Source organism: Streptomyces sp. B6B3, assembly GCF_039871525.1.
Classification (GTDB): Bacteria; Actinomycetota; Actinomycetes; order Streptomycetales; family Streptomycetaceae; genus Streptomyces.
The window spans coordinates 56765-113846 of sequence record NZ_JBDPLU010000011.1 but is presented as its reverse complement, the minus strand read 5'-3'; the positions used below and the strand labels follow the sequence as shown (position 1 = coordinate 113846).

51 protein-coding genes and 1 pseudogene (2 of these 52 cut by a window edge) are annotated in these 57082 nt (G+C 73.8%); 29 read left to right on the top strand and 23 right to left on the bottom strand.

Annotated features, from left to right (window positions below):
* Positions 1–735 carry the end of an RNA degradosome polyphosphate kinase gene (locus ABGB06_RS22695; RefSeq protein ID WP_347592529.1) on the top strand. The gene continues 1695 nt to the left of window position 1, outside the view, so only the last 735 of its 2430 coding nucleotides appear in the window; its start codon lies beyond the left edge, outside the window; its stop codon occupies positions 733–735.
* Positions 719–1135 carry an NUDIX hydrolase gene (locus tag ABGB06_RS22690; protein ID WP_347592251.1) on the top strand — a complete coding sequence of 139 codons (417 nt, stop codon included), beginning with the start codon at positions 719–721 and terminating at the stop codon, positions 1133–1135. The genes ABGB06_RS22695 and ABGB06_RS22690 overlap by 17 nt, the downstream gene beginning before the upstream one ends.
* On the opposite strand, the gene ABGB06_RS22685 is transcribed toward ABGB06_RS22690, so the two are convergent.
* Complete coding sequence (locus ABGB06_RS22685; protein ID WP_347592527.1) at positions 1122–1913, bottom strand: class I SAM-dependent methyltransferase; 792 nt, start codon at positions 1911–1913, stop codon at positions 1122–1124. The genes ABGB06_RS22690 and ABGB06_RS22685 overlap by 14 nt on opposite strands.
* A gap of 201 nt (positions 1914–2114) precedes the next feature.
* On the opposite strand from ABGB06_RS22685, the gene mshA reads away from it, so the two are divergent.
* Both mshA and ABGB06_RS22675 read left to right on the top strand, forming a co-directional pair.
* Positions 2115–3413 carry a D-inositol-3-phosphate glycosyltransferase gene (mshA, locus tag ABGB06_RS22680; protein WP_347592249.1) on the top strand — a complete coding sequence of 433 codons (1299 nt, stop codon included), beginning with the start codon at positions 2115–2117 and terminating at the stop codon, positions 3411–3413.
* Between the two features lie 53 nt (positions 3414–3466).
* Positions 3467–3991, top strand: a complete 525-nt coding sequence (locus tag ABGB06_RS22675; protein WP_347592247.1) for a YbjN domain-containing protein — start codon at positions 3467–3469, stop codon at positions 3989–3991.
* A 141-nt stretch (positions 3992–4132) separates the two neighbouring features.
* On the opposite strand, the gene ABGB06_RS22670 is transcribed toward ABGB06_RS22675, so the two are convergent.
* Together ABGB06_RS22670 and ABGB06_RS22665 are read right to left on the bottom strand one after the other, a co-directional pair.
* Positions 4133–4804, bottom strand: coding sequence for a response regulator transcription factor (locus ABGB06_RS22670; protein ID WP_347592245.1), 672 nt, complete (start codon positions 4802–4804; stop codon positions 4133–4135).
* Positions 4801–6405 (bottom strand): histidine kinase, encoded by a 1605-nt coding sequence (locus ABGB06_RS22665; protein ID WP_347592242.1) that lies wholly within the window; start codon positions 6403–6405, stop codon positions 4801–4803. Before ABGB06_RS22665 ends, ABGB06_RS22670 begins: the two co-directional genes overlap by 4 nt.
* Before the next feature lie 121 nt (positions 6406–6526).
* Between ABGB06_RS22665 and ABGB06_RS22660 the strand changes: the two genes are divergently transcribed.
* The 3 genes from ABGB06_RS22660 (at position 6527) to ABGB06_RS22650 (ending at position 10123) form a co-directional block, all read left to right on the top strand.
* Positions 6527–7465 (top strand): ATP-binding cassette domain-containing protein, encoded by a 939-nt coding sequence (locus tag ABGB06_RS22660; RefSeq protein WP_347592240.1) that lies wholly within the window; start codon positions 6527–6529, stop codon positions 7463–7465.
* On the top strand, positions 7462–8223 hold the full coding sequence (locus ABGB06_RS22655) for an ABC transporter (RefSeq protein ID WP_347592238.1): 762 nt from the start codon (positions 7462–7464) through the stop codon (positions 8221–8223). Before ABGB06_RS22660 ends, ABGB06_RS22655 begins: the two co-directional genes overlap by 4 nt.
* 184 nt (positions 8224–8407) lie before the next feature.
* The gene (locus tag ABGB06_RS22650; protein ID WP_347592236.1) at positions 8408–10123 is read left to right on the top strand and encodes a threonine/serine exporter family protein; all 1716 of its coding nucleotides are present in this window, start codon (positions 8408–8410) and stop codon (positions 10121–10123) included.
* Here the strand turns inward: ABGB06_RS22650 and ABGB06_RS22645 are convergent.
* Positions 10120–10680, bottom strand: a complete 561-nt coding sequence (locus tag ABGB06_RS22645) for a hypothetical protein (RefSeq protein ID WP_347592234.1) — start codon at positions 10678–10680, stop codon at positions 10120–10122. The genes ABGB06_RS22650 and ABGB06_RS22645 overlap by 4 nt on opposite strands.
* Before the next feature lie 30 nt (positions 10681–10710).
* On the opposite strand from ABGB06_RS22645, the gene ABGB06_RS22640 reads away from it, so the two are divergent.
* Complete coding sequence (locus tag ABGB06_RS22640; protein WP_347592232.1) at positions 10711–11265, top strand: LysR substrate-binding domain-containing protein; 555 nt, start codon at positions 10711–10713, stop codon at positions 11263–11265.
* On the opposite strand, the gene ABGB06_RS22635 is transcribed toward ABGB06_RS22640, so the two are convergent.
* Complete coding sequence (locus tag ABGB06_RS22635; RefSeq protein ID WP_347592230.1) at positions 11262–13559, bottom strand: excinuclease ABC subunit UvrA; 2298 nt, start codon at positions 13557–13559, stop codon at positions 11262–11264. The two genes, ABGB06_RS22640 and ABGB06_RS22635, sit on opposite strands and share 4 nt — an antisense overlap.
* 118 nt (positions 13560–13677) lie before the next feature.
* Positions 13678–14172: an inorganic diphosphatase gene (locus tag ABGB06_RS22630; protein WP_347592228.1), complete on the bottom strand. Its 495-nt coding sequence runs from the start codon at positions 14170–14172 to the stop codon at positions 13678–13680.
* A gap of 98 nt (positions 14173–14270) precedes the next feature.
* On the opposite strand from ABGB06_RS22630, the gene dacB reads away from it, so the two are divergent.
* From dacB to folE, 6 genes are all read left to right on the top strand, one after another.
* Positions 14271–15803, top strand: coding sequence for a D-alanyl-D-alanine carboxypeptidase/D-alanyl-D-alanine-endopeptidase (gene dacB / locus ABGB06_RS22625; RefSeq protein WP_347592226.1), 1533 nt, complete (start codon positions 14271–14273; stop codon positions 15801–15803).
* Positions 15804–15922: 119 nt separating this feature from the next.
* Positions 15923–17080: a zinc-dependent metalloprotease gene (locus tag ABGB06_RS22620; protein WP_347592224.1), complete on the top strand. Its 1158-nt coding sequence runs from the start codon at positions 15923–15925 to the stop codon at positions 17078–17080.
* Positions 17081–17280: 200 nt separating this feature from the next.
* Positions 17281–18480, top strand: a complete 1200-nt coding sequence (gene tilS / locus ABGB06_RS22615; RefSeq protein ID WP_347592222.1) for a tRNA lysidine(34) synthetase TilS — start codon at positions 17281–17283, stop codon at positions 18478–18480.
* 13 nt (positions 18481–18493) lie between these two features.
* Positions 18494–19048, top strand: a complete 555-nt coding sequence (gene hpt / locus ABGB06_RS22610; protein WP_347592220.1) for a hypoxanthine phosphoribosyltransferase — start codon at positions 18494–18496, stop codon at positions 19046–19048.
* Positions 19049–19306: 258 nt separating this feature from the next.
* Positions 19307–21331: an ATP-dependent zinc metalloprotease FtsH gene (ftsH, locus tag ABGB06_RS22605; RefSeq protein WP_347592218.1), complete on the top strand. Its 2025-nt coding sequence runs from the start codon at positions 19307–19309 to the stop codon at positions 21329–21331.
* An 84-nt stretch (positions 21332–21415) separates the two neighbouring features.
* On the top strand, positions 21416–22021 hold the full coding sequence (gene folE, locus ABGB06_RS22600) for a GTP cyclohydrolase I FolE (RefSeq protein WP_347592216.1): 606 nt from the start codon (positions 21416–21418) through the stop codon (positions 22019–22021).
* 42 nt (positions 22022–22063) lie between these two features.
* Here the strand turns inward: folE and ABGB06_RS22595 are convergent, their stop codons facing one another.
* From ABGB06_RS22595 to folB, 11 genes are all read right to left on the bottom strand, one after another.
* Positions 22064–22963 carry a hypothetical protein gene (locus tag ABGB06_RS22595; RefSeq protein WP_347592214.1) on the bottom strand — a complete coding sequence of 300 codons (900 nt, stop codon included), beginning with the start codon at positions 22961–22963 and terminating at the stop codon, positions 22064–22066.
* Between the two features lie 109 nt (positions 22964–23072).
* Positions 23073–24227: a hypothetical protein gene (locus tag ABGB06_RS22590; protein WP_347592212.1), complete on the bottom strand. Its 1155-nt coding sequence runs from the start codon at positions 24225–24227 to the stop codon at positions 23073–23075.
* Positions 24228–24317: 90 nt separating this feature from the next.
* A complete protein-coding gene (locus ABGB06_RS22585) occupies positions 24318–24944 on the bottom strand; it encodes a class I SAM-dependent methyltransferase (RefSeq protein ID WP_347592210.1) in 627 nt (208 codons plus the stop codon).
* Positions 24945–25026: 82 nt separating this feature from the next.
* The gene (gene egtD / locus ABGB06_RS22580) at positions 25027–26139 is read right to left on the bottom strand and encodes an L-histidine N(alpha)-methyltransferase (RefSeq protein WP_347592208.1); all 1113 of its coding nucleotides are present in this window, start codon (positions 26137–26139) and stop codon (positions 25027–25029) included.
* Complete coding sequence (gene egtC / locus ABGB06_RS22575; RefSeq protein ID WP_347592206.1) at positions 26136–26924, bottom strand: ergothioneine biosynthesis protein EgtC; 789 nt, start codon at positions 26922–26924, stop codon at positions 26136–26138. Before egtC ends, egtD begins: the two co-directional genes overlap by 4 nt.
* Complete coding sequence (gene egtB / locus ABGB06_RS22570) at positions 26924–28246, bottom strand: ergothioneine biosynthesis protein EgtB (protein WP_347592204.1); 1323 nt, start codon at positions 28244–28246, stop codon at positions 26924–26926. The genes egtC and egtB overlap by 1 nt, the downstream gene beginning before the upstream one ends.
* A 221-nt stretch (positions 28247–28467) precedes the next feature.
* Positions 28468–29769 (bottom strand): ergothioneine biosynthesis glutamate--cysteine ligase EgtA, encoded by a 1302-nt coding sequence (gene egtA, locus ABGB06_RS22565; RefSeq protein ID WP_347592202.1) that lies wholly within the window; start codon positions 29767–29769, stop codon positions 28468–28470.
* A complete protein-coding gene (locus ABGB06_RS22560; RefSeq protein ID WP_347592200.1) occupies positions 29766–31190 on the bottom strand; it encodes an NAD(P)/FAD-dependent oxidoreductase in 1425 nt (474 codons plus the stop codon). Before ABGB06_RS22560 ends, egtA begins: the two co-directional genes overlap by 4 nt.
* Before the next feature lie 195 nt (positions 31191–31385).
* The gene (locus tag ABGB06_RS22555) at positions 31386–31889 is read right to left on the bottom strand and encodes a DUF3180 domain-containing protein (RefSeq protein WP_347592198.1); all 504 of its coding nucleotides are present in this window, start codon (positions 31887–31889) and stop codon (positions 31386–31388) included.
* 37 nt (positions 31890–31926) lie between these two features.
* Entirely contained in the window at positions 31927–32544 is a 618-nt protein-coding gene (gene folK, locus ABGB06_RS22550; protein WP_347592196.1) for a 2-amino-4-hydroxy-6-hydroxymethyldihydropteridine diphosphokinase, read from the bottom strand.
* A complete protein-coding gene (gene folB / locus ABGB06_RS22545; RefSeq protein ID WP_347592194.1) occupies positions 32541–32924 on the bottom strand; it encodes a dihydroneopterin aldolase in 384 nt (127 codons plus the stop codon). The genes folK and folB overlap by 4 nt, the downstream gene beginning before the upstream one ends.
* Positions 32925–33316: 392 nt before the next feature.
* On the opposite strand from folB, the gene folP reads away from it, so the two are divergent.
* Both folP and ABGB06_RS22535 read left to right on the top strand, forming a co-directional pair.
* Positions 33317–34189 carry a dihydropteroate synthase gene (gene folP / locus ABGB06_RS22540; RefSeq protein ID WP_347592192.1) on the top strand — a complete coding sequence of 291 codons (873 nt, stop codon included), beginning with the start codon at positions 33317–33319 and terminating at the stop codon, positions 34187–34189.
* Positions 34186–34674, top strand: coding sequence for a nuclear transport factor 2 family protein (locus tag ABGB06_RS22535; protein WP_347592190.1), 489 nt, complete (start codon positions 34186–34188; stop codon positions 34672–34674). Before folP ends, ABGB06_RS22535 begins: the two co-directional genes overlap by 4 nt.
* A 17-nt stretch (positions 34675–34691) precedes the next feature.
* Here ABGB06_RS22535 and ABGB06_RS22530 read toward each other — a convergent pair whose 3' ends face one another.
* The 3 genes from ABGB06_RS22530 to ABGB06_RS22520 all read right to left on the bottom strand — a co-directional run bounded on the left by ABGB06_RS22530 (position 34692) and on the right by ABGB06_RS22520 (position 37274).
* Positions 34692–34961 (bottom strand): hypothetical protein, encoded by a 270-nt coding sequence (locus ABGB06_RS22530; RefSeq protein WP_347592188.1) that lies wholly within the window; start codon positions 34959–34961, stop codon positions 34692–34694.
* 218 nt (positions 34962–35179) lie between these two features.
* A complete protein-coding gene (locus tag ABGB06_RS22525) occupies positions 35180–36817 on the bottom strand; it encodes a PH domain-containing protein (RefSeq protein ID WP_347592186.1) in 1638 nt (545 codons plus the stop codon).
* A gap of 34 nt (positions 36818–36851) precedes the next feature.
* The gene (locus ABGB06_RS22520; protein ID WP_347592525.1) at positions 36852–37274 is read right to left on the bottom strand and encodes a PH domain-containing protein; all 423 of its coding nucleotides are present in this window, start codon (positions 37272–37274) and stop codon (positions 36852–36854) included.
* Between the two features lie 195 nt (positions 37275–37469).
* On the opposite strand from ABGB06_RS22520, the gene ABGB06_RS22515 reads away from it, so the two are divergent.
* A complete protein-coding gene (locus ABGB06_RS22515; RefSeq protein WP_347592184.1) occupies positions 37470–38615 on the top strand; it encodes an NADH-quinone oxidoreductase subunit D in 1146 nt (381 codons plus the stop codon).
* A gap of 94 nt (positions 38616–38709) precedes the next feature.
* Here ABGB06_RS22515 and ABGB06_RS22510 read toward each other — a convergent pair.
* Positions 38710–39693 (bottom strand): annotated as a pseudogene (locus ABGB06_RS22510) (SAM-dependent methyltransferase); the annotation flags it as partial.
* 139 nt (positions 39694–39832) lie between these two features.
* Here ABGB06_RS22510 and ABGB06_RS22505 point away from each other — a divergent pair.
* The 12 genes from ABGB06_RS22505 (at position 39833) to ABGB06_RS22450 (ending at position 52784) form a co-directional block, all read left to right on the top strand.
* On the top strand, positions 39833–41044 hold the full coding sequence (locus ABGB06_RS22505; protein ID WP_347592182.1) for a sensor histidine kinase: 1212 nt from the start codon (positions 39833–39835) through the stop codon (positions 41042–41044).
* Positions 41045–41095: 51 nt separating this feature from the next.
* Positions 41096–41773 carry a response regulator transcription factor gene (locus tag ABGB06_RS22500; protein ID WP_347592180.1) on the top strand — a complete coding sequence of 226 codons (678 nt, stop codon included), beginning with the start codon at positions 41096–41098 and terminating at the stop codon, positions 41771–41773.
* Positions 41774–41921: 148 nt separating this feature from the next.
* Complete coding sequence (locus ABGB06_RS22495; RefSeq protein WP_347592178.1) at positions 41922–42845, top strand: DUF2520 domain-containing protein; 924 nt, start codon at positions 41922–41924, stop codon at positions 42843–42845.
* A 73-nt stretch (positions 42846–42918) separates the two neighbouring features.
* Positions 42919–43953 (top strand): pantoate--beta-alanine ligase, encoded by a 1035-nt coding sequence (panC, locus tag ABGB06_RS22490; protein ID WP_347592176.1) that lies wholly within the window; start codon positions 42919–42921, stop codon positions 43951–43953.
* A complete protein-coding gene (locus ABGB06_RS22485) occupies positions 43950–46259 on the top strand; it encodes an L-aspartate oxidase (protein WP_347592174.1) in 2310 nt (769 codons plus the stop codon). Before panC ends, ABGB06_RS22485 begins: the two co-directional genes overlap by 4 nt.
* Positions 46256–47332, top strand: coding sequence for a carboxylating nicotinate-nucleotide diphosphorylase (gene nadC / locus ABGB06_RS22480; RefSeq protein WP_347592172.1), 1077 nt, complete (start codon positions 46256–46258; stop codon positions 47330–47332). The genes ABGB06_RS22485 and nadC overlap by 4 nt, the downstream gene beginning before the upstream one ends.
* Positions 47333–47334: 2 nt before the next feature.
* Complete coding sequence (locus ABGB06_RS22475; protein WP_347592170.1) at positions 47335–48132, top strand: type III pantothenate kinase; 798 nt, start codon at positions 47335–47337, stop codon at positions 48130–48132.
* 102 nt (positions 48133–48234) lie between these two features.
* Positions 48235–48486 carry a hypothetical protein gene (locus ABGB06_RS22470; protein ID WP_347592168.1) on the top strand — a complete coding sequence of 84 codons (252 nt, stop codon included), beginning with the start codon at positions 48235–48237 and terminating at the stop codon, positions 48484–48486.
* A gap of 47 nt (positions 48487–48533) precedes the next feature.
* Positions 48534–48725 carry a hypothetical protein gene (locus tag ABGB06_RS22465; protein WP_347592166.1) on the top strand — a complete coding sequence of 64 codons (192 nt, stop codon included), beginning with the start codon at positions 48534–48536 and terminating at the stop codon, positions 48723–48725.
* A gap of 37 nt (positions 48726–48762) precedes the next feature.
* The gene (locus ABGB06_RS22460; RefSeq protein WP_347592164.1) at positions 48763–49167 is read left to right on the top strand and encodes a BlaI/MecI/CopY family transcriptional regulator; all 405 of its coding nucleotides are present in this window, start codon (positions 48763–48765) and stop codon (positions 49165–49167) included.
* A 239-nt stretch (positions 49168–49406) separates the two neighbouring features.
* Positions 49407–49751, top strand: coding sequence for an Lsr2 family protein (locus ABGB06_RS22455; protein WP_347592163.1), 345 nt, complete (start codon positions 49407–49409; stop codon positions 49749–49751).
* Between the two features lie 507 nt (positions 49752–50258).
* Entirely contained in the window at positions 50259–52784 is a 2526-nt protein-coding gene (locus tag ABGB06_RS22450; protein WP_347592161.1) for an ATP-dependent Clp protease ATP-binding subunit, read from the top strand.
* Positions 52785–53331: 547 nt separating this feature from the next.
* Here ABGB06_RS22450 and ABGB06_RS22445 read toward each other — a convergent pair.
* Positions 53332–55923 carry an NACHT domain-containing protein gene (locus ABGB06_RS22445; RefSeq protein WP_347592159.1) on the bottom strand — a complete coding sequence of 864 codons (2592 nt, stop codon included), beginning with the start codon at positions 55921–55923 and terminating at the stop codon, positions 53332–53334.
* A 25-nt stretch (positions 55924–55948) separates the two neighbouring features.
* Positions 55949–57082, bottom strand: partial view of an NACHT domain-containing protein gene (locus ABGB06_RS22440; RefSeq protein ID WP_347592157.1) — the final stretch only. 1992 nt of this gene lie beyond the right edge of the window; the window shows 1134 of its 3126 coding nt (coding positions 1993–3126); the start codon falls outside the window, past its right edge — the gene reads right to left on this strand; the stop codon is at positions 55949–55951.

The following is a 57082-nucleotide window of genomic DNA, read 5'->3' as shown; positions in this document are numbered from 1 at the left end:
CGCCGCTACGCGCACGTCGGCACGGGGAACTACCACCCCAAGACGGCCCGGCTGTACGAGGACATCGGCCTGCTGACCGCGGACAACGAGGTGGGCGCCGACCTGTCCGACCTGTTCAACCGGCTCTCCGGGTACTCCCGACGGGACAGCTTCCAGCGCCTGCTGGTGGCGCCGCGGACCCTGCGGGACGGGCTGATCCACCGGATCCGCCGGGAGATCGAGCACCACCGGGCCGGCCGCCCCGCCTGGGTGCGGATCAAGGTGAACTCCATCGTGGACGAGGCCGTCACGGACGCCCTCTACCGCGCCTCCCAGGCCGGCGTTCCGGTGGACATCTGGGTGCGCGGCATCTGCGCGCTGCGCCCCGGCGTGCCGGGGCTCTCGGAGAACATCAGGGTGCGCAGCATCCTCGGCCGCTTCCTCGAGCACTCCCGGGTCTACGCGTTCGGTGGCGGCGGGAACGGCGAGAGCGAGGTCTGGCTGGGCAGCCCCGACCTCATGCACCGCAATCTCGACCGCCGCATCGAGGTGCTCGTCCGGGTCGCCGACCCGGCGCACCGCTCCTCGCTCAACCGCCTGCTGGCCGCGGGCACCTCGGACACCACCGCGTCCTGGCATCTGGGTCCGGACGGTGACTGGACCCGGCACGCCGAGGACGCCGAGGGGCGCCCGCTGCGGAACCTGCAGGAGACGTTGATAGAGGAGCGGAGGCGGCGCCGTGTCAACGGAGCCTGACGAGGTGCGGGCCGCCGGCTGCGTGCTGTGGCGCCGCACCCCCGACGGGGGAGTGGAGATCGCGCTCGTCCACCGGCCGAAGTACGACGACTGGTCCCATCCCAAGGGCAAGCTGGAGGGCGACGAGTCCTGGGACGAGGCCGCGGTCCGCGAGGTGCGCGAGGAGACCGGCATGATCTGCGTGCTGGGCGCAGGGCTGTCCACCGCCCGGTACCGCGCCAAGGGCCGGCCCAAGGTGGTCCACTACTGGGCCGCCGAGGCGCTGGACGGCGTGTTCCTCCCCAGCTCCGAGGTCGACCAGCTGCTGTGGCTGGCGCCCGCCGAGGCCCACGAACGCATCACCCATCCCGCCAACCGCGCGCTGCTCACCGAGGCCCTGACCACCGTCACCGTGTCGTAGACGGCGGGAGCGGCGGGGCGGGCGAGGCCGGCGGGGCGGGCGGCGCGGCGCGCGGGGCCAGGGCCTCCCAGCGGACGGTGAGCTCGCCCTGGCGCCAGCGGGGCGGGCCGTCGGTGACGGGCCAGTCGCGGGTCAGGGCGCGGGCCGCGTGGGCCCAGCGCTGCCGGGCGCCGAACGGGGCGTAGGGCGCCGCGGCGGCCCAGGCCCGGTCGAAGTCCCGCAGGAAGCGGTGCACCGGTTCGCCGGGGACGTTGCGGTGGATGAGGGCCTTGGGGAGCCGCTCGGCCAGCTGCGAGGGCGCGGCGAGGCCGGCGAGGCGGGCGGCGAAGGTGACGGTGCGCGGCCCCTCCGGGCCGAGCGCCACCCACACGTGGCGGCGCCCGAGCTCGTCGCAGGTGCCCTCCACCAGCAGGCCGCCGGGCGCGAGCCGGGCGCGGAGCCGCTCCCACGCGGCGGCTACCTCGGCCTCGGGGTACTGGCGCAGCACGTTCGCGGCGCGGATCAGCAGCGGGCGCTCGCCGTTCGGCAGCGGCAGCTCGAAGCCGCCGCGCAGGAAGCCGAGCCCCGGGCGCTCGTGCGGGCGGGCCGCCGCCACCCGGGCCTGGTCGATCTCCACGCCCACCACCCGGGCGTCCGGGCGCACCCGGCGCAGCCGGTCGAGCAGCTCGACGGCGGTCCACGGCGCGGCGCCGAAGCCCAGGTCGACGGCGAGCGGCGGGCGGTCGGCGGGGGCGCGGCGCAGCGCCGGGGCGTGGCTGGCGAGGATCCAGCGATCCATCCGCCGCAGCCGGTTGGGGCCGGTGGTCCCCCTGGTCACGAACCCGTTGGGCACGACAACGAGGGTAACGGTTCGGCAAAGCGGGAAGACGGGGTGGCCTGGGTTCGTTGGAACGGGCGCGTTTCGCGGAGGGTTTCGTGGAAAGTTCCCTATAGGAATACTAGGAAACGATGCCAGCCGGTGCCGACGTCAGGAGATTTCGTGCGACACATCCGTCGGGTCGCGTTGATCAGCCTGCACACCTCTCCCCTGCACCAGCCCGGCACGGGGGACGCGGGCGGGATGAACGTCTACGTCGTGGAGCTGTCCCGCCAGCTCGCCCGCCTGGGCATCGAGGTGGAGATCTTCACCCGGGCCACCGCCGGGGCCCTCGACCCCACGGTCGAGCTCCTGCCGGGCGTCCTGGTGCGGCACATCGACGCCGGCCCGTACGAGGGCCTGAGCAAGGAGGAGCTGCCCGCCCAGCTGTGTGAGTTCAGTCACGGTGTGATGCAGGTCTGGGCCGGCCAGCGCCCCGGCTACTTCGACCTGGTGCACTCGCACTACTGGCTCTCCGGACAGGTCGGCTGGCTGGCCGCCGAGCGCTGGGGCGTGCCCCTGGTGCACGCGATGCACACCATGGCCAAGGTCAAGAACGCCTCGCTGGCCAGCGGCGACACCCCGGAGCCGGCGGTCCGCATCCTCGGCGAGACGCATCTGGTGCGGTCCGCGGACCGGCTGATCGCCAACACCGCCGAGGAGGCGGCCGAGCTGGTGCGCCACTACGACAGCGACCCCTCGCGGACCGCCGTCGTGCACCCGGGCGTCAACCTGGACCGTTTCCACCCCGCGGACGGCCGGGGCGCGGCGCGCGCCCGCCTGGGTCTGCCGCCGAACGCGCTGATCCCGCTGTTCACCGGCCGGATCCAGCCGCTGAAGGGCCCGGACGTGCTGCTGCACGCGGTCCGCGAGCTGCTGGACCGCGACCCGGCGCTGCGCGACCGGCTGCTGGTCCCGGTCGTCGGCGGGCCCAGCGGCAGCGGGCTGGCCCGCCCCGAGCGGATGCAGAAGCTCGCCGCCCGGCTCGGCATCGCCGACCTGGTCCGCTTCCGGCCGCCGGTCAGCCAGGCCCAGCTCGCCGACTGGTACCGGGCGGCCGACGTGCTGATGGTGCCCTCGCACAGCGAGTCGTTCGGGCTGGTGGCGGCGGAGGCGCAGGCCTGCGGCACGCCGGTGATCGCGGCGGCGGTCGGCGGCCTGCCGGTGGCGGTGCGCGACCGGGTCACCGGATACCTCATCGACGGACACGACCCGGTGGACTACGCGCGGGCGCTGGCGCGTTTCGCCGCCGACCCGACGCTGACCCCCCGCCTCGGCGCGGCCGCCGCCCGGCACGCCCACCACTTCGGCTGGGCGGCCACGGCCGCCGACACCCTGGCGGTCTACCGCAGCGCGGTCGAGGACCACCGCGCCCACACCCTCCGCGCCCGCGCCCTCGCCGCGGTGCGCAGCCAGACCTGACGGCCCGGCGGCCGAGCCCGTCCGGGCACCGACGGGAACCGTACGATCGGGGCATGGCGGAGCCTCAGCAGGAGTCCCGGCGGATCATCGAGGAGAGCCTGCGCGCCTCGGGCGCCGAGTGGGAGAGCCCGGGCGACGGGCGCTACGTGGTGACGCTGCCGGGGACCCGCAAGCTGTCCACCACCTGTTCGCTCGTGGTCGGCCGGCACTCGTTGTCCGTCAACGCCTTTGTGGTGCGCCACCCCGACGAGAACCACGAGGCGATCCACCGCTGGCTGCTGGAGCGGAACACCCGGCTGTACGGGGTGGCCTTCGCCCTCGACCGGCTGGGCGACGTCTACCTCGTGGGCCGGCTGCCGCTGGCCGCGGTCACCGCCGACGAGCTCGACCGGGTGCTCGGCGCGGTCCTGGAGGCGGCGGACGGCTCGTTCAACACGCTGCTGGAGATGGGCTTCGCCACCGCGATCCGCAGGGAACACGCCTGGCGCACCGCCCGCGGCGAGTCCACCCGCAACCTCGACGCCTTCGCCCACCTGCTGCGCCCCTCGGCGGACCCGCCGGACCGGCAGACCTCCTGATCTCCTGACCGGGACTGATCTCCTGACCGGGACCTCGCACTCCTCCCGGCCGTGGCGGCCGCCACCCTCGGCCGACGCGACGCCTCCGCCTGACCCCCCTGGTGGCCGGGGCGGGCACCCGGGCCGCCCGGGGCGCCGTCCTCAGCCGGGCGCGTCGCGGCCGGTGACCAGGTCGGCCTCGTAGGCGATGATCGCGGCCTGCACGCGGTTCCTGACGCCCAGACGGGTGAGGATGGCGCTGACGTAGCTCTTGACCGTGCCCTCCACCAGGTGCAGGCGCCGGCCGATCTCCGCGTTGGACAGACCGGAGCCGATCAGCGCCAGCACCTCCCGCTCGCGCTCGGTGAGCAGGGCCACCAGCTCACGGGAGCGCGCCGTCGTGGCGGAGCCGGGGCGGAGGCCGGTGATGACTCGGCGGGCGACCCGGGGGGACAGGCAGGCCCCGCCCTCCGCGACCGCGCGGACCCCCGCTATCAGCTCCCGCGGATCCGACGCCTTGAGCAGGAAGCCGGAGGCGCCCAGCTCCAGCGCTCGGGCGATGTACCCGTCCTCGCCGAAGGTGGTGAGCATGACGACCGCGGTGTCGGGCGCGGCGGTGCGCAGCTCACCCAGCGCCGTCAGTCCGTCGACCCCCGGCATCCGGATGTCGAGCAGGGCCACGTCGGGCCGGTGCCGGCGGGTCGCCTCCACGGCCGACCGGCCGTCGGACGCCTCGGCGACCACCCGGATACCGGCGTCGGTGGTCAGGATCGAGCGGATGCCCGCCCGGACCATCGCCTCGTCGTCGGCCACCAGCACCCGAAGCTCGGTCACGATCCCTCCACCGCCCGCAGAACGTCCTTGGCCACCAGCACGCCGTCCGCGAAGCAGAGCCGGTACATGGTGCCCGACAGGTCGAGGAGGTGGGTGCCGGCGCGGTAGTACGCGCACTCCGCGCCGTCCGGCGCCGGCGGCTCGGCCAGCACCGGCGGGGGCTCGTCCACCGCGTGCGAGGGCAGCACCTCCGCGACCTCGTCCCGGGGCGCGCCGATCCGCAGCCCGTCGAAGGCCCCGTGCTCCAGCGCGGTGGTGTGCACCGTGTAGACGTAGGAGCCGATCAGGAAGGCCAGCAGCGACCCGGCCACCAGCAGCGGCAGCGCCGAGAGCCGCAACAGCGCGCGCTGCTCCCGCTCCTTCGGCGGCCTCCCGACCGGCGCCGCCTCGGCCGGGACTCGGGGGAGCCGCGCCGTCACCTCGAAGCCGCCGTCGGCCTCGCGCGCCTCGGCCCGCAGCGAACCACCCGCCAGCCGGACCCGCTCGTCGAGGCTGATCAGCCCGGTGCCGCTGCCGGTGCCGCTGCCGCCGCCCAACGCCCGGCCGCCGGGGCTCGGGCCGTTCGCCACGCTGACGAGGGTCTCCTGAGCCTCCCTGACCACCCGGACCGCCACCTCGGCGCCCGGCGCGTGCTTCACGGCGTTCGTCAGCGACTCCTGCACGACGCGCCGCGCCGCGTGCTCGCCCGCGCCCTCCGGGACCGGGGCGCCCGACTGCTCCAGCGTCACCCGCATTCCGGAGCGGCGGGCCCGCTCCACCAGCCCGGGTATGTCGGCGTCCGACGTCGCCTCCTCGCTCCTCTCCCCGCCCGGCTCCGACGGGGTGCCGAGCAGCCCGATGATCTCGTGCAGCCGCTCGGTCGCCGAGACCGCCCCGGCGCGCAGCCGGGCGGCGGTGGCCTGGTGCTCCGCGGCGAGCCCGGGGGCCAGCTCCAGACCCCCCGCCACCAGGGCCATCAGGCTCAGCTCGTGTCCCAGCGAGTCGTGCATGTCCCGCGCGATACGGGCCCGTTCGCGCAGCCGGGCCTGCTCGATGCGCTCCGCCTCGGCCCGGCTCAGCTCCCCGCGCTGGCGCCACCAGCTGCCCACCCACCAGGGCAGCAGGGCGGTGGCGAACTGGAACATCACCAGGCTCACCCAGAGGTTCAGCTCGCCGAGCAGGGCGGTCACCGCCAGGCCGGCGAGCGTCACCGCCGCGAAGGCGTACTGCGCCTGCCGGATCCGCGCCATCCGGCGCCCGGCCAGGAAGCTCAGCGCCACCGCCCCGCTCAGCGGCCCGGCCGCCCCGAGGCCCTCGACATACACACCGGCGCCGAGCGAGGACGCGAGGGCCAGCGAAACCGCCGGTGTCGTCCGGCTCGCCGCCAGGCCCACCGCGACGACCACCAGCAGCCCCACCGAGACGGGCACGCTGGTGGCGTCGTCGAGCAGCACCACGACGACCAGGCCCAGCAGCAGCGCCCCGTCACTCCGCCGCAGCTCCCACCGCAGCCGGGACCGCAGCCGGGACCACAGCCGTGACCACAGCGGTGCCCGCAGGCTCGACCGCAGGCTTCGCCACATCCGGGACCACACCCCCACTCGGCTCACAACGGCGCTCATATCGGGCACGCTAGCAACCGCCGCCGGCGTCCCGACACTGACGAAAGTTGGGAATCCGAGGGCCGGACTCCTTCCTTTCGGCAGGTGTCCGGAACGGGCACCGCGCCTACTGTGGTCTGCCATGATCACTCTGCGTGACCTCACGAAGAGGTACGGACGACGCGGTGAGAAGACGGCGGTCGCCGGCCTCACCCTGGACATCGAGCCCGGCCGGGTCACGGGCTTCCTCGGGCCCAACGGCGCGGGCAAGTCGACGACGATGCGCCTGATCACCGGGCTGGACGCGCCCACCGCGGGCAGCGCCCTGGTCGGTGGCCGGCAGTATGCGGCGCTGCGCCACCCGCTGCGCGAGGTTGGCGCGCTGCTCGACACCCGGGACGCGCATCCGGGCCGGTCGGCCCGCGCCCATCTGCTCGGCCTGGCCAGGAGCAACGGCATTCCGGTCCGGCGAGTCGCGGAGCTGCTCGACCGGGTGGGTCTGGAAGCCGTCGCGGGCCGCCGGGTCGGCACGTTCTCGCTCGGCATGCGGCAGCGGCTCGGCATCGCGGGCGCGCTGCTCGGCGATCCCCCGGTGCTGCTGTTCGACGAGCCGGTGAACGGCCTGGACCCGGACGGCGTCCGCTGGGTCCGCGGCCTGGTCCGCTCGCTGGCCGCCGAGGGCCGCACGGTCTTCCTCTCCAGCCATCTGATGAGCGAGATGGAGGACACCGCCGACCATCTGGTGGTGATCGGCCGGGGCCGGCTGATCGCCGACGCCCCAATCGGCGAGGTGATCGCCGGCAGCGCGCACAACGCGGTGGTGGTCCGCTCCCCGGGATGGGCCGAGCTCGCGGGGCTGCTGGAGCGGGCCGGCATGACCGTCGAGCGGGAGTCGGGAGCGGCACCGGGCGGTCCCGAGGGCCTGGTGGTGGTCGGCGGCACGCCGGCCGAGATCGGCGAGCTGGCGTTCCGGCACGGCATCGCGGTGCACGGGCTGAGCCTGCGCCAGGCGTCGCTGGAGCAGGCGTACATGGAGCTGACCACGGAGAGCATCGAGTACGGGGAGCGTGACCGGATATGAGGGGCATCGTGGAGCTGAGGGGTGCCGTCGCCTTCGAGTGGGTGAAGCTGCGCAGCGTCCGGGCCACCTGGTGGAGTCTGGTGGCCGCGACCGTGCTGACGGTGGCCGCCTCGGTGGTCATCGGCATGTCGGTCAAGGCGAGCGAGGAGAACGGGTACGAGGCCGCCCAGCCCGCGCCGCACAGCGCCGCCGGCGCGATATCGATCGCCCAGCTGGGCCTCGTGGTGCTCGCCACCCTGGCCGTCACCAGCGAGTACGCCCACGGCACCATCGCCACGACGCTGCGGGGCGTGCCGCAGCGGGGCCGGATGCTCGCCAGCAAGACGCTGGTGACCACGGCCGCGATCGCCCTGACCGGCCTGTTGTTGGCCGTCCTCGGCACCGTCTCGGCCGCGCCGTTCATGGGGGAGTACGGCAGGTACTCCGGAGGAGACCTGCTGGCCACGGCGCTCGGCGTCGCCGGATATCTCGCCGCGCTGTCGGTGCTGACGATCGGCATCGGGGCGATGCTGCGCAGCGCCGCCGGGGCGATCACCAGCCTGCTGATGTTGCTGCTCGCGGTGCCCCAGCTGTTGCGGGGCGCCGGGCCCCAGTGGCTGCGGACCGCCGTGGAGTATCTCCCGGGGGACGCCGGGACGGTGCTGATGGAGCAGGGCTCCGAGCCGTACGGCGCGGGTCGGGCCGCGGTGGTCCTGCTGCTCTGGGCGTTGGCCGGCGCCCTGGGTGGGTATGCGGTCCTGCGGGCCCGGGACGCCTAGCCGCTGGCTCGGCGGCGACGGTCCCGGGCCGTGCGGCGAGCTCAAGGCTCGCGGCCTATCCTGCACAGCAGGGACGACTACCTCCCGGTAGGCATCCGGTCGGGATGCGGCCGAGACGCGGTCGGGACGAACGAGCGGAGTCGACAGCGCCGACGAGACGAGCAGGGAGCGGGGCGGTACGGAGGTGGCCGGGGAGAGGAAGGGACCCCGTGGCGAGGAGCCGGAGGACCGGGAGCGGGACGTCGAGACGACGGGATCCAGTTCGGGCTTCACGCTCCCCCAGGGGGTGACGCTCCCGACGGCGCCCGCCGACGAGCACCCGACCTCGGAGTTCGCCGTCCCGGAGGGGGTGGAGCTGCTCCCGCCAGCCGAGCCGCACTCCGACTTCACCGGCGACTTCACCGGCGACTTCCCCGGCGCGTCGACCGGCCCGGCGGCCGGGGAGCTCACCGGCGACTTCACCCCGGCCCATGGCGTGCCGCGGTTCTCCCGGGGCACGCCCTGGCAGGACCGCATGCGGGCGATGGTGCGGTTGCCGCTGGCCGAGCGGCCGGCGCCCGAGCGCCGGTCGTCCGGCGGCGCGGGGGAGGAGGAGACGGCCCCGCCGGTGCCGCGCGTCCTCGACCTGACGCTGCGCATCGGCGAGCTGCTGCTGGCCGGCGGCGAGGGCGCCGAGGACGTCGAGGCGGCCATGTTCGGCGTGACCCACGCCTACGGCCTGGACCGCTGCGAGGGCACGGTCACCTTCACGCTGATCTCGGTCACCTACCAGCCGTCCCTGGTCGACCCGCCGGTCTCGCTCAGCCGCACGGTGCGCCGCCGGGGCACCGACTACACCCGGCTCGCCGCCGTCTTCCGGCTGGTCGACGACATCACCTCGGGCGAGGTGACCCTGGAGGAGGCGTACGGTCGGCTGGCCACCATCCGGCGCAACCGTCACCCGTACTCGAAGTGGCAGCTCACCTTCGCCAGCGGGCTGCTGTCCGGATCGGCCAGCGTGCTGGTCGGCGGCGACTGGTGGGTGTTCCTGCTGGCCGCGCTCGGCGCCATGCTCGGCGACCGGTTGGCGTGGCTGGCGGCCAGCCGGGCGCTGCCGGAGTTCTACCAGTTCGTCGCCTTCGCGATGGCGCCGGCCCTGGTCGGGGTCGCCTGGGCGGCGGTGCATCGTTCGGGCGAGGGCGAGGTGCAGGCCGCGGCCATGATCACCGGCGGGCTCTTCGCGCTGATCCCCGGGCGGGCGCTGGTGGCCGGCGTGCACGACGGTCTCACCGGGTACTACCTCACCGCCTCGGCCCGCCTGCTGGAGGTGATCTACCTCAGCGTCGGCATCACCTGCGGCGTGCTGGCCGTGCTCTATGTCGGCGAGACCTCGGACGTCACGCTCGAACCCGAGGTGCTGATCAGCGTCACCCGCCCGGCCACCCAGCTGGGCGCCGCGCTGCTGCTGTCCCTCGCCTTCTGTGTGCTGCTCCAGCAGGAGAAGCGGACGGTGATCCCGGCCACGCTGAACGGCGGCGTCGCCTGGGTGGTGTACGGCGCGATGCACGACACGGCCGGGCTCTCGCCGTTCGCCGCGACCGCCGTGGGGGCCGGCATGGTCGGTCTCTTCGGGCAGCTCCAGTCGCGGTACCAGTTCACCTCGTCGCTGCCCTACGTCACCGCGGCCATCGGGCCGCTGCTGCCCGGTAGCGCGGTGTACCTCGGCCTCCTCGGCTTCGCCCAGGGCAGCGTGGACGTCGGGCTCGACTACATGCTCAGGGCGGTCACCCTGGCCCTCGCGATCGCGATCGGGGTGAACCTCGGCGGCGAGGTGGCCCGGCTCTTCATCAAGACCCCGGACGAGACCACCCCGTTCACCGCGATCGGCCGCCGCGGCGCGAAGCGCACCCGCGGGTTCTAGAGGGCCCACGGCACGATGACCAGCGCGCCCCAGGCGAGCACCGGGCCGATGCCGACGATCCCGACGGTGTAGCTCACGACCTGGCGGTAGAACCGCTCCCGACTCACGCCCCGGGCGTTGCTGAGCACCAGCGCGCCGTTGGTGGAGAACGGCGACACGTCCACGATCGTCGTGGAGATCGCCAGCGCCGCGCCCGCGGCCAGCGCGAGGAAGCCGATCTCCAGCTCGAAGACCAGCGCCCCGACGACGAGGACCACCAGCGCGCACAGGGTCAGCCCCTGCCGCCACGTCACGCCGCGCTCATCGCGGTCCGCGTCGGACGCGCCGTCCGCGTCGGCCGCGGCGGGCTCCTGGTTCGACGAGCCCTCAGGCCGGGCGGCGAGCACGCGGCTGCCGGCGCGCCGGTGCAGGAGCGCGAAGGTGATCAGGGACAGCAGCAGGCTGAAGCCGAAGCTGGCGAAGAACAGCGCGGGGGCCGACACCGAGATCCGGGTGTCCTCGACCATGTCGAGCACGAGCGCCCCGGAGACCGCGACCGGCGAGAACGCGGCGCCCATCCGGGAACCCAGGCCGAGGTCACCTCGGCCATGCTCGCGCGGCTGCTCGACATGCTGCACACCGGCGAGGTCGAGCTGGCGCTGCTCTGGGACTACCGGTGGAACCGGGTCACGGACGACTCGCTCGCCGTGACCCACCTGCTCAACGACCCCACCGTGCTCGTCGTCCCGGCCACCTCCACGTTCCTGGACCAGCCCGAGACCAGGCTGAGCTCGCTCGCCGAGCAGCACTGGATCATCCGCGCCGACAACCATCCGGTCGCCGACGTGCTGCGGCGCAGCTGCCGGCTGGCCGGGTTCGAGCCGCGGATCGCCTACGAGTCGCACGACTACCAGGAGGCGCAGGCCATGGTCGCCGCGGGCCTCGGCATCGCCATCGCGCCCAGGCTGGCGCTCACCAACCGGCGCAACGACGTGCGGCTGATGCGCTTCGGCTCGGACGTGCCCGCCCCGGTCCGGCGCATCCTGCTGGCCCGCCCGAAGAACCGGACACCGACCCCGGCCGCGCTGGCCATGGCCGAGATCCCGCGCACCGTGGCCGCCGGGTTCATGGAGGGCGACCTGGACCGGGTCCAGCTCGGCTAGCCGACGTGCTCCCGGCCGACGTACTCCCGCAGATGCTGGCCGGTGAGGGTGTCGCCGTGCGCCACCAGGTCGGCCGGGGTGCCGGTGAACACCACCCGCCCGCCGTCGTGGCCGCCGCCGGGACCCAGGTCGACGAGCCAGTCGGCGTGCGCCATCACCGCCTGGTGGTGCTCGATGACGATCACCGAGTTCCCCGCGTCGACCAGCCGGTCCAGCAGCGCCAGCAGCCGGTCGATGTCGGCCATGTGCAGGCCGGTGGTCGGCTCGTCCAGGACGTACGTCGCGGACTTCTCCGACATGTGGATCGCGAGCTTCAGGCGCTGCCGCTCGCCGCCGGAGAGCGTGTTCAGCGGCTGGCCGAGCCGCAGGTAGCCCAGGCCCACGTCGGCGAGCCGGCCCAGGATGGCCCGCGCCTGGCCGTCGACGAAGAACTCGTGCGCCTCGGCCACCGACATGCCGAGCACCTCGCTGATGTTCCGCCCGCGCAGGGTGTACGTCAGCACCTCGGGCGTGAACCGCTTGCCCTCGCACTCCTCGCAGACCGAGGCGACGCCGGCCATCATCGCCAGGTCCGTGTACACCAGGCCGATGCCGTTGCACTTCGGGCAGGCGCCCTCGGAGTTCGCGCTGAACAGCGCCGCCTTGACGCCGTTGGCCTTGGCGAAGGCGGTGCGGATCGGGTTCAGCAGGCCGGTGTAGGTCGCCGGGTTGGAGCGGCGCGAGCCGCGGATCGGTGACTGGTCGGCGACCACCACACCGGGCCGCCCCGCGAGGTAGCCGTGCACCAGGGAGCTCTTGCCGGACCCCGCCACGCCGGTGATCGCGGTCAGCACGCCGAGCGGGATGTCCACGTCGACGTCCCGCAGGTTGTGCAGGTCGGCGCCCCTGACGGCCAGCTGCCCGGTGGGCGTCCGCACCGTCTCCCGCAGCCGCGCCCGGTGCGCCAGGTACCGCCCGGTCAGGGTGCCGGACTCGCGCAGCCCCGCCACGTCGCCCGCGTAGCACACCGTGCCGCCCTCGGAGCCGGCTCCTGGGCCGAGGTCCACGACGTGGTCGGCCATCGCTATCACCTCGGGCTTGTGCTCCACGACGAGCACCGTGTTGCCCTTGTCGCGGAGCCGGAGCAGCAGGTCGTTCATCCGGCGGATGTCGTGCGGGTGCAGCCCGATGGTGGGCTCGTCGAAGACGTACGTCACGTCGGAGAGGCTGGAACCCAGGTGGCGCACCATCTTCACGCGCTGCGCCTCGCCGCCGGACAGCGACACGGAGGTGCGGTCCAGGCTGAGGTACCCCAGGCCGATCTCCACCAGTGAGTCGAGCAGCTGGCGCAGGCTGGCCAGCAGCGGCGCCACCGAGGCGTCGTCGATGCCGGCGAGGAACGCGGCCAGGTCGCTGATCTGCATCGACGAGCACTGGGCGATGGTGACGCCGTCGATGGTGACGGAGAGCGCGGCCCGGCTCAGCCGGCTGCCGCCGCAGTCGGGGCATTCGGCGAACACCACGGCGCGGTCCACGAAGGCCCGGATGTGCTTCTGCATGGCCTCCGGGTCCTTGGCCAGGTACAGCCGCTGGACCTTGACCACCAGCCCCTCGTAACTGATGTTGTGCGAGCCCATCTTGATCTTGGTGAGCGGCTTGTGCAGGAAGTCCTGCCACTCCTGCGGCGAGTAGTCCGCGAGCTTCCGGTCCCGGTCGAAGAGCCCGGACTCCGCCATGACCTGCCAGTACCACGATCCGACGGTGAAGTTGGGCACCGTGATGGCGCCCTCGTTCAGCGAGCGATCCCGGTCCACCAACTGGTCGATGTCGATCTCCGACACCTGGCCCAGCCCCTCGCAGCGCGGGCACATGCCCTCGGCGCTGTTGAAGCTGAAGTGCGTCGACGTCCCGATGTGCGGGGTGCCCAGCCGGCTGTAGACGATCCGCAGCATCGTGTACGCGTCGGTCGCGGTGCCGACCGTGGAGCGGGAGTTCGCCCCCATCCGCTCCTGGTCGACGACGATGGCGGCGCTCAGGTTGCGCAGCCCGTCGGCGTCCGGGCGCCCCAGGCTCGGCATGAACGACTGGATGAACGCGGTGTACGTCTCGTTGATCAGCCGCTGGGACTCGGCGGCTATGGTGCCGAAGACCAGCGACGACTTGCCGGAGCCCGAGACGCCGGTGAAGACCGACAGGCGGCGCTTGGGGATGTCGAGCGAGACGTCCCGCAGATTGTTCTCGCGGGCGCCGCGGACCTCGATCACGTCGTGACGGTCCGCGGCGGTCGTACGCGGTTCCTGCTGGTCGGCCGGCATACCGTCCCCTCCCGAAGGCTCACCTGTCCGGAGCCATCGAAGCAGACGGGACCGACAGTCACTCTCCTGGCGGCGTCACCGGGACGCCGCCACGCGGCAGGGGTCTGTCGGCAGGGGGCTAGTGGCTTTCGCCGGCCTCCACGGCCCGCTTGAACGACGCCTCGATCTCGGCCTCGGCGTCCAGCCGTCCGGCCCAGTTGGCGCCCTCCACGGACTTGCCGGGCTCCAGGTCCTTGTACACCTCGAAGAAGTGCTGGATCTCCAGCCGGTCGAACTCGCTGACGTGGTGGATGTCGCGCAGGTGCTCCATCCGGGGGTCGGACGCCGGCACGCACAGCAGCTTGTCGTCGCCGCCCGCCTCGTCCGTCATCCGGAACATCCCGATGGCCCGGCACCGGATCAGACAGCCCGGGAACGTCGGCTCGTCCAACAGCACCAGCGCGTCCAGCGGGTCACCGTCCTCGCCCAGGGTGCCGTCCACGAAGCCGTAGTCGGCCGGATAGACGGTCGAGGTGAACAGGTGGCGGTCCAGCCGGATGCGGCCGGACTCGTGGTCCACCTCGTACTTGTTCCGCGAGCCCTTCGGGATCTCGATGGTGACGTCGAACTCCACGGGGGGTACTCCTTAGCCTTTTAACTGCTCTGTGCACGCGACAGGTGGTTAAGTGTCCCTCACGGCGGTGTGTGCTCGCGAAAGGGGCTGGTCGTAGCGTGCGCAGGGCGGTGAGGGCGGTCGAGGTGCTGACCCGGGAGTCCCGGCGGCTGACCGGATGGCTGCGGCGGCACGGCGCGACGCCCACGGGTCGTCTGGTGGCCGGTTCGGCGACGGTGGGACTGGCGCTCGCCGCCCTGCTCGTCGCCCTCGTCGGACCGTGGGACGCCGGCCAACGGGCGGCCGAGCGGGACTCCGCGGTGGCCGGCGACCTGGCCCGCGTGGAGGCCGACCCGGACGGCGCCGACGGCGCCGACGACGCCGACGAGGGGGAGGCGGAGGAGGTCGCGGAGGCCGGGACGCTGCCGACGGCCGGCCTGGTGCTCTCCCCGCTCGACCCGGGCGACACCGGGCGGCAGCCGATGCCCAGCGAGGCCGCGCTGGCCGACGCCCTCGAACCCGTGCTCGACGACGCCGCGCTGGGCCCCGGGGCCACCGGCTCCGTGGTCGACGTCGCCACCGGCACCCCGCTCTTCGCCGACGGCGCCGCCAGCGCGATGACCCCCGCCTCCACCATCAAGCTGGTCACCGCGGCGGTCGCCCTGGACAGCCTGGGCCCCGACCACCGCCTGCAGACCCCCGTCGTCTGGGACCAGGAGCGCGGCCTGCTCACCCTGGTCGGCGGCGGCGACACCACACTCCGCTCCGACGACCTGCGGGCGCTGGCCGAGCGCACCGCCGAGGCGCTGCGGGCGGCGGGCACCGACCGGGTGCGGCTCGGCTACGACATCTCGCTCTACCCGGAGGAGCGGCATCCGATCGGGGTGAACGAGAACATCGCGCTGATCACCCCGCTCATGGTCGACACCGGCCGCCTCGACGACAGCGAGTCCGGCCCCGCGCCGCGCGCCACGGACCCGGCACCCGACGCCGCCGACGCGTTCGCCGGCTATCTGCGGGACGCCGGGGTGCGGGTCACGGACGGGCCGACCGCGGGCCGGGCCGCGGAGGACGCCGAGCAGCTCGCGGTGCACCGGTCCGCCCCGCTGTCCACGCTGGTCGAGGAGATGCTGACGCACAGCGACAACGACCTGGCCGAGGCGCTCGGCCGGCACGCCGCCATCGCGGCCGGGGAGCGGGGCGACTTCCGGGGCCTCGCCCGGGCGGTCGACGACGGCCTCAGGGCCCTGGGCCTCCCCCGCGACGGCCTGCGGGTCACCGACGGCAGCGGCCTGGACCGGGAGGGCCGGCTCACCGCCGAGCTGCTCACCGAGACCCTGGCCCTGGCCGCCGAGCCCGACCGGCCCGAGCTCCGCTCCGCGCTGACCGGGCTCCCGGTGGCCGGCTTCACCGGCACCCTGGCCGACCGCTACGACCCGGACAGCGGAACGCCGGCCGGGGCGGGCGCCGGGCTGGTCAGGGCGAAGACGGGCACCCTGACCGGGGTGAACACGTTGGCCGGCACCGCCATCACGCCGGACGGCCGGGTGCTGGCCTTCGCCTTCCTCGCCAACGACACCGTCAACGCCTTCGACGCGCAGGCCGCGCTGGACGCGGCCGCCGCGACCCTGGCCAGCTGTTCCTGCCGCTGACTCCCCGCTGCCCCCCACCACTGACCGAGGCGAAGGCACGGCCCTTCGCGGCGGCCCCACCGACCCGCGGCGTTCGGTGTCACTAACGCTCCGCGCTCCGGAGCCGTACCGTTGACGGCATGACGAGTCTCGGCGCGACCGACCTGGTGGACTGGAATCTCGCGGTGTCCACGGCGACCCGTATCGCCCGCCCGGGGCCCGAGGTGAGCCGCGACGAGGCCCGCGCGGTCGTCGCGGAGCTGCGCCGCCACGCGGCCACCTCCGAGCGGCACGTTCGCGATTTCACCGGGCTCGACACCGGCGGCGCCGACACCCCGGTGCTGGTGGTGGACCGTCCCGGCTGGGTCAGGGCCAACGTCGCCGGCTTCCGCGAGGTGCTGCAGCCGCTGCTCGGCCGGATGCGCGAGCGGCGCGCCAGCATGCCGGGCGGCACCGCGCTCAGCATGGTCGGCAGCAAGGTCACCGGCGTCGAGGTCGGCATGCTGCTGTCGTTCCTGTCCTCCCGCGTCCTCGGCCAGTACGAGACGTTCGCCCCGCCCAGCCCGGGACTGCCGGCCGCCCCGGCGCCGGACGGCGGCCGCACCGGCGGCCGGCTGCTGCTGGTCGCGCCGAACATCGTGCACGTGGAGCGCGAGCTGGACGTCGAGCCGCACGACTTCCGGCTCTGGGTGTGCCTGCACGAGGAGACCCACCGCACCCAGTTCACCGCCGTGCCCTGGCTCAGGGACCATCTGGAGGGCGAGATCCACGCGTTCCTGCGGGAGGCGGACGTCGACCCGGCGACCTTCGTGGAGCGGCTGCGCCAGGCGGCGCAGACGATGACCGGGCGCGGCCACGACGAGGGCGGCGCGGAGGACGCGGACGGCGGTGGAGCGGGCGGCCGGGGCATCGTCGACCTGGTGCAGACGCCCCGGCAGCGGGAGATCCTGGATCGGCTCACGGCGGTGATGTCGCTGCTGGAGGGGCACGCGGACTTCGTGATGGACGGCGTGGGCCCGGACGTGGTGCCCACGGTGGCGGAGATCCGGGAGAAGTTCACCCGGCGGCGGCAGACCGGCGCCGGCCGGCTGGACCGGGCGCTGCGCCGCCTGTTGGGTCTGGACGCGAAGCTCCGCCAGTACCGGGAGGGCGAGCGCTTCGTGCGCACGGTGGTCGAGGGATCGGGGATGGACGGCTTCAACAGGGTGTGGACCTCCCCGAACACGCTGCCCACCAAGGAGGAGATCACCAAACCCGAGGCGTGGGTCGCACGGGTGCGACCGGGGACGCTCTCGTAGCTCGGCGGCCGCGCATCCTCGCCCGCGGGGCGGGTGGTTAGGACGCAAACACCCGCAATATCACCCGTACGAGGGAGCGTGGTCGCATATCTGGCGTGCGATGCTCGGGTTACGGCGCGCCTCTGTCACCATTTACGCACCCTGCGTGACAGGTCTCCGGCCGAAGCCTTCGAACGACCCGAGAGAGAAGTGATTCGGATATGGGTCCCCACCCCGCGGTCGCGGCAATACGCCTGGCGGTCCGCCGCACTCTGCACGACGTCCTCGCCGACCTCCGCCGGCTCGATGCCCGCATCTCCTCGTTCTCCGGCGCCCCCGGCGCGCCCCCCGCTCCCGTCGCGGCCCCGCGGCTCGCCCCCGTCCCCGCCACCGCCCCCCTGGTGCTCGTGGCCTGTTCGGGGGGCGCGGACTCGATGGCCCTGGCCTCCGCTCTCGCCTTCGAGGCGCCGCGCCACGGCGTGCGCGCCGGAGCGATCACCGTCGACCACGGCCTGCAGCCGGGCTCCGCGGCCCGCGCCGCCGAGGTCGCCGAGCGGCTGACGAGCCTGGGCCTGGACCCGGTGGAGGCGGTCGCGGTCACCGTCGGCCGCGGCGGCGGCCCGGAGGCCGCCGCCCGCAGCGCGCGGTACGCGGCGCTCGACGCCGCCGCCGAGCGGCACGGCGCCGTGTCGGTGCTGCTCGGCCACACCAGGGACGACCAGGCGGAGACGGTGCTGCTGGGCCTCGCCCGCGGCTCGGGCACCCGCTCACTGGCCGGCATGCCCGAGGCCTTCGGCGGTATCGGGCATGCCGGCCAGCACGACACCGGCCCCGCCGGCCCCACCGACCCCGCCGAGCAGCGGGGCGGCTCCCGCGGCGTCCCGGCCGTCCGGCCGGACGACGACCGCGCCGTGCCCAGGTACCGCCGGCCGTTCCTCGCCATCGACCGGCAGACCACCCGCAAGGGCTGCCTCGTGCAGTCCCTGCCGGTCTGGGACGACCCGCATAACGCCGACCCCTCCTACACCCGCTCCCGGGTGCGACACGAGGCGCTGCCCGTTCTGGAGAAGGCGCTGGGGCGCGGCGTCGTCGAGGCGCTGGCCCGCACCGCCCGGCTGTCCAGGGACGACGCGGACGCGCTCGACGACTGGGCCAGGCACGCGCTGGGCGCCGCCTCCGGCGCCGACGGCACGCTGGACATCGCCGCGCTGCACGACCTACCTCCCGCCGTGCGCCGGCGCGTGCTGCGGCTCGCGGCCATCGCCGCGGGCGCCCCCGCCGGCTCGCTCTTCGCCCGGCACATCGAGGAAACCGACCGCCTGATCACGGCCTGGCGCGGCCAGCGCCCGCTGAATCTGCCGGGCCGCGTCGAGGCGCGGAGGCAGGGTGGCAGACTGGTGCTGCAGCGAGCCAGCCAGTAGAGAGTCAGCGCGGGTGCGAGAGAAGGATCTGGGGGCCGACCTGGAGTCGGTACTCATCACCAGAGAAGAGATCGACGCCAGGGTCGCGGAGTTGGCCGCCAAGATCGACGAGGCGTACGCGGACAAGGAACTGCTGCTCGTGGGCGTGCTCAAGGGCGCGGTCATGATCATGGCCGACCTGGCCAGGGCGCTGTCCGCCCCACTCACCATGGACTGGATGGCGGTGTCGTCCTACGGCGCCGGCACCCAGTCCTCCGGCGTGGTGCGGATCCTCAAGGATCTGGACACGGACATCCAGGGTCGGCACGTGCTGATCGTGGAGGACATCATCGACTCGGGACTCACCCTGTCCTGGTTGCTGTCCAACCTCGGGTCCCGGGAGCCGGCCTCGCTCCGGGTCTGCACCCTGCTCCGCAAGCCGGACGCGGCCAAGGTGGCCATCGACGTCGAGTGGGTCGGTTTCGACATCCCCAACGAGTTCGTCGTCGGATACGGCCTCGACTACGCCGAGCGCTACCGGAACCTGCCCTTCATCGGCACCCTCGCGCCTCACGTCTACCGGGGGTAGCCGCCCGCGCGGGAACACCACGGGGTGCTTTACCGTTGGACAAGGGGAACGCCGGCGGTTCCCGACGCCCAGCAGCGCCGCACGGCGATGCTGGGGTACCGTCGCGGAAGAGCCGTCATGACTGTCAGCGTGGCGGTCATGAGGTCAGCAGGCCGGGCGCAGATCGGCCGACATAGGACACCTCGCGCACAGCGGATCCCAGCCGGGGGCTGTGCCTGAAACGTGGCAGGAGGGACGGGGTCGCGCCGCCCCGTATGGATGGACGTGAAGCGCTACTTCCGTGGGCCAGTGATGTGGATCGTGCTGGCCGTCCTCGCCGTGATTCTGCTGATGCAGGTGTTCAGCTCGTCCGAGGGCTACAAGAAGGTCGACACCGGCGAGGTCGTTCAGGCGATCAGCCGCAACCAGGTCAGGTCCGCCGAGCTCACCACCGGCGACGAGCAGACGATCAAGGTCGAGCTCCGTAACGGCCAGGAGGTCGAGGGCAGCAACAAGGTCCAGGCCAACTACATCGACGGCCAGGGCGAGGATCTCGCCCAGGTGCTCCAGCAGAAGTTCCAGGACGACCAGCTGCCGGACGGGTACACCGTCTCGCCGAAGTCGCAGAACCCGTTCGTCGGGATGCTGCTGACGATTCTGCCGTTCCTGCTGATCATCATCGTCTTCCTGTTCCTGATGAACCAGATGCAGGGCGGCGGCTCCCGCGTGATGAACTTCGGCAAGTCCAAGGCCAAGCTCATCACCAAGGACACCCCCAAGACGACCTTCGACGACGTGGCCGGCTCCGACGAGGCCGTCGAGGAGCTCCAGGAGATCAAGGAGTTCCTCCAGGAGCCCGCGAAGTTCCAGGCCGTGGGCGCGAAGATCCCCAAGGGCGTGCTGCTCTACGGCCCGCCCGGGACCGGCAAGACCCTGCTGGCCCGCGCGGTCGCGGGCGAGGCCGGCGTGCCGTTCTACTCGATCTCCGGCTCCGACTTCGTCGAGATGTTCGTCGGCGTCGGCGCCTCCCGGGTCCGCGACCTGTTCGAGCAGGCCAAGGCCAACGCGCCGGCCATCGTCTTCGTGGACGAGATCGACGCCGTCGGTCGGCACCGCGGCGCCGGTATGGGCGGCGGCCACGACGAGCGCGAGCAGACGCTGAACCAGCTGCTCGTCGAGATGGACGGCTTCGACGTCAAGGGCGGCGTCATCCTGATCGCCGCCACCAACCGGCCGGACATCCTGGACCCGGCGCTGCTGCGGCCAGGACGCTTCGACCGGCAGGTCGCGGTGGACCGGCCCGACATGCAGGGCCGGCTGGAGATCCTCAAGGTGCACCAGAAGGGCAAGCCCGTCGCCCCCGACGTGGACCTGTCCGCGGTGGCTCGCCGCACCCCGGGCTTCACCGGCGCCGACCTCAGCAACGTGCTGAACGAGGCGGCGCTGCTCGCGGCCCGCGGCAACGCGAAGCTGATCGACAACAAGTTCCTCGACGAGGCCATCGACCGGGTCGTCGCGGGTCCGCAGAAGCGCACGCGGATCATGAGCGACAAGGAGAAGATGATCACCGCGTACCACGAGGGCGGGCACGCCCTGGTCGCGGCCGCCTCGCCGAACAGCGATCCGGTGCACAAGGTCACGATCCTCTCCCGCGGCCGTGCCCTGGGCTACACCATGGTGCTGCCCGAGGAGGACAAGTACTCCACCACGCGGAACGAGATGCTCGACCGGCTGGTGTACATGATGGGCGGCCGGGCGGCCGAGGAGCTCGTCTTCCACGACCCGACGACCGGCGCGGGTGACGACATCGACAAGGCCACGTCCACGGCCCGCTCGATGGTCACCCAGTACGGCATGACGGAGCGTCTCGGCGCGATCAAGTTCGGCTCCGACAACTCCGAGCCCTTCCTGGGCAAGGAGATGGGCCACCAGCGCGACTACTCCGAGGAGGTCGCGGGGCTGGTCGACGAGGAGGTCAAGAAGCTCATCGAGACCGCGCACAACGAGGCGTGGGAGATCCTGGTGGAGAACCGGGACGTGCTCGACAACCTCGTGCTGGCGCTCCTGGAGAAGGAGACGCTGAACAAGGAGGAGCTGGCCGAGGTCTTCGCCCCGGTGGTCAAGCGCCCGCCGCGCCCGGCCTGGACCGGCTCGGCGCGCCGTACCCCCTCCACCCGTCCGCCGGTGTCGTTCCCGACCAAGGAGCTGAGCCTGGCGAACGGCAGCACCCCGGAGGTCGCGCCCACGCCGCCGCTGGAGCCGATGGAGGAGCACCGACCGGGCGGCGGCCCCGCCGAGGGCTGACCACAGGCCGGACGGAATGCCCCCCGCGCCCCTCACGTTCTATCGTGAGGGGCGCGCACATGTGTACGAAGGGACGAGGTTCGCATGACGCAGGGGACGCCGGGCGGCGTGCACGGACCGGTGGGCGAGTTCGACGAGAAGCGCGCGGAGAACGCGATCAGGGAGTTGCTGATCGCGGTCGGCGAGGATCCGGACCGCGAGGGCCTGCGGGACACGCCGGCCCGGGTGGCGCGGGCCTACCGGGAGATCTTCGCGGGGCTGTGGCAACGCCCGGAGGACGTGCTGACCACCACCTTCGACCTCGGGCACGACGAGATGGTGCTGGTGAAGGACATCGAGGTGCTCAGCAGCTGCGAGCACCATCTGGTGCCCTTCGTCGGACACGCCCATGTCGGGTACATCCCGGCGGCCTCCGGCAAGATCACCGGGCTGTCGAAGCTGGCCAGACTCGTGGACGTGTTCGCCCGCCGGCCGCAGGTGCAGGAGCGGCTGACCACCCAGATCGCCGACTCGCTGATGCGCATCCTGGAACCGCGCGGCGTGATCGTGGTGGTGGAGTGCGAGCACATGTGCATGACGATGCGCGGGGTGCGCAAGCCCGGCGCGAAGACCACCACCTCCGCCGTGCGCGGCCAACTCCGCGACGCGGCCACCCGCGCCGAGGCCATGAGCCTGATCCTGGCCCGTTAGGAGAGTCACCCCCCGCCCCCGGGCACGGCCCGGGACGCGGGGTCAGCCGCGTTCCGGTTCCTTGGCCTGGGGGCGCGGTGCCGGTGCCGGAGGGGTGGCCTGCGGGCGGGGTGCGGGCGGCTGCGGGCGCGCGCCCTGCGGCCGGGGGGCCTGCTGGAGCGCGCGGTGCGGGGACTTCGTGCCGAAGAAGTCGAAGCCGCCGCCGGTCCGCTGCACGGGCGGCGGGCCCGACCGTGGCCGCGCGGACTGCGCCTCCCCGATCTGGTCCCTGCCGGCGCCCTCGTCCGCGGTGTCGCCCCGTACGGCGTCACCCGCCGCCGCGGTCGCCTCCGCGTCCGCGGCCTCGGCCGCCTCGCGCTGGCGCGCCAGGCTGCGCGACAGCTTGTTGAGCGCCTCGTGCGCCTGCGTGTACGTCAGCCGGGTGGGTGCCCCGCCCGAGGTGCGGTGGTCGGTGGCCCGCGCGGGCAGCGCCTTGGTGGGCGCCGCGGCCTCCAGGGCCAGCTGCCGCCGGCCCTCCAGGGCCTTGGCCCGCTCGCTCTCCGCCGTGGCGTACCGGCGCAGCAGCGCGGCGTGCTCGGTGCGCAGCCCTTCCAGGTCGGCGCGCTTGCCGGCGATCTTGTCCTCGAGGCCGGACAGCCGCTCCTGGGCGTTCTCCAGCTCCGCCTGGCGCTGCTCGACCCGCCAGTTCAGGCTGGCCTTGGCGGCCCGCTCCCGGGCGACCCGCAGGCCCGCTGCGATGTCCCAGCGGCGCAGCAGCACCGCGCCGACGACCGCGGCCAGCGCCGGGCCAGCTGCCAGGCCGCGCAGTACGAGGGTCTCCCCGTCCCCCGGCAGGTCACCGACCAGCCAGGTCGCCCCCGCACACGCCAGCGCCGCGCCGCCCAGGCAGGCCGGAAGCAGCACCCGGTGCAGCGCGGAGTTCCGGTGACGTCCACGTGCCATGGCTGAAACCTACCGTGACGGAACGGCCCGCGGGAGAGCGCCGGAAGACTGTTCCCTCCTGGTTATCCGGCGTCGACGGATACCGGCCAGCCGACCCGTCGGACGGGAACTAGCGGGGCCGGCGACGGCGCCGGCCGCCGATCAGGGTGGTGGTCACGAAGATTCCCGTGAGGACCAGGGTGATCCCGGCGACGGTCAGCCGCAGCGCGGGGCCGAGCGCGTTGTCGCTCTCGTGCGCGAAGTCGTACCAGACCAGCACGGCCTGGAAGAGCGCGGCCAGCGTGACGACGGTGAGCATGTCGTTCCGCCGCTCGTCGCGCTGCCCCTGGATGATCGTGCGGTGCACGTCCAGGCTGTCCCGGAGGGTCTGCAGCTGGGTCTCCACCGCGGCTCGTTCCCGGTCCATCTTCCAGCACTCCTCGGCGGCGGCCCGCACCACGCCGCTGGCGTTGACCAGATAGCGGCTCTCCTCCAGGCGGACCATGTCGCGCAGCGCCAGGTCCTTGCCCAGCTTCAGCGACGCCTGGAACTCGTTGTCCACGTCCTCGACCTCGTGCCAGCGGGTGGCGTCGAGCCGGCGCAGCCGGGCGGAGATCAGCCGGTTCGCCTCGTCCACCGCGATCCAGTCGTCGGTGGCCGTGATGACGCCTATCAGCACGTCGCCGAGCCGGTGCGGCGGCAGGTTGATCAGCGAGGTGAAGCCGTCGCCGAAGCGCAGCCAGGCGTTGTCGTGGATCTTCTTCTGCACCCCGTAGGTGCGGGTGGCGGCCGGCTCCTCGTCCTGCGGCGGGTTGATCAGCACCCGGTGCCACCACAGCAGCATGCCCTGCTCCATGGTGTCGGGCCCGGCCGCGTCCACCAGTCCGCTGCTGAGCATCGTGGCCGATATCGCGTCGACCCACCGCCGCACGTGCGGGTTGAGCAGGGTGACGAGCTCGCGCTCGCGTTGGTGCAGGCCGTCCCGGTTGTCGACGTCGACGGTGCGCATCATGCTGCACATGCCGCTGGGGTCGAAGCGGATCCACCATTCGCCGGCGTTCCCGATCGTCACGGTGCCGACGGTCTTCTCGCCGCTGAGCCGGGAGCCGCCGGTGGACACGTGGTAGTCGAAGAGCATCGGCGAGTCGGGCTCGGTGTCCTGCACGTCGAAGTCCGGCAACGCCTCCCGGACCGCCGCGCGCAGGCGGGTGCCGACCTCGCCGCCGAAGGTGCGTGCGCCCAGCCGGAAGCGCATGAGAAACGGCGCGACGAGCACTGCCTGCACGAGGTCCTCCACGTGATCGAGGCGGCCGGGGGCACCGGCCGTCGTGGTGGGACCGCGGAGACGCTCAGCCGGCAGCCGCCGAACAGGCCGTCAGGGCGCGGTGAACAGGCTCCACTCGCCGTGTCCGACCGCCTCGCCCTTGGCCGACCACTCCCCGCTCCGCGCCTCGCCCAGCATCCGGTGGATGCGGTCCGGGTGGACGTACAGCGGGGTGCCCTCGCGGAACGACGTGCACCACAGCACCTGGCCGCCGGGCCTGAGCACCCGCGCGATCTCGCTGGGGTTGAACACCCCGTTCAGGGAGACGATCAACGGCACCGTGCCGGTTCCCAGGGGGAGTTGGCGGACGTCGGCGGCGAACCACAGCACCCCGGGGACCGGGGCGTGGCGGGTCAGCATCGGCAGGTTCAGGTCGCAGGACAGCACCCGCGGCACGGCCGCGACGAGGTGCGGGGTGGCCTCCCCGGTGCCGCAGCAGATCTCGACCGCCCACTCGGCCGGCTCCGCGTGCCGGAGCCCGGCGCGCACGGATCCGGCGTAGCCGGTCTGAGCGTCCGTGAACTCGCGCCATTCGGCGGCCATGTCGGCGTAGCTGATGTGCAACCCCTGCCAGGCGTCGGCGTCGGTGGGGTCGTCGAGCAGCCGCTCCTGGAAGTACCGGCTCGGATGCGTGTCGGCATGGAGGTCCGGCGGCTGGTTCGGATCGACGTCCGTCATGCTCCTTGAGCCTAATGACCGCCGCGGTGTCAGGTAAGAGCGTAAAACGGCGGCTTCGCAGCAGATTTCGGGCGTGACGGTCTCACAATGTGGGGACCACGAGCAGCAGCGCGAAACGCGGCGCCTGGTGAGCGCTGCCACGGTCCGGCAGGGAGCGGTGCGCGGGGCGGTCGGTCCACCAGCGCCGCACCGTGAGCCCGGCGCGGGCCAGTTCGGCGGTGAGCCGCTCCTGGCGGAACTTCACCGAGATCTCGGTGCGCAGCTCCTCGCCGGCGGCGAAGTCCACGCTCAGGTCGAGCGAGGGGAACTTGACGGTCTGCGCGGTGCGGGAGCGCAGCCGCATCTCGATCCGCTCCTCGTGGTCGTCCCAGACCGCCCGGTGCTCGTACGCGTCCGGCGCGAAGTCCGCGCCGAGTTCACGGTTCATCACCCGCAGGACGTTCCTGTTGAACTCGGCGGTGACGCCCTCGGCGTCGTCGTAGGCGCGCAGCAGCACGGCCGGCTCCTTGACCAGGTCGACGCCGATCAGCAGGGTGTCGCCCGCGGTGAGGGAGCGGCGCAGCGCGGCGTAGAACGCGTCGCGCTGCGGGGCGGTCAGGTTGCCCAGGGTGCTGCCGAGGAACGCCACCAGGCGCGGCCCGTCGCCGTCCGGCAGCGCGAGGTCCGACTCCAGGTCGGTCACCGTCGCCTGGACCCGCAGCCGCGGGTACTCCCGGCACAGCGCGCGTCCGGCCTCGGTCAGCGCGCTGGGGCTCACGTCGAGCGGCGCGTAACGCTCCAGGGTGCCGGCGTGCAGCAGCGCGTCGAGCAGCACCCGGGTCTTCTCCGAGGATCCGGAGCCGAGTTCGACGAGGGTGCGGGCCCGGGACAGCCGGGCGGTCTCGGCGGCGTGCGCGGCCAGCAGCCGCCGTTCCACCCGGGTCGGGTAGTACTCGGGCAGCCGGGTGATCCGATCGAACAGGCGGCTGCCCTGCGCGTCGTAGAACCACTTCGGGGGCAGCGTCTTGGGCCGGGTGGTCAGCCCGGCCCGGACGTCCGCGCGCAGCGACGCGGCCAGCGCGCCCTCGGGCAGCCGCCGGTCCAGGGTGAAGCGCGGCCGGTCGCGGCCCGGCCGGCGGCCGGTCACGGCGCCGGGCGGGTGGGTGGGCAGGTGGCGGTCGCGGGGGGCGAACCGATGGGAGCAGTGACCACTCATGACGTGCCTTCCTCTCGTCCCGCCCCGGCGGGGTCCCCGAGCGGCAGGATCCGAGCCGCGCCCGGCGCGGCCAGCAGCAGCGAGCCGTCGGGCACCTCGCGCCAGCCGTCGTCGCCGTCGGTGGGCTCGGAGGCGACCAGCACCTCGCCGGGCGCGGCCCGGTGCCAGAGGCTGTCGCCGTGGCGGACGGCGGCGATGGTCCGCCCGTCGGTGAGCAGCAGGGTGAGCCGGGCGTCGGGGCGCACCGCGGCGGTGGCGCGGACCACGGCGGCCAGCGCGTCGGCCGGCGGCTCGCCGGCCGACAGCCGGCGGCTGATCAGCAGCCAGAGCAGCGCGGAGTCGCAGTGCGCCTCCACGCCGAGCAGTTCGTCCGGTTCCAGCGGCATGCCGGCGTCGGCGGGCAGTTGCCGCCAGTCGCCGACGGCGCCGTTGTGGCTGAACAGCCAGCGGCCGAGCGCGTAGGGCGCGGCGGCGGCCTCCTCGTGGCCGCATCCCGGGGTGGCCGACCTGACCGCCGCCAGCACGGCGCGGCTGTGGATCGCGCGGGCCAGTTCGGGCACGTTGGCGTCCGTCCAGATCGGCACGGCGCGCCGGTAGCGCGCCGGCCGGGTGGGGCAGGGCGCCGGCTCGGGGAGGTACCAGCCGATGCCGAACCCGTCGGCGTTGACCGTCCCGTGGCGTTGCAGTCGCGGCCGCCAGGACTGCGCCAGCAGCCCGTGCGGCGGCTGCGTCAGCAGCTCGGCGAGGCTGCGCGGCGGGCCCAGGTAGGCCAGATGACGGCACATCAACGCCCCCGGTGCGGCGCGGCGTCGGGCTCGGCGGAGCGGGCGGTGCGGAAACCGGCGAAGATCTGCCGCCGGACGGGGAGGTCCCAGTTGCGGAACGTGCCGCGGCAGGCGACGGCCGCGGTGCCGAACGAGCCGCCGCGCAGCACCTTGTAGCCGCGGTCCAGGAAGACCTCGCTGTACTCCCGGTAAGGGAACGCCGCGAAGCCCGGGTAGGGGCCGAAGTCCGAGGCGGTCCACTCCCACACGTCCCCCAGCAGCTGCCGCGCCCCGCACGGCGCCGCGCCCGCCGGATAGCCGCCGACCGGTGCGGGGCGCAGGTGGCGCTGGTCGAGGTTGGCGTGCTCGGGGCCCGGCGCGGCGTCGCCCCACGGGTGGCGCAGCGAGCGGCCGGTGGCCGGGTCGTGGCGGGCGGCCTTCTCCCACTCCGCCTCGGTGGGCAGCCGCCGGCCGGCCCAGCGGGCGTACGCGTCGGCCTCGTACCAGCACACGTGCAGCACCGGCTCCTCCGGCGGCACCGGCTCGACGCGCCCGAAGCGGCGGCGCAGCCAGCGGTCGCCGTCCGCCCACCAGAACAGCGGGGCGAACAGGCCCTGGCGCTGCCGGTGCGCCCAGCCCTCGGGCGTCCACCAGCGAGGCTCCCGGTAGCCGCCGTCCGCGACGAACTCCTGGAACGCCGCGTTGCTGACCGGATGGGTGTCCAGCCAGAACGCGGGGACCTCGACGCGGTGCGCGGGGCGTTCGTTGTCCAGCGCCCACGGGTCGGTGCGGGCGTCGACGCCCATGGTGAACGGGCCGCCCGGCACCAGCACCTCGGGCGGCGGCGGGGCGCCGCCCGGTGCCGGCGGCGGGTCGGGGGCGTCCAGCACGGCGGGGCCGCGGCGCAGCTGGTGGGTGGCGAGCATCGTCTCGTCGTGCTGCTGTTCGTGCTGGGCGACCATGCCGAAGACGAACCCGCCGGCGAGCAGCGGCCGGTCGTCGGACGCCGCGTCGAGCACCTGGTGGGAGCGTTCCCTGACGGTGGCGAGGTAGCGGCGCGCCTCCGCCGGGGGCAGCAGCGGCAGCGCGGGGCGGTCGGCGCGCGGGTTACGGAAGGCGTCGTAGAGCTCGTCGAGCTCCGGGCGCAGCGCGGGGCGGCGGCCGGCGGTGCGCACCAGCCATATCTCCTCCTGGTTGCCTATGTGCGTCAGGTCCCAGACCAGGGGCGACATCAACGGCGAGTGCTGCGCGACGAGTTCCTCGTCCGGCAGACAGTCGGTCAGCCCCAGCGTGCGCCGCCGCGCCAACTCCAACGCGGATGCCGCTGCGCGGCGGGCTGCCACGCTCGGGGGTGGCCCGCCGGCGTCCACAGTCCGCGACGCACGCCGGCTCACGCTCCGGTACGGCTCCGCGGGCGCCCGCCCAGCCCCCGCGCCGTCGGACGCCGAGCGCCCACTGGTGCCCGCAGGCCCAACCGGGTGGTCGAGTGGGGCGAAAGTTCCCTCGGCGGCGGCAGTCGTTCGCGGTCGGTGGCGGGGCGGCCGGGGCTCGGCCGTGGGGTCGGTCATGACGGGGCTCCTTCGGGGAGCGGGAGCGGGAGCGGCCGGGGGTGGGTGGCCGCCGGGCGCGGGGCGGCGTCCAGCACGTCGTCGGCCGGGCAACGGCCCCGGTGCGCGTAGCGCTCCGCGAAATCGGCCACCGCGTGCCGCACGTACGCCGGCACGCCCGGCTCGTTGAGCGCCGTCTGCGCCGCCGCGAAACAGGCCCGCACCGCCCGGCCCACCTGCCGGTCGGCGGGACCGCTGCGCGCGGCGGTGGCCCAGACCGCCGCCGGCGGCACGCCGCCCCCCGCGCACAGCGGCGCGGTGGCCTCCCAGGCCGCCTCGGCCGCCGCCGGATCGTCGAGCAGCACGGCCGGCACGGCCGTGGCGGGGAGCCAGCCGTCGTCCCGCTGGCCGTCGATCATCCGCAGCTCCAGCCAGCCGCGCGGGCGCACCGGCGGGAACAGGGTGCTCAGGTGGTAGTCGAGGTCGGCCAGGGTGGGCGCGCGCCCGGCGGACGCGCCCCCCAGCCAGGAGCGGAAGGTGAGTCCGGGCGGCGGGGACCAGTCGGCCCGGGGGCCGCGGCGAACGCACAGCACCCGGGCGTCGAGCGCGTAACGCGCCCAGGCGCCGCGGGGATCCCGGCCGTCGCAGCCGTCCCGGCCCGCCGCCGGGCGGGCGCGTCCCGGGTCGATGCGGGCCCACGCGGCCTGCCGGGTGGACCGCCATCCGGTCGGCTGGCCCTGCCACAGCGGGGAGTTGGCGAACGCCGCCACCAGTACGGGGCCGATCCGGTGGGCCAGCGCCCAGCGCCGGCGGTAGCCGGTGACGCCGTCGGAGTCGTCGCCGCTGTCCAGGCTGACCTGGACCGCCGCGGTGGCGCGCATCATCAGCCCGCCCCAGGGCCCGTCGGCGGCGAAGAACGCCTCCATGGCCCGGTACCTGGCGCTGTCGACCACCCGCGGCGGGTCCCGCCACGGATCGAGGCCGTGGCCGCCCAGCACCAGTCCCGCGCCGGTCAGGGCCCGGCGCAGCACCGCGAGGTCGCCGGCCGCCGCGTTCAGGCAGCCGGTCAGTGACGCGGCCGGGGCGGTGCTCAACTCCAGCTGCCCGCCGGGCTCGTAGCTGATCGCGCCGCCGCAGGGCAGCGCCGGCAGCGGGGCGAGCGCCTGCCGCACCCGTTCGGCGGGCACCGGGCGCCCCGGGTCGCCGGCGTCGTGCACCAGCCACTCCAGCTCCACGCCGGTCCGGCCGGGCGGTCCGGTGGCGAAACAGCCGCGCCGCACGTGGTCCTCCGCCGCGCGCGGCGTGAGCGCGGCGCTCATCGCCCGTCCGGGGCGCCGTCGGGGGTACCGCCCAGGCCCCCAGGGCCTGGGGGAGGGCCGAGCTCCCGCAGCGCGTCCTCGACGCCTCGGTGGAAGGTGGGGAAGGCGAAGATGGCGTGCCGCAGCCGGGCGACGGGCACCTCGGCCTGGACGGCGACCACCAGCCCGTAGAGCGTCTCGCCGCCGGTGGGCCCGGCGGAGGTGGCGCCGACAAGCACGCCGCGGTCGGCGTCCGCGACCAGCTTGAGGAATCCCTCGTTGCCGGCCTTGTGGATCCAGCCCCGGCTGGTGGCGGGCAGCTTGGCCAGGCCGGTGCGGACGTCGCGGATCCGCTCGCGGGCCTGCGCCTCGGTGAGGCCGACGGCGCCGACCTCGGGGTCGGTGAAGGTCACCCGCGGCACGGCGCGGTAGTCGGCGGGCGGTCCTGGTTCGCCGAGGAGGTCCCGGACGGCGATCTCCGCCTGGTACATCGCCACATGGGTGAACGCGCCGTGCCCGGTGACGTCGCCGATGGCCCACAGCCCGTCGCCGGCCCGCAGTTGCCCGTCGGTGGGCACGCTGCGCGCGGCCGGGTCGAGCCCGACGGTCTCCAGGCCGAGCCGGTCCAGCCCGGGATCGCGTCCCGTGGCCACCAGCAGGCGCTCCCCGGCGACCTCCGCGCCTCCCGTCAGCGACATGGTGAACCCGTCATCCGAGTGGGTGACGCGTTCGGCGCGGGCCCCGGTGTGCACGGTGACGCCGTCGGCCCGCAGCGCGTCGCCGACCAGGGCGCCGGCCTCCGGCTCCTCCATGTGCAGCAGGTGGTCGCCGGACTCCACGACGGTGACCCGGGTGCCGAACCGGGCGAACACCTGGGCCAGTTCGACGCCGACGGGCCCGCCGCCGAGCACCACCAACGACTCGGGCGCCTCGGTGGCGGCGACGGCCTCCCGGTTGGTCCAGAACGGGGCGTCGGCCAGGCCGGGGATCGGCGGGATCCTCGGGCTGGTGCCGGTGGCCAGCACCACGCCGCGCCGGGCCCGGAACTCCTGCCCGTCCGGACCCGCCACCCGGACGGTGCGAGGGCCGGTCAGCGTGCCGTGGCCCCGCACGAAGCGGCCGCCCTGTTTGGTGAAGCGGTCCACTGCGGCCTGGTCGGTCCAGTCGTCGGTGGCCTCGTTCCTGATGCGGTCGGCGACCGGCGCCCAGTCGGGCGTCACCCGGGCGGTGCCGGCCATGCCGGGGATCCGGCGGGCCTCGGCGAGGAGGTTCCCCGCCCGCACCATCATCTTGGTCGGCACACAGGCCCAGTACGGGCACTCGCCGCCCAACAGCCGGGGCTCGACGCCGACCACGTCGAGGCCCGCCTCCGCGGCCCGGCCCGCGACGTGCTCGCCCCCCGGGCCCATCCCGACGACCACCACATCGACGTCCTCCGCCATCACGCACGGACCTCCTCCACGACCGGGGACCGTCTGCCCCAGCGTGCGTCCGTGCCCCGCCCGCTGCCCGCCGGCCGCCCCCGTCCGGGTGAGTGGGCCGGCGCTCCGGCGGGAGGGTGGGCGGGACCGGCGCGAGGCCCGTGGCGGTGGTGGCTGGTCCGGGGAAGGCGGGAGGCGGGGAGGCGGGCGCGCGGTCTAGACGGGCTCGCCCATGGGCCCGTTGCCGCCCGCATCGTCGCCGTCGCCGTCGGGCAGCCGGCAGACGCGTTCCAGGAAGAGCGCCGTGGCCACCACGGCGATGCCGGCGAGCACCGCGATGCCCGCGTAGAGGGCCTGGTCGCGGCGGTTCGGCACCTCAAGGCGGTGCATCACGAGGAAGACCCCGAAACCGCCGTACAGCCCCGACACCACGGCCGAGACCAGCGCGCTGGCCTGCCCGAAGACCACCGCGCGGGCGGCCATCATCCGGTCCACCGGCCGGGCGTCCGGCCGCCGCTCCCGCTGCGCGCGCAGTCGGGAGCGCAGCGACAGCGCCATGGCCAGCAGCGCGGCCGCGATCAGGCCCAGGACGACCGGGGCCAGCAGGGGCACCGCGGGCAGGGTGTTGCCCAGCGAGTCCCACAGCCCGGCCCCGGCCCAGGCCAGCACCGCGGCGGAGGCGAACAGCCCGACGAGTGTGCCGATGCGCAGTTGGTTCACCGCTGCCCTATGCCCCTTGTCGCCCGGTGCCGGATGGTCAGTCCGGAAGCACGAGTTGCAGATCTGCCCGGAGCGTGACGCCCTGCCCGCCCAACGACGGGAGGAGGTCGGCCACCGGGCCACGTCCGGGCACCTCGGCGCCCGGCTCGACATCGTGCCACGGTACGAGAACGAAGGCGCGTTCGTGCGCCCGGGGGTGTGGCAGGACGAGCGCCGGATCGTCGGACACCACGCCCTGGTAGGACACGATGTCCACGTCCAGGGTGCGCGGGGCCCACTGCTCGCCCCGCACCCGTTCGAAGGCCTCCTCGATCGCCTGAGCCCGTTCCAGCAGCGAGGACGGCGGCAGGGTCGTCTTCACGATCACCACGGCGTTCAGGTACGCCGGCTGGCTGTCGGCCGCCACGCCCCACGGCTCCGTCTCGTACACCGGCGAGACCGCCTTCACCCGGGTCCCCGGGGTCTCCTCCAGCGCGTCGATCGCGCCCTGCAGCGTCTCCAGCCGGTTGCCGAGGTTGCTGCCCAGCGAGATCACCGCTCGTCTGGGGTTCTGCAGCGTCGTGTCGGCGGCGTCGACCTGCCGCACCACCGACACCGGCACCGGCTGCACCGTCGGGTCCGGGAACGAGGGGGAAGCGGCGTTGTCTGCGGTCATGCAGGGCTCCGATCGCTGCTGCTCGTGGTCGTGCGCTCGATGGTGATCGCGACGTCGTCGAACGGAACGGCGATCGGCGCCTGCGGCTTGTGCACCGTGACCCGCACCTCGCGCACCAGCCGGTGCGACAGGCAGCGGTCCGCGACGCGCTGGGCCAGGGTCTCCAGCAGCCGGCACGGTTCGCCCGCGACGACGGCCGTCACCTCCTCGGCCAGCACGCCGTAGTCCACGGTCCTGGACAACTCGTCGTCCGCTGCCGCGGCTCGGGTGTCCACGCCCAGCACGACGTCCACGACGAAGGTCTGACCGAGGACGCGTTCCTCCGGCAGCGCGCCGTGAAACCCGCGGGCACGCAGGCCGGTCAACGTGATGCGGTCCACGCTCTCACCGCTCCTTCCTCGGTTTCCTCGGTTTCCCTCGGTCGTCTGCCGTTTCCTCGCCGGCCGTTCGGCCGTCGTCAGCCGGGCCGTCGTCACCGCGTCCCGTGCCTCGCCGGTCACGCCCCGCGTCAACTGCCGGGGGCATGGGGCCCTCCCCGGATCCTCCCGGGGAATCGAATCTACCTGCGATCCACGAGCGTGTATGTCAGCGCCGCCTACCCGTCTGCTGTTCCCGATACGCCCACCTCACCCGACGCGCCAGGCACAGCGCCGGCCGGGCCCGAACGTTCTTCCGGGCGTCGGTCGATGGTGCCCCTGCCCGTTACCGCGGCGTCATCCGGGGTCCCGAGGACGGCACGCGGAGGCCCGTGTCGAGCCCCTACCCTGGAGCTATGAGCAACTCCCGCGGCCAGGTGGCCGGGCTGCCCCGCTGGGACCGCTGCGCGGTCATGGGGGTGGTCAACGTCACACCGGACTCCTTCTCCGACGGCGGACGGTGGTTCGACGCCGAGTCCGCGGTCAAGCGCGGCCTCGATCTGGTGGCGCAGGGAGCCGACCTGGTCGACGTGGGCGGCGAATCGACCCGACCGGGCGCGACCCGGGTGGACGAGGCCGAGGAGCTGCGCCGGGTGATCCCGGTGGTGCGGGAGCTGTCCGCCGAGGGCGTTCTGGTCAGCGTGGACACGATGCGGGCCAGCGTCGCCGAGCGGGCGCTCGCCGCCGGCGCCGTGGTGGTCAACGACGTGAGCGGCGGACGCGCGGACGAGCGGATGATCCCCGTGGTGGCCGCCGCGGCGGTGCCGTTCGTGGTGATGCACTGGCGCGGCCAGAGCATCGACATGAACCGGCGCGCCGTCTACGCGGACGTGGTCGGCGAGGTCGTCGACGAGCTGCGGCGCGGCATCGCCGACGCGGTGGCCGGCGGCATCGCGGAGGAGCGCCTGATCGTGGATCCCGGCCTCGGCTTCGCCAAGCAGGCCGAGCACGACCTGACGCTGGTGGCGGCGACGGCCCGGCTGCGCGCCGAACTGGGCCGGCCGCTGCTGGTCGCCGCCTCCCGGAAGCGGTTCCTGGGCCGGGTGCTGGCGTCCGGGCCCGACGCCAAGCCGCCGCCGGCGCGGGAGCGGGACGCCGCCACGGCGGCGGTCACCGCGCTGGCCGCCCAGGCCGGCGCGTGGGCGGTGCGGGTGCACGAGGTGCGGGCCAGCGCGGACGCGGTCCGGGTCGCCCGGGCCGTCGAGGGCGCGGCGGAGGCGGGTCGGTGAGCGGGGCGCGCACCGACGTCGAGGCCGTCGAGGCGGCCAACACCGCGCTGTACGACGCGTTGGAGCAGGGCGACCTGGACGCGCTCTCCGAACACTGGCTGGGCGACGGCATCAGCGTGGTGCACCCCGGCTGGCCGGTGCTCAACGGGCGGGCCGAGGTGATGCGTTCCTACGCGCTCATCATGGCGAGCACGGAGTACATCCAGTTCTTCCTGACGGACGTCGAGGTGTCGGTGATGGGCGACACCGCGATGGTCACCTGCACGGAGAACATCCTCAGCGGCGGTCCGGCCGAGGAGGATGGCAGCGCGGGACCGCTGGTGGGCGGCCTGGTGGTGGCGACGAACGTCTTCCGGCGCACCGGGGACGGGAGTTGGAAGGTGTGGTCGCACCACGGCTCGCCGGTGCTGATCGACCGGGAGGACGAGGAGGAGGACGAGGACGAGGGGGGCAACGGCACGGGCGGGGTGGCCGAGATCGGCTGACGCCGTCCTCGGGGACCTCAGCGCCGCCTGAGCTGGCGCACGTAGCGGCGCGCGTCGCCGAACGGGGCGCCCGGGTAGGCCCGTCGCAGGGTCGCCACCGCGGCGACCTCCCCCTTGCGCTCCAGCACGGCCCGGATCGGCTCCGGGTCCACGTCGGCGGTGAAGTCCTCGTACGTCGCGAAGCGCCGCTCGAACGACTCGCGGGCCTCCCGCTGTTGCCTGGCCTTCACCAGCACCGCCATCACGCACACGGCGATGAGGCCGATCAACACGATGACCTTGATCATGGCGGGCCTCGCCTCCTTCGCTGCGACCTCTGCTGTGACGTGACCTCCTCAGACTACTCGCGCGTCGCCCTTCCCGGGATGGGCCGGCGGGCGGTGGCGGAGGGGCGTCCGGGCCCGGACATGCCTGTCCGCCTGGCCGGTGGCCGAGGGCGGCGCCGGGCGTCCGCGGTGTCGTCGGCGTCTCCGGTGGTCTGGTCGCCGTGGCTGTCCGGGTCGAGCTAGCTCGGACCGTCGGGTGGTTCGGTGGTCTGGTCGCCGTGGCTGTCCGGGTCCAGCTGCCCCGGACCGTCCGGTGGTTCGGCTGCCTGGCCGGTGGGCGGCGCTGCCGGGGCGTCCGGGCCGTCGGCGCCTCCGGTGCCTGGCCTGTCCGGGCCGTCCGGGGCCGGATCGCTCGGACCGTCGGGCGGCTCCGCCGCCGCGCCCGCGGCGGGCGGGATTCCCGGGGCATCCTCGCCGCTGGCGCCGGTCGGGCCCGCGGCGCCCGGATTCCCCGGGTCGTCGGAGCCTGGCCGGGGGACGGACTCCGTCAGCCAGCGGTCGGGGAGTGCCGTTCCGCGGCTCAGACGGGAGCGTTCCGCCTGGGCGGCCACCTCGGCCAGCGCGTAGTCCAGATCGGCCAGCCGCGCCGTCGCCGTGCCGTCCGCGCCGTGGTCCACGTGGATGTCGGCCAACCGCAGCCGGTGCATCCACGGCCCTCTCGTCGTCCGCACGCTCTGCACCTTGGCGTGCGGCACCAGCGTGTGCACCCGCCGCAGCCGACCGCGCCGGGCGACGAACACCGCGTCGGTGACGCCGTGCCCGAACCCGCGCCGCCAGACCGGCACCGCGAAGCGCGACCGGGACGGCGCGGGGCGCACCGACGCGACCGCCTCCGCCAGGTCCACGGCCGGCAGGATGCGGCCGATGAGCGCCGTGGCGATCGGCCGGGGCGCGACGGGCAGCAGCAGCCCGCCCTGGTTGCCGGTGCCGGCGACGTCCAGTTCCACCCTCACCCAGCCGCGCGTCCGCCAGAGCAGCGGCTCCACCAGGCGCACCGCCTGCACCCGTCCCGGCGGCACCGTCGCGTGGTCGCGCTGCAGCAGGCCGCGGTCCAGCCGCAGCCCGTCGGGGGACTCGCTGACCGTCCAGCCGTACTGGTTCAGGAAGCTGCCCAGGCTGCTCCGCCAGATCGCGGCGATCATGGGCACCACGACCGCCAGCGCGGCGAGGGTGCTGTCCATCGCCATCCACACCAGCGGCGCCGCGATCAGGGCGCCCAGCAGCGATCCCCAGGAGCTGCCGAGCAGCGCCAGCGCCCAGGCCAGGGTCCGCGCGTCCACCTGGTACAGGCCCTGCGCCGGCGCCTCGCCGGCCGTCGGCGCCGCCTCCGGCGCGATGCCGGCCGCCCGGGCCAGAAGCTCCGCGCGTAGCTCCCGCGCCTCGGACTCGCCCAGGAACGCCAGCTCGTCCGCCGAACCCGAGCCGACCACGTCCATCTTCAGCTTGGCCACGCCCAGCGCCCTGGCCAGCAGCGGGCGGGTGATGTCGATGGCCTGGATCCGGTCGAGGCGCAGGTGGGCGGCGCGGCGGAACACCAGCCCGGTGCGGATCCGCAGCTCGGTGTCGGTGACCTGGTACCGGGTGACGCGCCAGGAGAGATAGCCGTAGCCGGTGGCGCCGGCCACCACCGCGAGGAGCACCCCCAGCAGCCACAGCACGCCGAGCGAGGCGGTCCACTCGGCCAGCTGGTCGGCGTTGTTCAGGGCGACCGCGAAGAGGCCGGCCAGCGGCGCCCAGGTGCGCCGCCAGGGCGTCACCGGATGCAGCCGCTTGCCCTGTCCGGCCGGGATCTGTGCCGTGCCCGCCACCGTGCTCACCCCTCCCCGTGCCCGACGCCCGCCGCGCCCGCGCTCACAGCCCCGCCGAACGGGCCTCGCCCAGCTCGGTGAGCCGATCCCGCAGCCGCTCCGCCTCGGCCGGGGCCAGGCCGGGGATCGCCGCGTCGGTGGCCGCGGCGGCCGTGTGCAGCTGGACCCGGGCCAGGCCGAAGCGCCGCTCCACCGGCCCGGACGTCACCTCCACCAGCTGCATCCGCCCGTACGGCACGACCGTCAGCTGGCGCCACAGCACGCCGCGGCTGATCAGCAGGTCGTCGTCGCGCTCCAGATACCGCCACGAACTCCAGTTCCGGCCCAGCGCCAGCCAGCCGCCGCAGGTGCCGGCCAGCGGCGGCAGCGCCAGCAGCGCCCACACGGGAGCGCCGAGCAGCGGCGGCAGCACCGCGCCGACCGCCGCGAGCGGCGTCATCCACCCCACCAGCAGCAGCCGGCGCATCCGCAGCAGCTCGGGCCGCGGCTGGCGCCAGAGCTCGCCGGACGGCTCCCCGGACGGCTCTCTGGCCGGTTCGGCGGGCGCCTCACCGGCTGCCTCCCCTGTCGGTCTACCGGCCGGCGTCCCGGCCGTGTCCCCGTTCATGCTGTGCAGCTTAGGACGGGGTCACCTCCCGTGGTCAGATGACAGACTGGGCGCATGGCGGACACGACGGTGATCGGGGTCGGCGGAGCGGCGGAAAGCACCGACATGGTGCTGAACATCGGCCCACAGCACCCGTCCACACACGGTGTGCTACGGCTGCGGCTGGTCCTGGACGGCGAGCGCATCTCGCACGCCGAGCCCGTGGTCGGCTACATGCACCGCGGCGCGGAGAAGCTGTTCGAGGCGCGCGACTACCGGCAGATCATCGTGCTGGCCAACCGGCACGACTGGCTGTCCGCGTTCTCCAACGAGCTCGGCGTGGTGCTGGCCGTGGAGCGGATGCTGGGCATGGAGGTGCCGGAGCGCGCCGTGTGGCTGCGCACCCTGCTGGCCGAGCTGAACCGGGTGCTGAACCACCTGATGTTCCTCGGCTCGTACCCGCTGGAGCTGGGCGGCATCACCCCGATCTTCTACGCCTTCACCGAGCGCGAGGACCTCCAGCACGTGATGGAGGAGGTCTCGGGCGGCCGGATGCACTACATGTTCAACCGGGTCGGCGGCCTGAAGGACGAGCTGCCCGCCGGCTGGACGGACCGGGCGCGCGCGGCGGTCGCGGCGGTGCGCGGCCGGATGGGGCGGCTGGACGACCTGGTGCTGGGCAACGAGGTGTTCCGCGCCCGCACCCGCGGGGTCGGCGCGCTCGACCCGGCGATCGTGCACGCCTTCGGGGTGTCCGGGCCGATCGCGCGGGCCAGCGGCGTGGACTTCGACCTGCGCCGCGACGAGCCGTACCTCGCCTACGGGGAGCTGGGCGACACGCTGCGGGTGGTCACCCGCTCCGCCGGCGACTGCCTGGCCCGTTTCGAGGTGCTGCTCGACCAGGCGAAGAACTCCCTGGACCTCGCCGAGGCCTGCCTGGACCGGCTCGCGCAGCTGCCGCCGGGGCCGGTCAACCAGCGGCTGCCCAAGGTGCTGAAGGCGCCCGAGGGCGCCACCTACGCCTGGACCGAGAACCCGCTCGGCATCAACGGCTACTACCTGGTGTCCAAGGGCGAGAAGACGCCGCACCGGCTGAAGCTGCGCTCGGCGTCGTTCAACAACATCCAGGCCCTTGGCCAGGTGCTGCCGGGCACGCTGATCGCCGACATGGTGGCGATCCTCGGCTCCTTCTTCTTCGTCGTCGGCGACATCGACAAGTAGCCGAGTCGACAAGCGCTCAGTCGAAGCCGGCGATCGGGCCGCCGAACAGGTCGGTCATCAGGTCGGTCATCAGATCGGCGGTGCCCCGCGGGTGGACGAGCCAGCCGAAGCCGCCCAGGCCCTCGGGCGCCAGCAGCTCCGCCGCCTCCCCGCAACGCGCCAGCGCCCGCAGGTACCCCGCCGGATCGGCGCGCGCCAGCTCGGCCGGCGGTCGCCGGCCGTCCACCCCCAGCGCCCGCAGCGCCGCCCGCTGCGACAGCAGCACGGGCTCCGCGCCGGCCGAGACCGCCGAGGCCGCGGCGGCGCACGCGTCCAGCGCGACGTGCGCGGTCAGATCGCAGCTGCCGTCCGGCACCGGCGCCACCATCCGTCCCTCCCGGTAGCCGGTCAGCGTGCCGAGCGGCGGCCGGGCGTCGCGCCGGTGCGCGTAGTCGACCGCCACGGCCAGGCCCCGGTCCAGGCCGGCCACCGCGCCGGCCCACGCCTCGTCCCTGGGCCGCCCGATCTCCGCACGGGCCCCCGCCTCGGCCGCCAGCGGCCACCAGCGGCGCAGCCACTCCGCGTCCGGCCCGGTCACCGGCGGCCCGAGCCGCTCCCGTCCGGCCGGGTCCACCAGCACGTAGCGCGGCACCCCGGCCTCGTCCGCCTCGGCCACCTCGAGCGGCACGTTGTCGAGCCACTCGTTGGCGAACAGCAGGCCCCGCACCCCGCGCGGCGGCTCCGCGCACCACGCGATCCGGGGATCGAGCCCCGCCGGGCGGTCCGCCCGTTCCACCGCGCACGGCCGCAGCCGCGCCGCGACCCGCTCCGGCAGCGCGTCCAGCACGGCGGCCACCAGCTCGCCGCGCCCGGCCCCGACGTCCACGAAGCCCAGCTCCGGGGGACGCCCCAGCGCCTCGTCCACCCGGACGAGCAGCCGCGCCACCGCCTCCGCGAAGAGCGGCGAGGCGTGCACCGAGGTGCGGAAGTGCGCCGCCGGCGCGTGCCGCACGAAGAAGCCCTCGGGACCGTAGAGGGCGCGCTCGGCGGCCGCGCGCCACCCCGCCGTCCCGCCCGCGTCCGTCACCGGCTCCGTCATCCCCGTCATCCCCGTCATCGACCCTTCACTCACAGGGGTCACCGTACGGCCGACCTCCACCTTGAGGAGTAGTTGAGGGGTTCACGTATCGGTCGTCCGGTTGACTCCCGAACCGACCGGGGTGCCTACTCTGGGTGACGTGAACCGGCTCTACGACTTCCTGCGCCGTCACCCGACCGGGGTGGACGGCTTCTGGGCGTTCGTACTGCTGGTCCTCTCCCTGGTGTTCCTGGCCGCGCCGGTCGAGTCCTCGTACCACGGCTCGGACGCCGCCCTGGTCATCGCGGTGCTCGGCCTGTGCGTCGTGGTGCTGCTGCGCCGCCGCTGGCCGGAGCGGATGCTGGCGCTGGCCTTCGCCACCGGCCTCTTCCAGGTGGTCGCCGACGTCCCGCCGATTCCCGCGAACTACGCCTTCCTGGTCATCGTCTACACGGTCGCGACCCGCCCCAACCGGCTGATCTCCCGGCTGGCGCTCGCCGGCTGCCTGGTGACCCCCACCGTCTCCACCATCCGCTGGCCGGAGAACTCCAGCGAGTCGGACACCGCGTCCACCGTCATCGGCACGATCTTTCTCACCGTGGCGTTCTGCCTGGCCTGGGTGCTCGGCGACAGCCTGCGCACCCGGCGCGCGTACTACGCCGAGCTGGAGGCGCGGGCCGCCCGCCTGGAGCGGGAGCGGGAGCGCGAGGCCCGGATGGCGGTCGTCGCCGAACGCGCCCGGATAGCCCGCGAGCTGCACGACGTCGTCGCGCACAACGTCTCGGCGATGGTCGTGCAGGCCGACGGCGCCGCGTACGTGCTGGACAGCTCGCCCGAGCAGACCAGGGACGCGCTGCAGACCATCTCCGGCACCGGGCGCCAGGCGCTGACCGAGATGCGGCGGCTGCTCGGCGTGCTGCGCGGCGAGGAGAACGCCACCACCGACCAGGACTACGTGCCGCAGCCCGGCGTGGAACAGCTCGCCGACCTGGTAGACCAGGCGAGGGACACCGGGCTGCCGGTGGACTTCCGGATCGACGGCACGCCCCGGGCGCTGCCCCGCGGCGTCGAGCTGACCGCGTACCGCATCGTCCAGGAGGCGCTGACCAACACCCGCAAGCACGGCGGCCCGAACGTCGGCGCCACGGTCCGGCTCGCGTACGGCACCGAGGCGCTGACCGTGCTCGCCGAGGACGACGGCCGCGGCTCACAGCGCGAGCTCTACGAGGAGCGCGGCGCGGACGGCCTCGGGCAGGGGCTGATCGGCATGCGCGAGCGGGTCGGCATGGTCGGCGGCGTGCTGGTGGCCGGGCCGCGCCCCGGCGGCGGCTTCCGGATCGCCGCGACGCTGCCGGTGCCCCCCGGCGAGTGACCCGCCCCTGAGACGATGACCCACCAGCCGCCCGCCCAGGGGGAGAGACCGATGCCGATCCGCGTGATGCTCGTCGACGACCAGGTGCTGCTGCGCACCGGCTTCCGGATGGTGCTCGCCGCCCAGCCGGACATGGAGGTGGCCGCCGAGGCCGGCGACGGCCTGGAGGCGCTGGAGGTGCTGCGGTCCACGGCGATCGACGTGGTGCTGATGGACGTGCGCATGCCGCGGCTGGACGGGGTGGAGACCACCCGCCGCATCTGCCAGGCCGGCGAGGGCGGCCCGGGGCAGCCGAAGGTGCTGATCCTCACCACGTTCGACCTGGACGAGTACGCCTTCTCCGGGCTGAAGTCGGGCGCCGCCGGCTTCATGCTCAAGGACGTGCCGCCGGACGAACTGCTGGGCGCCATCCGCGCCGTGCACAGCGGCGACTCGGTGGTGGCGCCGTCCACCACCCGCCGCCTGCTGGACCGCTTCGTGACCATGCTGCCGACCGGCGAGCAGAGCACCCCCGCCGAGCTGGAGCAGCTCACCGACCGGGAGCGCGAGGTGCTGCTGCTGATCGCCCAGGGGCTGTCCAACGGGGAGATCGCGGCCCAGCTGTTCGTCTCCGAGGCCACCGTGAAGACCCATGTGGGGCGGATACTCGCCAAGCTGGGCCTGCGCGACCGGGTGCAGGCCGTGGTGCTCGCCTACGAGACGGGGCTGGTCCGCGCCGGTGGCCGGTAGCGGCGCCCCGCCCGGCGCCCGCCCCGGTGCCCGGCCCCGGGGCGCAGCCGTCCGCCGCCGCGCCCCGTAGCATGGCTTCGACGTCCGGTACCACATCCGTACTCTTCACGGACCGGAACGCGAGGACCCGAAAGAGGCACCAGCCGCCGTGAACGCCGCCGCGAACGCACCTCGGAGCACCGAGGCGCAGGACCGCCCCGCCCGGCTCACCGTCGGGGTCGTCGGCGCCGGTCGCGTCGGCCCGGCGCTGGCCGCCGCGCTCCGCCTGGCCGGCCACCGTCCGGTCGCCGCGTCCGGCGTCTCCGAGGCGTCCCGCCGCCGCGCCGAGGCGCTGCTGCCCGACGTGCCGCTGGTGGCGCCCGACGAGGTGCTGGCCAGGGCCGAGCTGGTGCTGCTCACCGTGCCCGACGACGCGCTCCCCGCCCTCGCCGTGGGCCTGGCCGAGACCCGCGCGGTCCGCCCGGGACAGCTGGTCGTGCACTGTTCGGGCCGGTACGGCACCGCCGTGCTGGACCCGCTGCTGCGGGCCGGCGCCCTGCCGCTGGCGCTGCACCCCGTGATGACCTTCACCGGCACGCCGGTGGACGTGCAGCGGCTGGCCGGCTGCACCTTCGGCGTGACCGCGCCGGACGAGCTGCGGCTGGCCGCCGAGGCGCTGGTCATCGAGATGGGCGGCGAGCCCGAATGGATCGAGGAGCGGGCCCGCCCGCTCTACCACGCGGCCCTCGCGCTCGGCGCCAACCATCTGGTGACGCTCGTGGCCCAGGCCATGGACCTGCTCCGGGTCGCCGGGGTGGGCGCGCCCGACCGGATGCTCGGGCCGCTGCTCGGCGCCGCCCTGGACAACGCGCTGCGGTCCGGCGACGCGGCGCTCACCGGGCCCGTGGTCCGCGGCGACGCCGGCACCGTCGCCGCCCATCTGGACGAGCTGCGCGCCCACGCCCCGCACGCGCTGGCCGGCTACCTCGCGATGGCCCGCACCACCGCGGACCGCGCCCTGGACCACGGGCTGCTGAAGCCGGAACTGGCCGAGGAACTCCTCGGCGTGCTCGGCGAGGAGGGGCGACCATGACCCGGTGCGCCGTCCGCCGCCCGCACCACCCCCGGCCAACCGCCGGCGCCCACCCGCGCGAAGGAGGACAGCCGTGACCGTGACCGTGGCGCGCCGGGCCGACGAGCTGCACCAGCACTACACGCCGGGCGCCCGGCGGGCCGTGGTGATGACGCTCGGCGCCCTGCACGCGGGGCACGCCTCGCTGATCGACGCCGCCCGCCGCCGCCTCGACGCCGACGCGGCCGGCGCCCCCCGGGGGCAGCTGGTGGTCACCGTCTACGTCAACCCGCTCCAGTTCGGCCAGGGCGAGGACTTCGACCGGTACCCGCGCACCCTGGACGCCGACGTGCGGCTCGCCGAGGCGGCCGGCGCCGACCTGGTCTACGCGCCGGACGACGCCGAGCTGTACCCCGGCGGCCCGCCGCTGGTGCGGGTCAGCGCTGGGCCGATGGGCGAGCTGCTGGAGGGCGCCTCCCGGCCCGGGCACTTCGACGGGGTGCTCACCGTCGTCGCCAAGCTGCTCCACCTGGTTCGGCCGGACATCGCCTGCTTCGGCGCCAAGGACGCCCAGCAGGTCGCGCTGATCCGCCGGATGGTGGCGGACCTCGACTTCCCGGTGGAGATCGTCGAACTGCCGACCGTCCGGGAGCCCGACGGGCTGGCCCTGTCCAGCCGCAACCGCTACCTTTCGCGGCCCGAGCGCAGGACCGCGCTCGCGCTCTCCCGTGCCCTGTTCGCCGCCCGGGACCGGCTGGCCGCGGAGGGCGCGCTGAAGGCCAGGGCCGCGGCCGTGACCGCCGGCGGGTCGGACCGGACGGCGGAACGAGCCGCCGGACTGGCCGCGCTGCACGAGCGGCGCGCCTCCGCCGACGCGCACGCCGTGGCCGCCGTCAGCCGCTCCCTGACCGCCCCCGGCAGCGCCCGGGCGGCGGCCCGCGTCGTGCTCGACGAGGCGGCCACCCTCGACCCGCCGCTGCGCCTGGACTACGTCGCGCTGGTCGATCCGGCCGACTTCACCGAGGTCCCCGACGACTTCAGCGGCGAGGGAATCCTGTTGGTCGCCGCCAGGGTCGGCGGCACCCGCCTCATCGACAACATCCGGCTCACGCTGGGAGGGGTGGCATGAGCGCCAAGGGGTCCATACACGCCCCCTACACGACAGGGCCCGCGGCGCTGCCCGCACCGCCGCCCGGCTGGGCCCTCGACGCCGACGTCGTGATCGTCGGATCCGGCATCGCCGGGCTCACCGCCGCCCTCGCCTGCGCCGCGGCCGGGCGGCACACCGTCATCGTCACCAAGGCCCGGCTGGACGACGGCTCCACCCGCTGGGCGCAGGGCGGCATCGCCGCCGCCCTGGCCGACGGCGACACGCCGGAACAGCACCGCGACGACACCCTGGTCGCCGGCGCCGGGCTCTGCGACGAGGCCGCGGTGCGCGCCCTGGTCACCGAGGGTCCGGCGGCGGTCCGGCGGCTGATCGCGCTCGGCGCCCGCTTCGACACCGAGGACGGCGGCGAGCTCTCGCTGACCCGCGAGGGCGGCCACCACCGCCGCCGGATCGCGCACGCCGGCGGGGACGCGACGGGCGCGGAGATCTCCCGCGCGCTGGTCGACGCGGTCCGCGCGGCCGGCATCGAGACCGTCGAGAACGCGCTCGCCCTCGACCTGCTCACCGATCCGCGCGGCCGCGCGGCCGGCGTGACGCTGCACGTCATGGGGGAGGGCCGGCACGACGGGGTGGGCGCGGTGCACGCGCCCGTCGTCGTGCTGGCCACCGGCGGGATGGGGCAGGTCTTCTCGGCCACCACCAACCCGCCCGTCTCCACCGGCGACGGCGTGGCGCTGGCGTTGCGCGCCGGGGCGGAGGTCTCCGACCTGGAGTTCGTGCAGTTCCACCCGACGGTGCTGTACCTGGGCCCGGACGCGGAGGGGCAGCAGCCGTTGATCTCCGAGGCGGTCCGCGGCGAGGGCGCGCACCTGGTGGACGCGGCGGGGGTCCGTTTCATGCTGGGCCAGCACGAGCTGGCGGAGCTGGCGCCGCGCGACATCGTGGCCAAGGCCATCATGCGGCGGATGCGGGAGCAGGACACCGACCACATGTACCTCGACGCGCGCCACTTCGGCGCGGCCATGTGGGAGCGGCGCTTCCCCACCATCCTGGCCGCCTGCCGGGCCCAGGGCATCGACCCGGTGACCCGGCCGATCCCGGTGGCCCCGGCCGCGCACTACGCCTCCGGCGGCGTCCGCACCGACCTCCACGGCCGCACCACCGTCCCCGGCCTCTTCGCCTGCGGCGAGACCGCCTGCACCGGCGTCCACGGCGCCAACCGCCTCGCCTCGAACTCCCTCCTGGAGGGCCTGGTCTTCGCCACCCGCATCGCCACCCACGCCTTCCCGGCGGCGGACCCACACCCCGGCGCCGACCCGTCACCCGTGACGGGCGCCGACTCCCCGGCCGGTCCCTCCGCGCCGGCGCCGACGGCCCCACCGACCGAGGTACGCCCGGCCCCGGGCCCGCCCACCGCTCCGTGGCCCGGCGGGTCGGCCACGTTCCGTGATGCGTCGCCCACCGTCGGTGCCCCACGGTCCGAGAACCCCGTGTCGCCCTTGACGAGCCCGGGCAGCGACGCGTCAGCCGCCGCACGGGCCGGAGCTCCGGTCGTGTCCGCCGCGGCTCCCCGAACGGGTGCCGGCGCGTCCCCTGCCGCCGAGCCCGCCAGTGCCCCGGGGCTCGCGGCCGCGGGCGAGACGGTTCCCGCCGGAGCGCCGGCCGGGGCCACGGCTCCGCCGCCCGGCGGCGGGACCGCGGGGCGGCCGCCGGCTCCGGGCGGGGAGCCGTCTCCCGCCCCCAACGCACCCGTTCCCCTGACCGACGGAGCGGCAAGCGGTGCCGCGGCAAGCGGCGCTGCGGCGAGTGTCCTGTTGCCGGCGGAGGCGCGGGCGGCGATTCAGCGGGTCATGACCCGGGGCGCCGGGGTGCTGCGGTCGGAGGAGAGCCTCGCCGCCGCCGCTCGGGAGCTGGACGCGCTGGCCGGTGCGGGAGAGGCGGGCGGTGACGGCGGCGAGGCCAAACCCGCCGAGCCCGGCCTCGACACCTGGGAGACCGCCAACCTGCACCTCGTGGCCCGGGTGCTGGTCGCCGCCGCCCGGCGCCGTGCCGAGACACGCGGCTGCCACTGGCGGGACGACCGTCCGGAGCGCGATGACGACGCCTGGCGGCGCCATCTCGTCGTGCGGCTGCGCCCGTCCGCCGGGGACGCGCCCGGCGCCCGTGGCACCCTCGACATCCGGACCACCGACACCACGGCCTTCCCGCCGACGGTGCCCCCCGGGCCCGCCGGGCCCGCCGACACGTCCCCAGCCGTCCGCCCCGACGGTTCCGCCGACGGCCCCTCGCCTCGGGCCGCCCGTCCCCGAGGAGAGCCCTCATGACCCGTACCGACCCCGAGACCACGCGACCAGAGACCGTGGCACTCACCCTCCTCCCGATCGGCAGCCGACCCGAGGACGCGGAGGCCACGGAGGACGCCGGCGGGTGCGGCGACGGCTGCGGCTGCGGCGCCGCGGACGCCGCCACCGATCCGCTGGAATGCGGTCTTGACCCGGAGCTGGCCGCGCTGCTGGCCGATGCCGGGCTGGATCCGGTGCTCGTCGAGGACGTCGCCCATCTGGCCATCGAGGAGGATCTGGACCAGGGCACGGACGTCACCACCGTGGCCACGGTGCCGGAGGACGCCACCGCCACCGGCGACTTCACCGCCCGCGAGGCCGGCACCGTCGCCGGCCTGCGCGTCGTCGAGGCGGTGCTCTCGGTCGCCAGCTCCGACGAGTTCGAGGTGGAACGGCACGTCGACGACGGCGAGCGGGTCGAGGCCGGCCAGCCGCTGCTGACGGTCACCGCCCGCACCCGCGACCTGCTCACCGCCGAGCGCAGCGCGCTCAACCTGCTGTGTCGCCTCTCCGGCATCGCCACCGCCACCCGGGCCTGGGCCGACGCGCTGGCCGGCACCTCCGCCCGGGTCCGCGACACCCGGAAGACCACCCCGGGGCTGCGCGCCCTGGAGAAGTACGCCGTGCGCTGCGGCGGCGGCGTCAACCACCGGATGTCGCTGTCCGACGCCGCGCTGATCAAGGACAACCACGTGATCGCGGCCGGCGGCGTGGCCGAGGCGTTCCGCCGGGTGCGCGAGGAGTTCCCCGGCGTGTCCGTCGAGGTCGAGGTGGACCGGCTGGACCAGATCGAGCCGGTGCTGGCCGAGGGCGCGGACCTGATCCTGCTGGACAACTTCACCCCCGAGCAGACCGCCGAGGCGGTGCGGCTGGTCGCGGGCCGCGCCACCGTGGAGTCCTCGGGGCGGCTCACCCTCCGGACGGCCCGCGCCTACGCCGACGCCGGGGCCGACTACCTGGCCGTCGGTGCGCTCACCCACTCCGCGCCGATCCTCGACATCGGCCTGGACCTCCGCCCCGCCCGCCCCGACCGGCCCGCTGAGAGGCGTGACTGACCATGCTGCTCACCATCGACGTCGGCAACACCCACACCGTCCTCGGCCTCTTCGACGGCGACGAGATCGTCGAGCACTGGCGGGTCTCCACGGAGGCACGGCGCACCGCGGACGAGCTGGCCGTGCTGCTCCAGGGGCTGATGGGCATGCACCCGCTGCTCGGCGAGGAACTCGGCGACGGCATCGACGGCATCTCCATCTGCTCCACCGTCCCGTCCGTGCTGCACGAACTGCGCGAGGTGACCAGGCGCTACTACGGGGACATCCCGTCGGTCCTGGTCGAGCCGGGCGTGAAGACCGGCGTGCCGATCCTCACCGACAACCCCAAGGAGGTCGGCGCCGACCGGATCATCAACGCGGTGGCCGCGGTCGAGCTGTACGGCGGGCCCTGCATCGTGGTCGACTTCGGCACCGCCACCACCTACGACGCGGTCTCGGCGCGTGGCGAGTACGCGGGCGGCGCGATCGCGCCCGGCATCGAGATCTCGGTGGAGGCCCTGGGCCTGCGCGGCGCCCAGCTGCGCAAGGTGGAGCTGGCCAGACCCCGGCACGTGATCGGGAAGAACACCGTGGAGTCCATGCAGTCCGGCATCCTGTACGGCTTCGCCGGCCAGGTGGACGGCATGGTGGAGCGGATGTCGCGGGAGCTGGCGGACGATCCGGACGACGTGACGGTGATCGCCACGGGCGGGCTGGCGCCGATGGTGCTGCGCGAGTCCACGGTGATCGACGAGCACGAGCCCTGGCTGACGCTGGTGGGCCTGCGGCTGGTCTACGAGCGGAACGTGTCGCGCTCCTAGGCCCTTGTCCGGCGGACCGTGGGGGAGGGCGCCACGCCGGATTACCGGTGAATACCGACAGTTTGTCTGCTTACCACTTAATGTCGGTTTATGGTTACGTCCATGGGATCTTCTGGTGAGAACGGTGAGCAGCGGCCCCGCCCGGTGCCGACGCCGGCGGAGGTCTTCCCCCCGCACCGCAAGCGTCCGCCGGGACGCCCGCCGACGCCGCCGCGGAAGGAGCCCCGGGAGGATTCGGGCGAGTCCCGCGAGGCGGGCGAGCCCGGGAGCGCGGGGGGCGACCAGGGCGGCCAGCGGGACGAGCGCGCCGGCGAGGGTGGGAGCGGCGACGCCGCCGCGCGACCCGGTCGGTAGTCTGGTCGGCGGCTCCCGTCCGAGCACGCCCCAGGAGGCCGAGCACCATGGACTACCTCGCCGCACTTCTCCCGCCCGCCGTGATGGCCGTGGCCTTCACCTGGCTGATCGTGACGATCGTGCGGAGTCAGGGCGGGAGTAACAAGTACAAGGAGGACGCCGCCGTCGACGCGGCGATCGCGGCGCAGGCGGCCGAGGCCGTTCAGGAGTGGCGAACGGCTGACCCCAAACGCCGCTGATGTCCCTTTTTGTCGCTGCGCCGTTATTCTTCCTCCCGTGCCCCGACCATTGGGAGACCTGGAAGACGCGGTGATGACCCGCGTATGGGAGTGGAACCGTCCCGTGACCGTGCGGGAAGTTCTTGAGGATCTGCGGAGTGACCGCTCGATCGCGTATACGACCGTGATGACGGTCCTGGACAACCTCCATCAGAAGGGCTGGGTGCGCCGCGAACGTGCCGGCCGCGCCTATCGTTATGCGGCGGTGTCCACACGAGCCGCGTACTCGGCTGCTTTGATGAATGATGCATGGGCGGAGAGTGACAACCCGGCCGCAGCCCTGGTTGCTTTCTTCGGCATGATGTCGCCCGAGCAGACAGCCGCATTGCGCGACGCCCTGCGGGTCGTCGATCTCGGAGACGGGCAGCCCGCCGGGGCGCCTGAAGGGGAAGCCGAAGTCTGACTAGTCCGCCGTCGAAGACCGTCGGCGCCGAAGTCCGGCGCGACCGCATCGGCCACATTTCACGTCGCGGTTCGAAGCGCAGTTCTTACCCGGGGTGATTTGTCTGAATTGTCCCCCTCGGATCCTCTCTACTTCGAGCTAATCAACACCCAGGGTTTGTGTTTTCTCGGCCATGGCGGTTTGATTACTTCCGCAGTACACCTATTGGTATTCGGCGACTATGAATGAGGAGTAGCCCGGTGGCACAGAAGGTTCAGGTCCTTCTCCTCGATGACCTCAGCGGCGGCGAGGCCGACGAGACCGTTACGTTCGCGCTCGACGGCAAGTCTTACGAGATCGACCTCAACTCCGAAAACGCGGACAAGCTCCGCACCGCGTTGGAGCCCTATGTCAAGGCCGGCCGCCGCGCCGGTGGTAGCCGCGCCGCGCGCGGGCGGGGCCGGGCGGCCGCTCCCGCCGGGGGCGCCAGCAGCCAGGACACCGCGAAAATCCGCGCGTGGGCCAAGGAGAACGGTTACGAGGTCAACGACCGGGGGCGTGTTCCCGCCAACATCCGCGAGGCCTACGAGAAGGCCGGCGTCTGACACGCGCACCTGCCGGAGTCGCATCCGGCGAGCGGGCGCGGGGCCCAGCCGCTCCGTGCCCCCTCTACGGGGAGTCGCACCCATCGGGGCGGCTCCCCGAGGTGCGTCCGGGGGCCGACGCGCCACCCGGAAGCCTTACGTGATCCCCTGATCGCTCAAGGTCATGGCGTTCGCCCGTAGCGGATGCCGGCCGCGAGTAGGGCATGGAGTGTCAGCCTGGGAGGGTAGGAAGTCACTAATCGATACAGGGGGCGGTGCCATGCGGGCTGGGTGTGTCGACCAGGGGCGTTCGCCGACGGCGTAGCCATCTGGGGTGCCAACGCTTGGCCTGCGGGAACATCGTCTCGCACCATCGGGTTGTAACTGTCGTCGCCTGTTCGGGGCAAGGGGCCGGGGACAGGAGTAGACAGTTGGAATGAGCGGTCCCCCGTTGCGGGACTAAGCTGCGGAAGGACAGGGAGGGGACCGACCCCTTTCACTGCCTGACCGCTCTGAGGAGCGATAACGATGTTCGAGAGGTTCACCGACCGCGCGCGGCGGGTTGTCGTCCTGGCTCAGGAAGAAGCCCGGATGCTCAACCACAACTACATCGGCACCGAGCACATCCTCCTGGGCCTGATCCACGAGGGTGAGGGTGTCGCCGCTAAGGCCCTGGAGAGCCTCGGGATCTCGCTTGAGGCGGTCCGCCAGCAGGTCGAGGAGATCATCGGGCAGGGCCAGCAGGCCCCGTCCGGGCACATCCCCTTCACCCCCAGGGCCAAGAAGGTGCTGGAGCTGTCGCTCCGCGAGGCGCTCCAGCTCGGTCACAACTACATCGGCACCGAGCACATCCTGCTCGGCCTGATTCGCGAGGGCGAGGGCGTCGCCGCCCAGGTCCTGGTGAAGCTGGGCGCCGACCTGAACCGGGTGCGGCAGCAGGTCATCCAGCTGCTCTCCGGTTACTCCGGCGGCAAGGAGGCCGCCACCGCGGGCGCGCCCGCCGAGGGCACGCCGTCCACCTCCCTGGTGCTGGACCAGTTCGGCAGGAACCTGACCCAGGCCGCGCGCGAATCCAAGCTCGACCCGGTCATCGGGCGCGAGAAGGAGATCGAGCGGGTCATGCAGGTGCTGTCCCGCCGCACCAAGAACAACCCGGTCCTCATCGGCGAGCCCGGCGTCGGCAAGACCGCCGTCGTCGAGGGCCTGGCGCAGGCCATCGTCAAGGGCGAGGTGCCCGAGACCCTCAAGGACAAGCACCTCTACACCCTGGACCTCGGTGCCCTGGTCGCCGGCTCCCGGTACCGCGGCGACTTCGAGGAGCGCCTGAAGAAGGTGCTCAAGGAGATCCGCACCCGCGGCGACATCATCCTGTTCATCGACGAGCTGCACACCCTGGTCGGCGCGGGCGCCGCCGAGGGCGCGATCGACGCCGCCAGCATCCTGAAGCCGATGCTGGCCCGCGGCGAGCTGCAGACCATCGGCGCCACCACGCTCGACGAGTACCGCAAGTACCTGGAGAAGGACGCGGCCCTGGAGCGCCGCTTCCAGCCGATCCAGGTCGCCGAGCCGTCCCTGCCGCACACGATCGAGATCCTCAAGGGTCTCCGTGACCGGTACGAGGCGCACCACCGGGTGTCCATCACGGACTCCGCGCTGGTCGCGGCGGCCCAGCTGGCCGACCGGTACATCTCCGACCGCTTCCTGCCGGACAAGGCGATCGACCTGATCGACGAGGCCGGGTCCCGGATGCGTATCCGTCGCATGACGGCGCCGCCGGACCTGCGCGAGTTCGACGAGAAGATCGCCAACGTGCGCCGCGAGAAGGAGTCCGCGATCGACTCGCAGGACTTCGAGAAGGCCGCGTCGCTCCGCGACAAGGAGAAGCAGCTTCTCACCGCCAAGTCGCAGCGGGAGAAGGAGTGGAAGTCCGGCGACATGGACGTCGTCGCCGAGGTGGACGAGGAGCTGATCGCCGAGGTTCTGGCGGCATCCACGGGCATCCCGGTGTTCAAGCTGACGGAAGAGGAGTCCTCGCGTCTCCTGCGCATGGAGGACGAGCTGCACAAGCGCGTCATCGGCCAGGAGGACGCCATCAAGGCGCTTTCCCAGGCGATCCGGCGCACGCGTGCGGGCCTGAAGGACCCGAAGCGTCCGGGCGGCTCGTTCATCTTCGCCGGCCCTTCGGGCGTCGGGAAGACGGAGCTGTCGAAGACGCTCGCGGAATTCCTGTTCGGCGACGAGGACGCGCTCATCTCCCTCGACATGTCGGAGTTCGGAGAGAAGCACACGGTCTCCCGGCTCTTCGGTTCCCCGCCCGGATACGTGGGGTACGAGGAGGGCGGCCAGCTCACCGAGAAGGTGCGGCGTAAGCCGTTCTCGGTGGTCCTCTTCGACGAGGTCGAGAAGGCACACCCGGACATCTTCAACTCTCTGTTGCAGATCCTGGAGGACGGTCGTCTGACCGACAGCCAGGGCCGGGTCGTGGACTTCAAGAACACCGTCATCATCATGACGACGAACCTCGGCACGAAGGACATCTCCAAGGGCTTCAACATGGGCTTCGCCGTCGCCGGCGACGTCAACACCGGGTACGACCGGCTGAAGTCGAAGGTCAACGACGAGCTGAAGCAGCACTTCCGCCCGGAGTTCCTGAACCGTGTCGACGACACGGTGGTCTTCCACCAGCTCACCCAGGACGACATCATCAAGATCGTCGACCTGATGATCCACCAGGTGGACGAGCGGCTGAAGGACCGCGACATGGGCATCGAGCTCAGCGGGGACGCCAAGGAACTGCTCGCCAAGCACGGCTACGACCCGATCTTCGGCGCCCGGCCGCTGCGGCGGACGATCCAGCGGGAGATCGAGGACGTGCTGTCGGAGAAGATCCTCTTCGGCGAGCTGCGGGCCGGCCACATCGTGGTCGTCGGCACCGAGGGCGAGGGCAAGGACAAGGCCTTCACCTTCCGGGGTGAGGAGAAGTCCTCGCTGCCCGACGCTCCCCCGGTCGAACAGGCGGCCGGCGGCGGCCCCAACCTCTCCAAGGAGGCCTGAGGCTTCCCGCCCGCCCCCGCCACGCCCCCGCGGCCACCCGGCCGCGGGGGCGTCGCGCTGTGCGGCTCCCCGCCGCGAGGCCCTGCGGGCGGCTTCCCGCCGATCCGCGGCGCCGTCGTCACCGGCGGCGACCCCTCTCGGGGGAGGGCTCCTCGTCCTGCACGCCCGGCGCCGTCCGGATGTTCCGTCCACCGCCCGGCGCCCGGCCGCGCGGCGTGGTGCTGCGTGGCGGCTTTCCGGCGAGCCGCCGTGCGGGCTGCTTCGGCCGGTGACGCGGGACACCGCTCCGCGGCGCGCCGTCCCACGGACGTGAGGGCCTCCCGCCTCCCGTCCCGGCGTGTGCCCGCCTCAGCGGGCCCACGAGGGCGGAGCCCCGCGCCCGCGTGGGCGGAGCCACCGTTCGGATGTCGCGGGCAGGGAGCGTGGCGGCTCGCGGCGCAAGGGCTGCGCCACGAGCCCCTCCGCCGGGGCCCGGGGCGGAGCCCCGCGCCCCGTGGTGGGCCGCGGTCGTCCGGTTGCCGCGGGAAGCGGCGGGGCGGGGCGGGGACTACTCCCCGTCCCGCTCCACCCGCACGCCCGGCGGGACGCCGTGCACCGGTCCCACCGACCGTCCCAGCCGCAGCACCCGCAACCGGGGGAACCCCGTCAGCCAGTCCAGCGGCCGCGCCGCGTCGTACGCCAGCAGGTACAGGTGCGTCAGCCGCTCGGCGACCAGCCCGCCCTGACCGGTCAGCTGCTCCGGGCTCAGCCCCTCGGCCACCCGGATCCGCTCCCGCCCGCCCAGCGCCCGCAGGGCACGCAGCTCCTCCGGGTCGGTCACCGTGAAGTACAGCTCCGCCGGATCCAGGTGCGCGATCACCTCAGCGGCGTACCGTTCCGTGTCGAACCGCGGCCACGCCCCCGCCAGCTCCGCCCGCACCGCCAGCGAGCGGTGCCCCCGCAGCCGCGCCAGATAGTCGATCGCCGCGTCGTCCCGCACCCCCGACGCCGTCGCCGCCAGCAACAGCGCCTTGCGATCCGACACGCCCTCCGGGTCCGGCAGCAGCTCCAGCGCGATCGGCCCGATCCAGCCCAGCCCGCGCGCCGCCCCCACCGTGTCCGGCTGCACCAGGAACCGCGTCCGTTGCCGCACCCGGGCCCGCGCCTCCGGGCTCATCTCCGTCGCGTGCTCCACGCACGCCGCCGCCAGCAGCTTGCAGTACCGCGCCTCCGCCGGCCGCAGCCGCGGCTTCGCCGAGATCAGGCCCTCGATGAGCAGCGCGCACTCGTCCGGACGGGCCAGCGACACCGCCATCGTGATGACCTCGTCCCAGTCGGGGCGGTGCGCGTTGTTCACGAGAAAGGGGAAGTCGTGGCGCTCGACCGCCTCCTTGGCGCTCAGGTAGTCCTGGAAGGTGCGGTGCACGAAGTCCACCGTGTCGGCGGCCGGCATCCGCAGCAGGCCCGTGCGGTGCAGCAGATGGTCGAAGAGCTCCGCGCCCGCGCCCTGCGCCCCGGCGGACGGGATCGCCGGCAGGTGCTGGTCGATGATGTCCACGGCCGTCGCCCGGCTGAGCTCGGAGCGGTCGTTGAGCAGCATCCAGTGCGCCAGCTTCTGCAGCAGCCGCTCCTTCGCCTCCCGGTCCAGCACGATGCCGTCCGCGTCCACCTCCCGCTCCGGGTCGCGCCGCTCCAGCAGCATCGCCAGAGCGGCCTTGTAGAGGGCCTTACGGCCGCGCGGCAGGATGCCGGCGCGGTCCCGGTTCAGGGCGCAGATCAGCCCGCACATCAACGGGTTCGTGGCCAGCCGCCGCAGCTCCCTGATCAGCCGGACCGAGTGCAGCAGCCGCCGCTCGTACTCCGGCAGCCGCGCGTGGTCCCGGCCGGCGTCCGCCGCCGAGGCCGCGTGCCACATCCGGATGAACCGGGCCACCTGCTCGCGGTTCATCGGCGCCAGGCTCAGCTCGACGAAGCCCTCGGACGCCAGCCAGTCCTCCCGGACCGCGGAGGGGCGCGAGGTGAGCAGCCAGTAGTTCCCGGGGAACATCCGCAGCAGCTGCGTCAGCTGCCGGCGGATCGACTCCCGCCGCTCCGCCGGCGCCTCGTCGATGCCGTCCACCAGCAGCAGCCCGCGCCCGGCCCGCAGCACCCGAACGGCCCAGCCCGCCGGCTCCGACCCCGCCAGCGGATGCCGGGCGGCGGCCAGGAACTCCGCGGGCGCCGGCAGCTTCCGCTCCCCGAACCGCCGCACCGGCAGCACGAACGGGATCCGCCCGCGCAGCCGCCGTCCCAGCTCGCCCGGCAGGCTGCCCTCGGCGGCCGACACCGCCAGCCACTGCACCAGCGTCGTCTTGCCGGCGCCCGCGTTGCCGCGCAGCAGCACCCGTTCGGACTCCGCGCCGGCCAGCGCCTGGTCCACCGGCACCGGAACGGGCGGGTCGGGACCGTCGTCGGGCTGCTCCACGCCGAGGCCCAGGTAGGTGTCGGGGAGCGACCAGCTGTCGGGGGAGTTCGTGAAGTCGACGCCTACGATCGTCAGCTGGCCGTGCAGCCGCACCATGCTCGCGGCGTAGTCGCCCTCGAAGCCGGCGTCCGGGCTGGGCGCCGGCCGCTGGAGCTGCCGGATCAGCTCGTCCAGCCGCCGGCTCTGCTCGACCAGGGTCCGTTCGACGAACGTGGACCGCTGCGTGAAGAAGTTCAGCACGTGCAGGGCGGCGGTGTTGACCAGCCGGCCGTGGAAAAGCGCCGCGCCCGCCGACAGCTCCCGCGCGGCGTCCGGCGCCGCCTCCCGCAGCCGCCGCGCGAACGCCTCTGGCCCGAGCCCGACGGCCTGCACGTCGTCCATCTCCAGCGTGCCGAGCCCGTGCAGCGACCGCACCACGGCCCGGACGACGGCCTCCCGCTCGTCCTCGGCAAACGGCGGATCATGCCCACCCGCCGCCTCCTCACCCCGCCGCACCAGCTCCTTGGCGAGCTTGGCCATCCCGGCCTCACCGAGGGTCCGCCGCTCCCCCCGGAACGACACGAGGGCGGACAGCCGCACGGCCCGATCCGCCGCCACCAGCTCCGCCCCCGGCCCCTCCTGCCGGAACAGCCGCTTGATCAATGGCCCGACGATGCCGCTCGCTATCCGGAGAAAGGTGAACGGATTGGGATCCATTGGTCCGAGATTAGTCGAGGGGGCGTCAGTAGCGTGGTGCCAGTGAGCAGGTGAGGTCCAGATGCGGAGGCGCGTTGGTCAGTTCGCTCGGCTCACGGACGTGCACCGACCGGAGGTCCGGCAGCGAGGCCAACGGCGCGAAGTCCCGCGCGTCGTCGTTGAGCATGAGCGTCCGCAGCCCCGGAAGACCCTCAGCGAGGTGTTCCATGTCGCCCCGGGTGAACGTCGTGCCCTCCCGCTGGAACAACATGGCGTGTTCGATATGAGGCAGTCGACTTCCCTCCCACGCCAGACTGTGGAGTACCTCAGTATTCAGTGTGATACGGCGCAGGTTCGGCAGGTCGGCTACCCTCTCCCATTCCCCGCCCGCCAGCCCTCGTCCGCTCTCATGGACGTCGAGATGGTTCAGTTCCGGCCAGAACCCGATCCGGTCCAGGTCGGGCGTGTCCATCGGCAGTCTGAGGTGTTCCAGGGGAGAACGATAAGGCAGCTCCGACAGGAAGCGAACGGTGACGAAGGAACCGATGCGAAGCACTCGTAGCCCGGTGAGCTCGTCGAGGCCGATCATCCGCCATGGTTCCGTGTCGCTGTAGAGCGAGAGGTTCTCCAGCTGCAGCTCCCGCAGGGGCGTGAGGTCGACGATCCCGGGACAGCTGTCGAGGAGCAGCGAGGAGATGTCACCAAGATCGCCAAGAAAGGCGAGGTTGTCGAGCCGTCCGTTGTCTCGTAGCCGCAGCACGGAGACGCCGCGCCCCCGCAACGCGGCCAGGATGTCCTCCTCTGTGAAGTCGCCACGCATGTCCACGGCTGGCAAGTCGTCCAGGGTGGCCAGGCACGCCAACTCCTCTGGACTGGTGGCGGGGAGAGGCAGACGGGCGGTCCGGGGGAGGTGGGCGACGACGTCGTCGAAATAGCGACGGATGTCGAAGCGGTTCCAGGCTGTGGCCAGTCGGTCCTGCACCTTAGGGAACGGATGGTCGCGGAAGGCGCGGAGCCGGGTCAGCGCGGCGTCCGAGGCAATGCGGGAGGCGGCATAGACCACCGCCTCCGCCTCGTCGTCCGTGAGCGTCTCCGGGCCGGGAAGCAATTCGACGGCGATGGAGCCCAGCTGGGCCAGACTCCAGGCCTCGGCGTTGGTCATGGGTGGGATGAACTGAGC

Excerpts from the sequence above, each read along its gene's own strand:
- folK (WP_347592196.1), bottom strand. The coding sequence starts at position 32,544 with ATGACCGCAGACAACGCCGCTTCCCCCTCGTTCCCGGACCCGACGGTG.
- ABGB06_RS22560 (WP_347592200.1), bottom strand. The coding sequence starts at position 31,190 with ATGGCGGAGGACGTCGATGTGGTGGTCGTCGGGATGGGCCCGGGGGGC.
- ABGB06_RS22675 (WP_347592247.1), top strand. The coding sequence starts at position 3,467 with ATGGCGGAGCCTCAGCAGGAGTCCCGGCGGATCATCGAGGAGAGCCTG.
- ftsH (WP_347592218.1), top strand. The coding sequence starts at position 19,307 with ATGGACGTGAAGCGCTACTTCCGTGGGCCAGTGATGTGGATCGTGCTG.
- ABGB06_RS22645 (WP_347592234.1), bottom strand. The coding sequence starts at position 10,680 with ATGGGCGCCGCGTTCTCGCCGGTCGCGGTCTCCGGGGCGCTCGTGCTC.
- egtC (WP_347592206.1), bottom strand. The coding sequence starts at position 26,924 with ATGTGCCGTCATCTGGCCTACCTGGGCCCGCCGCGCAGCCTCGCCGAG.
- ABGB06_RS22450 (WP_347592161.1), top strand. The coding sequence starts at position 50,259 with ATGTTCGAGAGGTTCACCGACCGCGCGCGGCGGGTTGTCGTCCTGGCT.
- egtD (WP_347592208.1), bottom strand. The coding sequence starts at position 26,139 with ATGAGTGGTCACTGCTCCCATCGGTTCGCCCCCCGCGACCGCCACCTG.
- ABGB06_RS22665 (WP_347592242.1), bottom strand. The coding sequence starts at position 6,405 with ATGAGCGCCGTTGTGAGCCGAGTGGGGGTGTGGTCCCGGATGTGGCGA.
- nadC (WP_347592172.1), top strand. The coding sequence starts at position 46,256 with ATGACCCGTACCGACCCCGAGACCACGCGACCAGAGACCGTGGCACTC.
- ABGB06_RS22530 (WP_347592188.1), bottom strand. The coding sequence starts at position 34,961 with ATGATCAAGGTCATCGTGTTGATCGGCCTCATCGCCGTGTGCGTGATG.
- ABGB06_RS22685 (WP_347592527.1), bottom strand. The coding sequence starts at position 1,913 with ATGGATCGCTGGATCCTCGCCAGCCACGCCCCGGCGCTGCGCCGCGCC.
- ABGB06_RS22500 (WP_347592180.1), top strand. The coding sequence starts at position 41,096 with ATGCCGATCCGCGTGATGCTCGTCGACGACCAGGTGCTGCTGCGCACC.
- ABGB06_RS22635 (WP_347592230.1), bottom strand. The coding sequence starts at position 13,559 with ATGCCGGCCGACCAGCAGGAACCGCGTACGACCGCCGCGGACCGTCAC.
- ABGB06_RS22660 (WP_347592240.1), top strand. The coding sequence starts at position 6,527 with ATGATCACTCTGCGTGACCTCACGAAGAGGTACGGACGACGCGGTGAG.
- ABGB06_RS22485 (WP_347592174.1), top strand. The coding sequence starts at position 43,950 with ATGAGCGCCAAGGGGTCCATACACGCCCCCTACACGACAGGGCCCGCG.
- ABGB06_RS22655 (WP_347592238.1), top strand. The coding sequence starts at position 7,462 with ATGAGGGGCATCGTGGAGCTGAGGGGTGCCGTCGCCTTCGAGTGGGTG.
- ABGB06_RS22620 (WP_347592224.1), top strand. The coding sequence starts at position 15,923 with ATGACGAGTCTCGGCGCGACCGACCTGGTGGACTGGAATCTCGCGGTG.
- ABGB06_RS22470 (WP_347592168.1), top strand. The coding sequence starts at position 48,235 with ATGGGATCTTCTGGTGAGAACGGTGAGCAGCGGCCCCGCCCGGTGCCG.
- ABGB06_RS22585 (WP_347592210.1), bottom strand. The coding sequence starts at position 24,944 with ATGACGGACGTCGATCCGAACCAGCCGCCGGACCTCCATGCCGACACG.
- ABGB06_RS22445 (WP_347592159.1), bottom strand. The coding sequence starts at position 55,923 with ATGGATCCCAATCCGTTCACCTTTCTCCGGATAGCGAGCGGCATCGTC.
- folP (WP_347592192.1), top strand. The coding sequence starts at position 33,317 with ATGAGCAACTCCCGCGGCCAGGTGGCCGGGCTGCCCCGCTGGGACCGC.
- ABGB06_RS22475 (WP_347592170.1), top strand. The coding sequence starts at position 47,335 with ATGCTGCTCACCATCGACGTCGGCAACACCCACACCGTCCTCGGCCTC.
- ABGB06_RS22640 (WP_347592232.1), top strand. The coding sequence starts at position 10,711 with ATGCTCGCGCGGCTGCTCGACATGCTGCACACCGGCGAGGTCGAGCTG.
- ABGB06_RS22520 (WP_347592525.1), bottom strand. The coding sequence starts at position 37,274 with ATGCGCCGGCTGCTGCTGGTGGGGTGGATGACGCCGCTCGCGGCGGTC.
- tilS (WP_347592222.1), top strand. The coding sequence starts at position 17,281 with ATGGGTCCCCACCCCGCGGTCGCGGCAATACGCCTGGCGGTCCGCCGC.
- ABGB06_RS22595 (WP_347592214.1), bottom strand. The coding sequence starts at position 22,963 with ATGGCACGTGGACGTCACCGGAACTCCGCGCTGCACCGGGTGCTGCTT.
- ABGB06_RS22465 (WP_347592166.1), top strand. The coding sequence starts at position 48,534 with ATGGACTACCTCGCCGCACTTCTCCCGCCCGCCGTGATGGCCGTGGCC.
- ABGB06_RS22515 (WP_347592184.1), top strand. The coding sequence starts at position 37,470 with ATGGCGGACACGACGGTGATCGGGGTCGGCGGAGCGGCGGAAAGCACC.
- egtA (WP_347592202.1), bottom strand. The coding sequence starts at position 29,769 with ATGAGCGCCGCGCTCACGCCGCGCGCGGCGGAGGACCACGTGCGGCGC.
- folE (WP_347592216.1), top strand. The coding sequence starts at position 21,416 with ATGACGCAGGGGACGCCGGGCGGCGTGCACGGACCGGTGGGCGAGTTC.